Here is a 57,073-nt window from a genome sequence, read left to right on the forward strand (position 1 = left end):
CCTCTACATGGACCGCTACCCCCTGGTCTCCTCGCTCTCCCGGCCCGTCATCGTCAAGCACCTGGCCGCCGCCGCCCGCAAGCACGGCGCCGACACCGTCGCCCACGGCTGCACCGGCAAGGGGAACGACCAGGTGAGGTTCGAGGCGGGCATCGCCTCCCTCGCCCCCGACCTGACGTGCATCGCCCCCGTCAGGGACTACGCGATGACCCGGGACAAGGCCATCGCCTTCGCCGAGGCCAAGGGCCTGCCGATCGCCACGAGCAAGAAGTCGCCGTACTCCATCGACGCCAACGTCTTCGGCCGCGCCATCGAGACGGGCTTCCTCGAGGACATCTGGAACGCCCCGATCGAGGACATCTACGAGTACACGCGGAATCCCGCCACCGCGCGGGACGCCGACGAGGTCGTCATCACCTTCGAGCGCGGCGTCCCCGTGGCCGTCGACGGCCGGTCCGTCACCATGCTCCAGGCGATCCAGGAGCTGAACGAGCGGGCGGGCGCCCAGGGCGTCGGCCGGATCGACATGGTCGAGGACCGGCTGGTCGGCATCAAGTCACGCGAGGTGTACGAGGCCCCCGGCGCCATCGCGCTCATCGCCGCGCACCAGGAGCTGGAGAGCGTCACGGTCGAGCGCGAGCTGGCCCGTTACAAGCGGCAGGTCGAGCAGCGCTGGTCCGAGCTGGTCTACGACGGCCTGTGGTTCTCCCCGCTCAAGCGGGCCCTCGACGGCTTCGTCGACGAGGCGAACGAGCACGTCAGCGGCGACATCAGGATGACGCTGCACGGCGGCCGCGCCGTGGTCACCGGTCGGCGCTCGGGCCAGTCGCTCTACGACTTCAGCCTCGCCACGTACGACACGGGCGACACGTTCGACCAGTCGCTCGCCAAGGGCTTCATCGACATCTTCGGCCTCTCGAGCAAGATCGCGGCGCGGCGGGACCTCGCCCAGTGACGGCGGCGAAGGGCGGCGGCGACGTCCGGCTGTGGGGCGGCCGGTTCGCCAGCGGGCCCGCCGAGGCCCTGGAGAGGCTCAGCGCCTCCGTCCACTTCGACTGGCGGCTCGCGCCCTACGACATCGCCGGGTCCCGCGCCCACGCCCGCGTCCTGCACCGGGCCGGGCTGCTCACCGACGACGAGCTCGAGCGCATGCTGGCCGGGCTCGACCGCCTGGCCGCCGATGTCGCGGACGGCTCGTTCACCGGCACGATCGCCGACGAGGACGTGCACACCGCGCTCGAGCGCGGCCTGCTTGAGCGGCTCGGTCCCGAGCTCGGCGGCAAGCTGCGCGCGGGCCGCTCGCGCAACGACCAGGTGGCCACCCTCTTCCGCATGTACCTGCGCGACCACGCGCGGATCATCGGCGGGCTGCTCGCCGACCTCCAGGCGGCGCTGATCGGCCTGGCCGAGGCCCACCCCGACGTCGCCATGCCCGGCAGGACCCACTTCCAGCACGCCCAGCCCATCCTGTTCGCGCACCACGTCCTGGCCCATGTCCAGGCGCTGTCGAGGGACGGCGAGCGGCTGCGGCAGTGGGACGCGCGCACGGCCGTGTCCCCGTACGGGGCGGGCGCGTTGGCCGGCTCGTCGCTCGGCCTCGACCCCGAGGCGGTCGCCGCCGAGCTGGGCTTCGAGGGCGGCTCTTCGGCGAACTCGATCGACGGCACCGCCGCGCGGGACTTCGTCGCGGAGTTCGCGTTCATCACGGCCATGGCGGGCGTGGACATCTCGCGGATCGCCGAGGAGATCATCATCTGGAACACGAGGGAGTTCTCCTTCGTGACCCTGGACGACGCGTTCTCCACCGGCAGCTCGATCATGCCGCAGAAGAAGAACCCCGACATCGCCGAGCTGGCCCGCGGCAAGTCGGGGCGCCTCATCGGGAACCTGACGGGGCTGCTTGCCACCCTCAAGGCGCTCCCGCTCGCCTACAACCGCGACCTCCAGGAGGACAAGGAGCCGGTCTTCGACTCCTGCGACCAACTCGAGGTGCTGCTCCCGGCGTTCACCGGCATGGTCGCCACCCTCACGGTCAACGCCGCGCGCATGGCCGAGCTGGCGCCCGCGGGCTTCTCGCTCGCGACCGACATCGCCGAGTGGCTGGTCAAGCGGGGCGTGCCGTTCCGCGTGGCCCACGAGGTCGCCGGTGAGTGCGTCAAGGTGTGCGAGGCGGAGGGCATCGAGCTCGATCAGCTCACCGACGAGCAGTTCGCCAAGATCTCCCCGCACCTCACCCCCGAGGTCCGCACCGTCCTGACGGTCGAGGGCGCCCTCGCGGCGCGCGACGCGCGCGGCGGCACCGCGCCCTCGGCGGTCGCCGTCCAGCTCGATGAGGCCGGAGCGGCCCTGGCCGAGCAGCGGGCCTGGGCGGCGGCCACCCGCTGACGGGGCCACCCGTCGGCACGCGCGGCGGGTGGCGGGCGGCGGCCCGTCACCCGCCCGCGTAACGCAGCCCGATCCGCGCCCGCACCGCGTCGAGCGTGCGCATCACCGCCAGGCTCCCGTCCAGCGGCACGAGCGGCGACTCCGTCTCCCCGGCGCGCAGGCACCGCATCACCTCGGCCGCCTGGTACGCCATCGTCCCCGCGGGCCCGGGCCCGGCGAACTCCTCGGGCTCGCTCCCCTCCCGGTGCAGCACGAAGCGCTCCGGGCTGAAGAACCCCCGCGGGAACGCGATCCGCCCCCGCTCCCCCGTCACCACCGCGGTCCGCGCCGTGTCACCGCGCAGCGAGCAGGTCAACGCCGCCACCGCGCCGGACGCGTAGCCGAGCAGCATCCCGGTGTTGAGGTCCACACCCCCCTCGATCCGCGCCACGGCCGACACCTCGGCGGGCTCCCCGAGCAGCAGGTGCGCGAACGAGACGGGGTACACGCCCAGGTCGAGCAGCGCGCCGCCACCCAGCGCGGGGTCGAGCAGCCGGTGCCCCGGGTCGAACGGCCCGCCGATGCCGAAGTCCGCGTGCACCGCGACAACCTCGCCGATCGCCCCGTCGTGGACCAGCTCCACCGCCCGCCGGATCGAGGGGTTGCAGTACATCCACATGGCCTCCATGAGGAAGACGCCCCGCTCCCGCGCCAGGGCCACCAGCTCACGGGCCTCCGCCTCGTTCATCGTGAACGGCTTCTCGCACAGCACCGGCTTCCCCGCCTCGAGGCACAGCCGCACCGCCGGGTGGTGGGCGCTGTGCGGGGTGGCGACATGGATCACGTCCACCTCGGGGTCGGCGGCCAGCGCCGCCCAGTCGCCGTACGCCCTCGGGATCCCGAAGCGGCGCGCGAACTCCTCGGCGGCGCGCGGCGAACGCGACCCCACCGCGGCCACCTCGGCGCCGGGCAGCGTCGCCAGGTCCCCGGCCAGCTTGGCCGCTATGCCCCCCGTCGCGAGGATGCCCCACCGCACGGGGCGGCCCCTCGACTCGTCGGCGCCCTCGCCCATGTGACTCTCCTTCCGCCCCGGGAAGTCCCTTGTCAGTGGGGCCCACTACGGTTTCGATCACTGTAGAAGGCGACCTTCGGGGAGATGGTCATGGGGTGGATGAGCGCGGGTGACTACACCGTCGCCCTCGGCGACACGGGAAAGGTCCTCTGCCGGAACAAGGCGGGGAAGCCGCTGAAGTCCGTGCCGGCGAAGATCGCGGAGGAGCCGGCCGTCGTCCAGCTCCGGCAGCTGACCGACTGGCTGGCCCGGCACGAGCGCGAGTGCCTGGCCACGGCCGAGCGCTGGATGATCCGCTCGCTGCCCGTTCCCGCCCCCGTCCTGGTGCGCGTGTGGCCCGACCCGGCCTGGCGCGCCGCCCTGCGCGACCTTGTCGTCACCGACGCGGACGGCGCCGTCGCGGGCTTCCTGCGCGACGCCGACCCCGAGCGCGGCGTCGGCCTGGTCGACCTCGACGGCGACAGCGTCCGCACCGACGCGCGCGTGCTGCGGATCCCGCACCCCGTCCTGCTCGACGACCTCGACGAGCTGCGGGACTTCGCCACCGAGCTCGGGCTGCGCCAGGGCACGGGCCAGCTGCACCGCGAGGTCTGGCACCGCGGCGCGGACGGCGCCGAGCCGGTCGACCGGGCCGCCACCTTCGTCCACACCTACGCGGGCGGCGTCTACAGCCAGCTCCGCTTCCTCCTCGGCCGCGCCACCTCGCTCGGGTACCGCGTGCGGGGCGGGCAGGCCGTCTGCCCGGTCGTCGAGGACGGCACGACGGTCGAGGCCCGCGTCTGGCTGGGCGAGTACGAGGGGTCAGGGCGCACCGAGACAGGCCCGCTCAGCTGGAACACCCCGGAGGGGCGCGCCCTGCGCCTGGGCGACATCGGGCCCGTCGCCTGGTCCGAGGGCATGCGCATGGCCGCCGCGCTCCACGCGGGCCGCGACACCCAGGAGGACGCCCGATGAGCACCGAGACCCCCTGGGCCGACCGGCCCGACCAGGTCACCGCAGGGCTCCTGCTCGACGCGGGCGCCGTCCTGCCGCTCGACGACGCGCGCGCGAGCGCGGGCGATGACGTCGACACCCTGACCGCCCGCGCCTACACCCACCCCGCCCTCGACGAGCGGCCCGTGGTGCGCCTGGTGGCCGAGACCCTCGGCGAGGCCGAGGACCTGGCGCTCGGCTATCTCGGCCTCGCCCGAGACGAGGCCGAGGAGGCGCCGCGCGTCGGCCGCGTCCGCCGCGAGAGCCTCGGCTTCCCCGCCTGGGCCCTGGTCAACGACCCGGCGAACGGCCATCACGCGCTCGCCCTCGTCCAGGACATCGAGCGCCTCGCCCGCACGGCGGCCAGCCGCGCCGGGGCGGCCAAGGACGGCTTCGACCAGCTGGGCGAGCGCCTCGGGCGGTCAGTGCCGCACTTCCTGCCCACGTTCTACGAGCAGGCCGCGCGCGTCTTCCTCTCGCACGAGAACACCTCGTACGCCGCCACGTTCTTCGGCAAGGCCCGCGCCGCCGAGCGCGTCCACGACCTCGAGGTGGACGAGGCGCGGCAGCGCGCGGTCTTCCTGGAGTTCGCCTTCGCCGGGGCCCTCACCGTCAAGGCGCTGCGCGACCACGTCAAGGACCTGACCCGCAGACTGTCCCCCGAGGAGGCGTGGCGCCAGTTCAGGCAGCTCACCGTCGAGCGCTGCGCGGCCGGGATGCCGCCCTACGCCTCGCTCGCCGCCGACTCCCGCAAGCTCCTCCGCGCCGCGGGGCTCGACGTGGCGGCCGAGGAGCGGGCCCTGGTCGGGGAGTTGCTCGACCACTCGTCCGTCGTGGACGCGCCCTCTTCGTTCTGGACCGGGTACCGGAGCGCGCTCGTCGACCTCGCCGCCGAGCGGCCCGGGGTCCGCGACCGGCTGCTGTCCCTCATGCCCTCCCAGCTGACCGTCGAGGGCGGCGGCGACGAGACCTGGCTCGACCTGCTCGCCGCCACGGGGGCCGAGCGGGTGCTCGCCGACGAGCGGGTGTCCGCCGCCGAGTCGGGCGAGGCGGCCCAGGGCGAGGGCGGCGCGGGGGAGCGGTCGTCGGCCGCCGAGTGGCTCTCCCGCTGGAGCGCCCACCTGCAACGCGGCTGGTCCTCCCACCGGTCGCCCGCCACCTACGCGCTGGCCCGGCGCCTCGCCCCCAGGCTGCGCGCCGACGGCGTGCCGGTGGCGTCGTTCGGCCGCCGCCGCGGGCGGCACGGCGGCGCCGACGCGGAGCTGCTCGAGGCCTGCCTGGCCGAGGGCGTCCCCGTGGCCGACCCGACCGATGGCCTGGTCCTCGACCTGGACGACTGGTTCGGCGCGCCCGAGGACGAGCGGTGCGACTTCGCAGCCCTCGCCGCCGACCCGCGCTACCGCCCCCCGCTCACCGCCTCCGTCGGCGCCACCGCCCAGCACCGCGACCCCGGGCGGCTCACCACCGCCGCGGCCCACCCGGTGCTGCGCGAGCTGCTGCGCGAGTGGCTCGCCGCCCGCGCCGACGAGGTCACGGGCGCCACCGCGCTGCCCGCCGCCCGCGCCGCGCTCGACCGGCTGCTGGCCGCCGAGCGGATCGCCGCCGACGTCCACCCCGACGCCCTCGCCCGCGTCACCGCCCACGACCTGGCGCCGCTGGTCGCCCGCACCCTGCGCGCCGGGATCTTCGACGAGCTCGGCTGGCCCGCCCTCGATGAGGGCATGCGGCTGATGGCGCCGCACGTATCCGGGAACGGCGCGCGGTCGCTCGGCGTGGAGGAGGCATGGCCGGGGGTCATCCTCGGAAACTCCGCCAAGGCCGTCGTCGTCGGCCCCGACCGCGTCCTCATCGACCACGACGTCCGGATCCCCGACACCGACCTGTGGCGGCGGCCCGCGTTCCGCTACGTGGACGGCGAGCTGCTGGTCACCTGGTGGGCCGACGGGGGGCACCGCGCGTACTGGTCCTCGCGCCCCGACGACATCTTCCCGATCGGCGGCGCCCACCTGTCGCGCTCCGGGGTGCTCCCCTGCCGGGTCGCCCCGCCGCTGCCGGGCGGCGGCCTGACCACCGGCGGGCGCCCCCTGCACGCGGGGGACACCAGCTATCCCCAGGAGGCGGCCGTCCTCACCGACGGCACCGCCCACTGGCGTCTCGAGCACCGCCAACGGGAGAGCGTCTGGCGGGAGTTCGACCCGGCCACCGGCGAGGGCGGCCGCGACTCGCTTCCGGCGTTCCTCGCGGGCGGGGCCGCCGACGGCGCCCGCCTGATCCCCCACTACTGCTCCCTGCTGGCCATGGCGCCGGGGCTCGAGACCACCCCCCTCGGCACCGACGGCTCCCTGCTCGGCTGGTGGGTGCGGTACGAGGAGGCCGACGGCGGCACGTTCAGGGCCCGCGGCACCGATGGCCGCACGGTCAGCCTCACCCATGGGACGCCCGGCCACATCAGCCCGGCCCAGCCCGTGCCGATCGGCGCGCTGCGGCTGCCGGGCGGCGCCGAGCCGGTGCTCGCGATCAGCCGGAACAACGCGTTCCTCTTCCCCGACGGCGCCGACCGCACCACAGGGGCGCTCGGCTCGACCCCGACCTCCGCGCGCGGCGGCGACTTCGCGGCGGGCACCCCGCTCATGCCCCCCGCCCCGCTCTGGCACGCCCTGCGCGTCAGGGACGAGACGGGCTCACTCGCGCTGCGCGAGGTCACCGACGACACGGCCGGGCGGCTGATCGCGGCCGTCGCCGAGCTGGACGCCGCGTTCACCCGCGCCGACCGCGAGGACCGCGAGGCCGGGCGCACCCCCGACCCGGCCGCGCGCGCCGAGGAGCGGGAGCGCGCCCTGGCCGACGCCGTCGCCGCCGAGCTCCCCGAGGTGAAGGACCGCTCCCTGCTGCTCGGCGTCGCGGGCATCGTCCGCTTCGCCACCCGCGCGTCCCGCTCCATCGCGCGGCTCACCGGCCCCCGGCAGGACGAGGCGAAGGCCGACGGGCCGATGTTCGCCGACTACCAGCCCCGGCACGGCACGGACCGCCTGATCGCCGAGGCCGCGGGCCCCCTCGCCGAGCGGCCCCTCCAGCGGCTGTGGAGCAACGGCCTGTGGAGCTGCCTCCAGCAGATCCGGGCGGTGAACCACGTGCTGAACGGCAAGCCCGCCACCGGCGCCCCGCTCACCGCCGCCGACCGCGCCGAGGCGCTGCCCGACGGCTGGCGCGCCGAGCCCCGCACCGCTCCCTGGGGGAGCGGCGACTGGACCGGGCTGCTCGGCAGGCTCCACGCCCTCGCCTACCACGCCACGGGACCCGCCGTCGACGACCCCGCGCGCGAGGCGCTCCTGCTGCTCCTCACCGCGGTCGCCGAGGGCCCGCTCGCGGGCGGCGCGGGCGCGCTGCGCACCACCGTGCTCAACGAGTCCGGCACCGTCCCCCAGTGCGGCGGCCACGTCCTGCGCCGCGGCTCCCGCACGGTCGTCATCCTGGGCCGCCCCAGCCACCCGGGGCAGAACGACCGGCACACCTGGCTGGCCGTCGACCACGACCCCGAGGGCGCGTTCGGCCCGGTCGCGCACTTCACCACCGCCAAGGCGTACCCCGTGGCCCCCGGCCCCGGCACCGCGTTCCTCACCGAGCTGGTCCGCCTCGTGCGCGAGCGCGGCCCGCTGCCCTGGCGCCCCGAGGCGCCCGCCGCGTTCGCCGAGGCCACGGGCGCGGGCACCGTCCAGGCCACCCTGCTGCTCGCCGGGCTCACCCAGGCCCCCCGCACCCCCGCCGACCTCGGCCTCAAGGTGGGCCAGGCCCGCAAGGCCGCCGCGCTCCTGCCGCCCGAGAGCCACGAGCTGCTCGCCGCGCTGCTGCGGGACGACCCGGCCGCGCTGTGGGAGTCGGGCCCCGACACCGAGGCGGCGGCGCGGCGCTGGACCGCGCTGTTCGGCACCCGGCTGCGCATACCCGAGGAGCTGGCCGACGAGCTGGACGTCGGCGGCATGGGCGAGGCCGTGCTCAACCCCCAGGACACGCCCTGGCTCGCGCGGACCACCACGCAGCGCCTCGGCGAGCGTGGCCGGGTCGAGGCCGACGACAGCACGCTGCTGCCCAGTCGGTTCCTGCTGACCGGGGCCATCTGCGCCCTGGTGGCCCTCGGCCACGGCCTGCCCTACGGTCACCCCCTGCGCGCCGCCCTGCCCGAAGGGCTCGCCGCCCTGCGCCGTCGGCTCGCCGACCCCGGGCTGCTTCTCGACCTGCACCTCCACTGGTCGGCCGACGGGCAGCCCACCGCCAAGAGGATCCGCGCCGCGCACGGCATGCCGGATGAGGGCGGGGCGGGCCCCGACGGGATGACCCGCGTGGGCGACGCGTTCGTCCTCGCCCCCTGGTACTCCGGCTCGGAGTACCTGTGGCTGCGCCCCGCCGGGCTCACCGGGCCGGACGACCCCGCGCTCGGCCTGGTCGAGGGGCTGCTGCCGCCCTCGTCCGACGGCCATCTCACCCATCTCCGCACGCTGCTCGGCACCGACATCGACCGGCTGCTCGCGGCCGGGCACGGCGACGCCGACGGCTTCACCGGCTATGCCCAGGACCCGACCCTGAGCGTTCCAGGGCTTGTCGCCGAGGTCGCCGCCCACCACGGCCTGGGCGAGGACGCCGCGGCGCTCTACCTCCAGCTGCTCGCCCTGCCCTCCCCGACGGACCGCGCCCGCGCCCGCTGGACCGGCTGGAAGCCCGCCCGCGCCAAGCGCGCCGCCGCCGAGCTGTCCGCCACCGACCTGGTGGTCACGGCCCAGCGGTCGCGGGCCGGGCGCAAGCTGTTCCTGCCCTGCGGCTGGCTCGAGCGGAGCTCGCCGCTCCTCCCGGTCGAGACGTGGAAGGCCGGTCTCTACCCCCTCGAGGGGCGGATCGTCCCGCTGACGCCCGTCCCCGAGCTGTTCACCCGGGCGTGGGCCCGGGTCACCGCGGGCGATGGCCCCGCGTACGAGGAGCTCGTCACCCGCGCCACCAGGAAGGGCCGTCGATGACCACGACCACCACCGCTCGGGCCGAGGCCCGCCAGGTCACCCCGCCCGAGGACCGGTACGCCGCCGAGCTGGCGTTCCTCGCCGCCCACGACCCAGGCCCCCGCCCGCCGGGCTGGCGGCTCACGCCGCGCGCGGTCGTCACGTTCGTCATGGGCAGCGAGGGCCGTGCCCTCGCCCTGCCCGACGGCGCGGACCCCGCCGGTGAGCTGCCCCGCAAGCTGGAGATCGGCGGCAAGTTCGTGGGCGACCGCGCCCTGGTCGAGCGGTGCGTCATCACGCTCGCGGGGGAGCGTGGCCTGCTGCTCGTCGGCGAGCCGGGCACCGCGAAGTCGATGCTCTCCGAGCTGCTGTCCGCGGCCGTCTGCGGCACCAGCGCCCTGACCGTCCAGGGCACCGCGGGCACGACCGAGGACCAGCTCAGATACGGCTGGAACTACGCCCTGCTCCTCGCCAAGGGCCCGAGCCCCGAGGCCCTGGTTCCCTCCCCGGTCCTCACCGCCATGGCCACGGGCGCCGTCGCCCGGGTCGAGGAGATCACCCGCTGCCTGCCCGAGGTGCAGGACGCCCTGGTCTCCCTGCTCTCCGAACGCCGCCTGGCCATACCGGAGTTGGCCGGGACCGAGGCGGCACAGGCGCATGCCGCCCCCGGCTTCACGCTCATCGCCACGGCGAACCTCCGCGACAAGGGCGTCTCCGAGATGTCCGCCGCCCTCAAGCGCCGGTTCAGCTTCGAGACGGTCGGCCCCATCGCCGACCTCGACGCCGAGACGGAGCTGGTCCGCCGCCAGTCCCGCGCCGCCGTCGAACGCTCGGGCGCCGCGTTCCGGGTCGACGACGCCGTGCTCGAGGCGCTGGTCACGGCGTTCCGCGACCTGCGCGACGGCCGTTCGGCCGAGGGCTGGGAGGTCGAGCGGCCCTCCACCGTGATGAGCACGGCCGAGGCCGTCGCGGTCGCGGGCTCGCTCGCGCTGTCCGCCGCGTACTTCCCTTCGGACCGCGACGTCCTCTCCCTGGTCCCGGGCCACCTGCTCGGCGTGGTCCGCAAGGACGAGCCCAAGGACGCCGCGTGCCTCCAGGGGTACTGGGACGGCGCCGTGCGCCGCCGCGCCGAGCAGGGCTCGCCGACCTGGCGCACCCTGTGGGACCTGCGGCACGTCCTGGAGGACTGACGCGCGATGGCCACCGACCCCGGCGCGGCGGAGACCCGCGCCGCCCTGAGCGAGCTCACCGACCCGGCGGGCGCGTTCCTCATCGGCGTGCGGCACCACGCGCCCTCCCTCGCCGCCGCGGTGCCGCACCTGCTCGATGCGGCCGAGCCCGATGTGCTGCTGGTGGAGCTGCCCGCCGAGCTCCAGGACTGGCTGCCCTGGCTGGCCCACGAGGAGACCAGGGCGCCGGTGGCGCTCGCGGCCGTGCCCGGCGGCGACCCGAGGGCCGAACAGGACGCGGGCGGCCCGGCGTTCTACCCGTTCGCCGACTTCTCGCCCGAGCTGGCCGCCCTGCGCTGGGCGGCCGGGCGCGGGGTGCCCGCGATCGCCGCCGACCTGCCGCTCGCCGACCGGGCGCACCGCGCGGCCCGCCGCCCCGCGGGCCAAGGGGCGGCGGGACAACAGCGGGCCGGGGTCGGCGACGCCCTGCGCGCCCGGCTCACCGGACGCCCCGGCGACGACCTGTGGGACCGGCTGGTCGAGGCCACGGCCCCCGGCTCCCCGCCCGAGGCGCTGCGCCGCGCCGCCCTGCTCACCGGCTGGGCCCTGCGCCGCGACGCGGCGGCCAAGGACGGCGGGGTCGACCCGCTCGACCTGGCCAGGGAGCGCTGGATGCGCGCCCGGCTGACCGAGGCCACCGCGGGCGGGCGGCGCGCCGCGGCGGTGGTCGGCGCGTTCCACACCCCGGCGCTCACCCCGGCCGCCCTGCGCGACGACGCGGGGGACCCGGCGGACGTCGGGGACGTCGGGGACGCGGGGGACACCGGGGAACGCCCGCCCGCCGCCCTCGCGGACGGCGCCTGGACCGTCTCCCTGATCCCCTACACCTATGCCCTCCTGGACGAACGCTCCGGATACCCCGCGGGGATCCGCGACCCCGAGTGGCAGCACCTCGTCCTGGGCGCCGCCGGCGACCCCGCGGCCCTGCACGACGCCCTGACCAGGACCGCCGTCAGGATCTGCGCCGCGCTCCGCGCCCAGGACCACCCCTCGGGCCCCGCCGACTCCCGGGAGATCAGCCGCCTGGCCGGCGACCTCGCCCGACTGCGCGGGCTTCCGGCGCCCGGGCGTGGGGAGTTGATCGAGGCGGTGCAGACCGTGCTCGCCCAGGGCGAGCCCCTGGGCCGTGGCCGGGCCGTCTCACGGGCGCTCGAGGACGTGCTGGTCGGCGCCCGCACCGGCCGCCCCGCCCCCGGCACGCCACGCGGCGGCCTCGGCCCGGCCGTCGAGGCGGCGGTGGCGGACCTCGGGCTGCCGGGCCCCGGCGACGCGGCGGGGCGCGAGCTACGTCTCGACACCCGCCGCTCCGCCCTCGACCGGCGCCGCGAGCTGCTGCTGCGGCGGCTGACCGTGTGCGGCGTGCCCTACGCCGAGGAGCAGCGGGTCGCCGGCACCGGCGGCGCCGAGGCGCTGACCACGCGGTGGCAGGCGCGGTGGACGCCCGCGACCGCCGCGATGCTGGTGGCCGCCGGGGTCCGCGGCGTCACCCCGGCCCAGGCCGCCGAGGGCACGCTCCGCGCGCGGCACCGCGCCGAGCGCGCGGCAGGGGGTCCCACCGCGGCCCAGGTCATCACCGGGCTCGACCAGGCCGCCGCCTGCGCCCTCGACGCCCTCACCGCGGAGCGCCTGGCCGAGGCGGCCACGCTCCTGCCGGTCGGCGCCACCCTGCCCGAGCTGCTTGCCGCCCTCACCCTCCTCGACCGGCTGCGCGCCACGGGCCACGCGGTCGACGCCCTCGCCGAGGCGCTCACCACCGCCGCGATCCGCCAGGTCGAGGGGCTCACCGGCTCCGACGAGCTGGCCGACGCCCGCGCCCTGGTCGAGCTCGCGCACCGCGCCGACGCGTTCGGCGGCATGCGGCTGGCCGGGGCCCTCGGGGCGCTGGCCGCCGAGGGCAGCCCGATGATGCGGGGCGCCGCCGCCGCGGTGCGCACGCTGCTCGGCCTCACCACCCCCGAGCGGCTCGGCGGCCTGGTCGCCTCGTGGGTGGACGCCGCGGGCGACCCCGACGCGCGCGCCGCGCTCACCGCACGCCTCGGCGGCCTGCTGACCGCCGCGGGCCCGCTCCTCGAAGCCTCGCCTGCCACCCTGGGCCCGTTGCTCGACCGGATCTCCGAGCTGCCCGACCGCCGTTTCCTCGACCGGCTGCCCGCGCTGCGCGGGGGGTTCGACACCCTCAGCCCCGCCGCCCGCGACCGCCTGCTCGACGTCGTGGAGGAGCGCATCGGCGGCCGGGTCGCCGAGCTGCCCGACACCGACCCCGTCACCCTGGAGCGCTGGACGCGGGCCGACCTCGCGGCGGCCGAGGCCCTCGCCGCCCAGGGCCTCCTGCCCCCGCCGCCCGCCGACGGCGCCCACGCCGACCGCGCCGACACCGCCGATCGGGCCCCGGCCCCCGCGCCGCCCGCAGAGGCGCGCGCCCTCGGCCCCGCCGATCGCTGGCGGCTGCTGCTCGGCCGCCGCGCCGACCGGCTGCCCCGCTCCGCCGCCCCGCTGGCCACGGCGTTGGACGAGCTGTACGGGCGCGGCAGGGGCGAGGGCTCACGCGGCGACGTCGGACGTTCCGCGGGCGGCGGGCGCCAGGCGCCCTACCCCGGAGTGCGCGAGTGGTCCGAGGAGTTGGCGGTCCTGTTCGGCCCCAGCGTCCGCCAGGAGGTGCTGGCCGCCGCCGTCGCCGCGGGGCGCCACGACGCCGTGCTCGCGCTCGACCCGGACGCCGTGCGCCCCTCGGTCGACCTGCTGCGGACCGTTCTCCGGCACGCGGGCGGCCTGCCCGAGGCGCGCGTGGCCCGGCTGCGGCCCCTGGTCGGCCGCCTGGTCGAGGCGTTGACGCGGGAGCTCGCCACCCGGCTGCGGCCCGCGCTCAACGGCGCCGCCCACCCCCGTCCGACGCGGCGCCCCACCGGGCGCCTCGACCTGCCCCGCACCCTGCGCGCCAACCTCCGCACCGCGCGCCGCTCCCCCGAGGGCGACGTGGTGATCGTGCCCGAGCGGCCGGTGTTCCGGGGCCGCGCCGCCCGCTCGGCCGACTGGCGGCTGATCCTGGTCACCGACGTCTCGGGGTCGATGGAGTCATCGACGATCTGGTCGGCCCTCACCGCCGCCGTGTTCGCCGGGGTGCCCGCGCTGTCCACCCACTTCCTGGCGTTCTCCACGGAGGTCATCGACCTCAGCGGCCATGTGCACGACCCCCTCGGCCTGCTCCTGGAGGTCAGCGTGGGCGGCGGCACCCACATCGCCGCCGGGCTGCGCCACGCCCGTTCGCTCGTCACCGCGCCCTCCCGCACCCTCACCGTGGTCATCAGCGACTTCGAGGAGGGCTATCCGCTGGGCGGACTGCTCGCCGAGGTGCGCGCCCTGGTCGACTCCGGGTGCCACGTGCTCGGCTGCGCGAGCCTCGACGACGCGGGTCGCCCGCGTTACTCCACGGCCGTCGCAGGACAGCTGGTCGCCGCCGGGATGCCCGTCGCCGCCCTCAGCCCCCTCGAACTCGCCCGCTGGGTAGGGGAGAAGATCCGATGACCGCACCCCCGGCGCTGCCGCCCGTCGCCCCCGCCGTGACCGCCGCGCTCGTCGCCGCGCTCAGTCCCCGGCTGCGCAAGCGCCTCGACGCCGCCGCGGCCAAGCTCGCCGCCCGCCCCGTGACGCGCGAGGGCGACACCGCGCGCGTCGCCGTGGACGACGAGGCCGCGGTCGAGCTGCGCGCCCCCGGCGGCGCGGTGACCGAAGCCGACGCCATCCGCTGCGGCTGCCTGCTCGCCCCCGCCTGTGTGCACCGCGCGGCCATCGCGTCCGCGGCGCCGGTCGCGGAGGAGGGCCCCGCGCCGGACGACGCGGGCGACGGCACCCCTGACAACGCCACCCCGGACAACGCCCCTGGCAACGCCCCCGAGGCCGCGGTCATCCCGGCCACCGAGAGCGCCGAGGCCGCCTCGCCCGCCCAGCTCGCCGCCGCCACCGCCCTGTGGACCGCGGGCGCGGCCGTTCTCGAGACCGGCGTCGACGGCGCGGGCGCCCTCGCCCAGGCCGAGCTGCTCGGCGCCGCCCACGCCGCCCGCCTCGCCGGGCTGCACCGCCCCGCCGCTGCGGCGGTCGCCGCCGTCGCCGGGCTGCGCGCGGCCCGCTCCGCGGATCCTGGGCACCGGCTCGGCGATCTGACCGCCGCGCTCCACGAGTTGCTGACCACCGCGCACGGCGTCGGCCACGCCACGGGGCCCGAGCTCGCCGTGCTGCGCGGCACCGCCCGCCGCCCCTACACCCCGGGCGGGGCGCTGCGGCTCTACGGGCTGTTCACCGAGCCGGTCCTGGCCCGGACGGGCCACGCGGGCGTCGTCACCTGGACCGCCGACGCCGATGGCCGCCTCCACAGCGTGCTCGACGTCATGCCGGGCGGCGCCGAACGGGCCGCGTCCGCCGCCGCCCGCACCGTCCGCCTCGGCGACACCGCCCTCACCCACCGCGAGCTGGCCCGCGCGGGGTTGACCGTCTCGGGCGCCACCGTGTCCCCCGATGGCCGCCTCGGCGCGGGCGCGGGCGTGCGCGCCGTGCGCGCCTCGGGCGCGGACTGGGACGAGGAGCCGCTGGCCCGGCTGTGGGCGCCCCCGGCGCACGAGCAGGCCGCCCGCGCCCTTGCCGCCCTCGCGCTCCCCGAGGCGCGCCGCCCCCCGGGCGGCGACCTGCTGTTCCTCGACCTCACCGTCACCGGGCACGTCCGCGAGTCGGGCGGCCACGTCCTGGCCGCCGACTGCGCGGGGCTTCCCGTGCGCGTCACCGCCGCCGACGACCACCCCGACCTCGCCCACCGCGACAACCTCAGGCTGCTCGCCGCCGACCCCGGGCTCCGGCTCCGCGTGATCGGCCGCCTGGTGCCCGCCACCCACCCCAGGCTCGCGCTGCTCGCCGCGGGCCGCCCGCCGGGCGCCCGCCGCACCCTGCGCCCCGCCGACCCGCGCGGCCGGATCGACGTCGGCTTCGACCGCCTCCAACGCGCCGACCTGCCCCCTGCGTCCGACCCGCCGGTGCCGCCCGCCGCCGCCGACGAGCCCGCGCCTCCGCCCCTGCACGCCCTGCGCCGCCGCGTCGACCAGGCCGTCGCCGCGGGCCGCCGCACCCTGGCGCTCCCGGGGGCGGACGGCGCCGACCGGCAGCGGCTGCGCCGGGCCGGACTGGCCACCGGCGTCGCCGTGCTCGACGAGCTGCACCGCGCGGCCGCCGACCGGGCCCTCGACACCTTCGGTCGGCTGCTGCCCGCCGACGCCGACCGCTTCGCCCGCGCCTGGCTGGCCGCCGCCAGGTACGCCGACGCGATGGCCGCCGCCCTGTGCGCGGCGGCCTGGACCCCGGAGCCCGAGGCCGCCCCCGCGCGGGGCCAGGACGAGAGCCGGGACCATGGCCGGGTAGCGTGACGATCTCGGCACCCCCGGCCGGTCGGCCGGGACCCGTCCGCCGAAGGGGGAGGATCCATGGGCACGTTCGCCCTCACCCGCACCACCGTGCGCGGGCTGCGCCTCGCGTACGCCGACGGCGGCGGCCCGGGCCGCCCCCTGCTCGCGCTGCACGGGCACTTCGGCCGCGCCCGCGTGTTCGCCCCGCTCGCCGCCGCCCTCGGCCCCGCCCACCGCGTCATCGCCCTCGAGCAGCGCGGCCACGGCCGCGGCGAGCGCGATCCCGAGGTGGACCCCGACGCCTATGTCGAGGACGCCGCCGCGTTCCTGCGCGCCCTCGGCCTCGGCCCCGTCACCGTGCTCGGCCACTCCGCGGGGGGCGTCACCGCGTTCCGGCTCGCCGCCCGCCACCCCGAGCTCGTCGGCGCGCTGATCGTCGAGGAGGGCGGCGCGGACAACCGCCCGCCCCACGCGCCGAACCCCGTGCTCGACGTGCGCGACTGGCCCCGCCGCGCCCCCACCCTCGCCGCGCTGCGCGCCGCGGTCGAGGCCCGCGGCATCCCGGACGCCGGCTACTTCCTCGAGAGCGCCGCCGAGTTCGACGACGGATGGGGCTTCCTGTTCGACCACGACCTGATGGTCGCCTCGCAGCGCGCCCTCGTCGGCGACTGGTGGGCCGACTGGCTCGCCACCACCTGCCCCGCCCTGCTGATCCACGGCCTCGACAGCTCCGTGCTGACCACCGCGATGGCCAGGAGCATGGCCGAACGCCGCCCCCGCACCGAGCTGCGCGCGTTCCCCGGCTGCGGACACTGGGTGCACGACGACGATCCCGAGGGGTTCGCCCGGGCCGTCGGCGGGTTCCTGGCTACCGTGTGACGGTCCGACGCCCCGCGCCGGGCGCCCGCCCGACGTCACCGCACGAAGCCGAAACCCGACGAAGCAGAAGGTGCCCGCATGCCGTTCTCCCGCTTCGACCCCGAGGCCACCCCCACCGCCCGCATCGGCCTCGGCCTCGCCGCCGTCGGCCGCCCCGGCTACCTCACCCTCGGCCGGGACCGGGACCTGCCCGCCGACCGCACGCCCGAGGCGTTGCGCGAACGCAGTCACCGGCTCATGGACGCGGCGCGCGCCGCCGGCGTGCGCTACTTCGACGCCGCGCGCTCCTACGGGCGGGCCGAGGAGTTCCTTGCCGGGTGGCTCGCCGCACGGCCCGACGCGGCCGACCAGGTCATCGGCAGCAAGTGGGGCTACACCTACACCGCGGGCTGGCGCGCGGACGCGGAGGTCCACGAGGTGAAGGACCACGGCGCCCTGACGTTCGACCGCCAGTACGCGGAGACCCGCGCCCTGCTCGGCGACCGCCTCGACCTCTACCAGATCCACTCCGTCACCCCCGAGAGCCCGGCGCTCAACGACCCCGCCGTGCTCGACCGGTTGGCGGGGCTCGCCGCCGAGGGCGTCACCGTGGGCCTGTCCACCAGCGGCCCAGGGCAGGCCGACGCGATCCGCGCCGCCCTCGAGGTCACCGTGGAGGGCCGCCCGTTGTTCGGGGCGGTGCAGTCCACGTTCAACGTTCTCGAGCCGTCCGTCGGACCTGCGCTCGCCGAGGCCCACGCCGCGGGACTGACCGTGATCGCCAAGGAGGTCATGGCCAACGGCCGCCTCGCCCCGCCCGTCGCGCCCCCCGCGCTGCGCCGCGTCGCCGCGGAGCACGGCGTCGGCACGGACGCCGTCGCGCTCGCCGCGGTGCTGCGTCGGCCGTGGACCGGGCTCGCGCTCTCCGGCGCCGCCACCGTCGACCAGCTGACCTCGAACCTCGCCGCCGCCGACGTGCGGCTGACGGAGGAGCAGCTCGACCGGCTCACCCGGCTGGCCGAACCCCCCGCCGCCTACTGGGCCCGGCGCTCGGCGCTGCCCTGGCGGTGAACGTCCCCCGGGGGGTCCGGCGGGGAGGCCCGGCGTGGAACGTTTTTTTAAGCCGCCTTCACCTTGGTGGCGTACATGTCCACGTACTCCTGCCCCGACAGCCGCATCACCTCGGTCATCACCTCGTCGGTGACGGCCCGCAGCACATAGCGGTCGCGCTCCATCCCGTCGTAGCGCGAGAAGTCGAGCGGCTCGCCGAAGCGGACGGTGATCCGCCGCCCCCGGCCCACCTTCGGCAGCCCCCGGCCGCCGGGCTGCACCCGGTCCGTGCCGATCACCGCGAACGGCACCACGGGCGCGCCCGTCATCAGGGTCAGCCGCGCGATGCCGGTGCGGCCCCTGTACAGGCGTCCGTCGGGTGACCTGGTGCCCTCGGGGTAGATCCCGAAGATCTTGCCCTCCTCCAGCACCCTGCGCCCCGTCATCAGCGCGGCCACGCCGCCGTGCCCGCCGTCCCTGTCCACCGGGATCATCCCGACGGATGTGAAGAACCAGGCCATCAGCCGCCCCTTGAGCGTGCGGCCCTTCACGTACTCGTCCTTGCCGATGAAGAACACCTGCCGTTGGAGCACGAGCGGCGGCAGGATCGAGTCGATGAACGTGAGGTGGTTCCCGGCGAGGATCACCGGGCCACTGCCGGGGATCCGCTCGGCCCCCTCCACCCGCGGTCGCAGGAAGAGCCTCAGCAACGGGCCGAGCAGCACCTTCAGCAGCAGGAAACGGGACAACTTCCCCTCCGGTCGGTCATGGGCGTGCGTGGCTCCGCAGCCTTGAGGACGATACTCGCGCTTCGGCCCACGTCGCGCACGGGGTGGACACCGCCGATACTCGGCTTTGATGTGCCTTCGTCGACTGTTTCCCTCCTGGTACCTGTGCGGACGGGCCCGCGTCCCTACGATCATCCGCGATCACGGGGCCGCCGGCCCGCACTCCACGGGGGCGGGAGGGAAGGCCCCGACGGGACCGAGCCCAACGGAGAGACCATGGCAGCTCACCACCCCTCACCCCTCGGCCGGCGGGCCATGCTCGGCGCGGCGGTCGCCGGCGCGGGCGCCGCCGCCCTCCTCGGCACCGCGACCCCCGCGGCCGCCACAGGGCGTGCGGCGGGCCGCGCCGCGACGGACGACCTGCGCACGCCGACGGTCGTCGCCCACCGCGGCGCCTCCGGGTACCGCCCCGAGCACACCATGGGCTCCTACCAGCTCGGCCTCGACCTGGGCGCCGACATCATCGAGCAGGACCTGGTCCCCACCAAGGACGGGCACCTGGTCTGCCGCCACGAGAACGACATCACCGGCACGACCGACGTGGCCGACCACGCCGAGTTCGCCGACCGCCGCGCCACCAAGACGGTGGACGGGGTGGAGTTGAACGGCTGGTTCACCGAGGACTTCACGCTCGAGGAGCTCAGAACGCTCAGGGCCACCGAGCGCATCCCCGAGCAGCGCCCGAACAACACGCTGTACGACGGCCGTTGGCGCATACCCACCTTCGACGAGGTGCTGCGCTGGGCCGCCGACGAGGGCCGCCGCCGCGGCCGTCCGGTCTGGCTGTACACCGAGACCAAGCACCCCACCTACTTCCGCTCCATCGGCCTCGGCCTCGAGCGCCCGCTGGCGGACCTGCTGCGCAGGCACCGGCTGCACCGGGCCGGCGCGCCCGTGATCCTCCAGTCGTTCGAGCCCACCAGCATGGAGCGCCTGGCCGAGCTGGTGGAGACCCCGCGCGTGGTGCTGTTCTCCTCGGCCGGCTCCCGGCCCTGGGACCTCCAGGAGGCGGGCGACCCGCGCACCGTCGCCGACCTGATCACCCGTAGCGGCCTGCGGGAGATCTCCGAGTACGCCCAGGGCATCGGCCCGACGCTCGACCTCGTCATCCCCAAGAAGTCCGACGGCTCGCTCGACACCCCCACGCGCCTGGTCCGCGACGCCCACGACGCCGACCTCCTGGTGCACCCGTACACGGTCCGCAACGAGAACCGTTACCTGCCCGCTGAGTTCCGCCGCGGCGACGACCCGCACGCCTACGGCGACGTCTTCGGCGCCCTCAACGCCTACTTCGGCACGGGCATCGACGGCGTCTTCGCCGACCACCCCGACACCGCGCTGCTCGCCGCCGCCGACTTCCGCCGCTGACCCGGCCGTTCGTCGCCGTGAGCCGTTGGTGAGTCGTCGCGGTGAAACGCCCCGGGGACACCGCGGAAACACCCGGCGAACGGCCGGACGCGCTCCGGAGTCGGGAATCTCACAAGCCAGTTGGCTCCCGCACATTCCCCCGGGCCCGCGCCGACCAGCACAATGCAGACGGCGCGGGTCCGACCGACCCGTGTCGTCAGGGCGAACGTCGGCCGAGGGCGCGGCCTCCCCACCCCTCGAGGCCGGCTCCACACCTCATCAGGAGGCATGCGCACATGGGCATGAGTGTGACGATCGACAAGGCGACCGCGCAGGACGCCGAGCACATCCTGAAGCTCCAGTACCTCTGCTACCAGTCGGAGGCCGAGCTCTACGGCGACTACAGCATCGACCCGCTGACCGAGACCCTCGCCGAGCTGCGCGCCGAGATGGCCGACACGTGCGTGCTCGTGGCCCGGCTCGGCTCCGAGGTCGTCGGCTCCGTCAGGGGCCGGGTGGACGCGGACGGCACGGCGTGCATCGGCCGCCTCATCGTCCACCCCCGCATGCAGCGCCACGGCCTCGGCGGGCGGCTGCTCGCCGAGATCGAGCGGCGCCTCGCGGCCGAGCGCGACGCGGCGCGCTACCGGCTGTTCACCGGCCACCGCAGCGAGGGCAACCTGCGGCTTTACCGCAGGCTCGGCTACGCCCCGGTCGCCACGGAGGAGATCTCCCGGCACATGAGCCTGGTCACCCTGGAGAAGGAGGCGATCCCCGCCGTCGCCGGGGCGTAGGCCCTGTCAGGGCGTGGCATCCGCTCGGGCCCGCCCCGCGTCACGCGGGGCCGGGCCCGGCCCTCCTCAGCCACAGCAGCCCCGTGACCGGCAGGATCAGCGGGAAGAAGACATAGCCGAGGCCGTAGTCCGACCACACGGTCGCGTCGGGGAACGCCGAGGGATCGATGAGCGACCACGTCCCCACGGTCAGCACGCCCACCAGCTCGGCCGCGCACGCCACGAGCGCCACGCGCCGCGCGCCCTCCCCGCCCCGCACCAGCGAGACGGTGATGAACGCGTAGACCAGCGCGGCCACCGCCGAGAGCACATACGCCAGCGGCGCCTCGTCGAAGCGCGTGGTCAGCTGGTACACCGAACGGGACGCCGCGCCCACGGTGAAGACCCCGTAGAGCGTGACCAGCAGCCGCCCGGGCCCGTGCCTCAGATCGGGACCCGCGGGCTTCGCGGTCCGTTCCGCCGTTCCCTCAGCCACCGCCGGTGCCTCCCGCCCACACATCCGCGAGCCTCAGCTGGAGCACGGCGAGCACCAGGGCGCCCGCGGCGACCGTGGCCGAGCCCCAGCGGCTCCGTTCGCCCAACGCCACCACCCCGACCACCGGCAGGCACAGCGGGATCGAGACGAGGTACGAGACGAAGACCGCGGTGCCGTCGCCCGCGGGGCGTTCGCCGTTCGACAGCCGCGCCAGCGCGATGACCAGCTGCGCCAGCGTGAGGAGCAGCACCAGCGCCATCCCGAGGTAGTGCCAGTCCTTGACGGGCTGGCCCCGCAGCGCCGCGTATCCGCACCAGAGGGCCAGCAGCAGCGCGGTCACCCCGACGGTCACGGTCAGTGGCGTGAGCATGCGCCGACTCTAACGGGCCCACGCCGCGCGCCCGTGGGCCGGGGGCGCCTCGTCGGGCGGCGGGCGTTGGCGACGTGGCGTTGGCCACACCACCACTGTCCGCTACGGGGGCGGAGGGGAACGCGTGTTTTACTGGTGCGTATGACCACGACGAGCAGCCGTTTCCGGTCGGCCCTGGCAGCCCCGATGCCCGGCGCTCGTTGTTGTTGTCGTATGTGCGACCGCTGAGGGCCCATGACACCCGGCACCACGCGCCCCTGAGCGACCCCGCCCGTCCCTGATCCCCCTGCCACGCCTCGTCGTGCCCCCGCGTGCGCGCCCGCGCGCCCGTGATCCCGCACGCCCTGGCGCGAGAGAGCCATGGATTCCCTCTGTGATCACCATCAGTGACCTGACGAAGGTCTATCGCGCGCGCGGCCGCGACGTCACCGCGCTCGACGGCGTCAGCCTCCATGTCGAGCCCGGCGAGGTGCACGGCGTCATAGGCCGCAGCGGAGCGGGGAAGTCCACCCTGATCCGCTGTGTCAACCAGCTGGAGCGCCCCACCTCGGGCACCGTGACCGTCGAAGGGCGCGACCTGACCGCCCTCGCGGGCAAGGGCAACAGGGCGGGCCGTCCGCTGCGCCGGGCCCGTGGCGGCATCGGCATGATCTTCCAGCACTTCAACCTCCTCTCCTCGCGCACCGCCCAGGGCAACGTCGAACTCCCGCTGGAGATCCAGGGACTCGGCCGCCGCGAACGCGCCCGCAAGGCCCTCGAGCTGCTCGACCTCGTCGGCCTCGCCGACCGGGCCCGCGCCCACCCCGCCCAGCTCTCCGGCGGACAGAAGCAGCGCGTCGGCATCGCCAGGGCCCTGGCGGGGGACCCCAAGGTGCTGCTGTCCGACGAGGCCACATCGGCCCTCGACCCCGAGACCACGGGCTCCGTGCTGCGCCTGCTGCGCGACCTCAACCGGCAGCTCGGCCTGACCGTCCTGCTCATCACCCACGAGATGGACGTGGTCAAGACGGTCTGCGACTCGGCCTCGCTCATGGAGGACGGCCGCCTCACCGAGTCGGGCCGCGTCGACGACCTCCTGGCCACCCCGGGCTCCCGGCTCGCCCACGCGCTGTTCCCGCTCGGCGCCGCCGACCGCGGCCCCGACCGCACGGTGGTCGACCTGACCTTCCACGGCGAGGCGGCGGGCGCCCCTGTCATCTCCCGGCTCGCCCGCGTCCACGGCCTCGACGTCTCGATCGTGGGCGCCACCGTGGAGACCGTCGGCACCCGCCAGATCGGCCGCATGCGCATCGAGCTGCCGGGCCCCGCCGAGAAGAACGCCGCCCCCCTCGCCTTCCTGCGCGACCAGGGCCTCACCGTCGAGCTGCCGGGGGAGGAGCCCCGATGACGTGGGACGAGATGCGGCCCCTGCTCGAACAGGGCACGATCGACACCCTCTACATGGTCGGCTGGGCCACCCTCTACGCCCTCATCGGCGGGCTCCCGCTCGGCGTCCTGCTGGTCCTCACCGACCGCGGCCGCCCGCTGGCCAACGTCGTGGTCAACCGGGTCATCGGCGTGATCGTGAACATCGGCCGCTCGCTGCCGTTCATCATCCTCATGGTCGCGCTGATCCCGTTCACGCGCTTCGTCGTCGGCACCGCCGTCGGCCCCACCGCGGCCGTCGTGCCGCTCGCCATCGGCGCCATCCCGTTCTTCGCCCGCCTGGTCGAGACGGCCGTCCGCGAGGTCGACCTCGGCCTGGTCGAGGCCGTGCAGGCCATGGGCGGCTCCACCTGGACCGTGGTCCTCAAGGTGCTGCTGCCCCAGGCCCTGCCCTCCCTGGTCGCCGGGCTGACCACCACCGTCATCGCCCTCATCGGCTACTCCGCCATGGCCGGCGCCGCGGGCGGCGGCGGCCTCGGCACCCTCGCCCTCACCTATGGATACCAGCGCTTCGAGAACGGCTTCATGCTCGCCACCGTCGTCGTGCTGATCGTCATCGTCACGGCGGTGCAACTGCTCGGGGACGGCATCGTCCGCCTCCTGCACCGCCGTGAACGCTCCACCGGCTGAACCACGCCACCACCCGAAAGGCAAGAACCCGCCATGCGCAGCACCCGCACCCTCCGCACCACCGGCACGGCCATCGCCGCCACCGCGGCGCTCGCCCTCGCCCTGACCGCCTGCGGCACCGACTCCGACCCGGACACCGGCGGCGGCGACGGCGGCGGCGAGAGCTCGGAGGACGCGCCCCTGAACGTCGCCGCCGGCCCCGTCCCGCACGCCGAGATCCTGAACTTCGTCCGCGAGAACCTGGCCGAGGAGGCCGGACTCGACCTGGAGGTCACCGAGTTCACCGACTACGTCCTGCCCAACACCGCCCTCGACTCCGGCGAGGTGGACGCCAACTTCTTCCAGCACAAGCCCTACCTCGACGACTTCAACGAGAACCAGGGCACCGACATCGTCCCCGTGATCAACGTCCACCTCGAGCCGCTCGGCCTCTACTCCAACACCCTCGAAAGCGCCGACGCCCTGGCCGAGGGCGACACCATCGCCGTTCCCAACGACGCCACCAACGAGGGCCGCGCGCTCAAGCTCCTCGCGGACAACGGCGTCATCGAGCTCGCCGACGGCGTCGGCGCCGAGGCCACCCTGGCCGACATCACCGACGACCGCGGCCTGTCGTTCGAGGAGCTCGAGGCGGCCACCCTGCCCCGCGCCCTCGACGACTTCGACGCGGCGATCATCAACGGCAACTACGCCCTCGAGGCGGGCATCACGCCCGCCGACGACGCCCTGGTCATCGAGGACTCCGAGGGCAACCCCTACGCCAACTTCCTCGCCGTCAGGGCGGGGGACGAGGACGACCCCCGCGTCACCACCCTCGCCGAGCTGCTGAACACCGACGAGGTCAGGCAGTTCATCGAGGACACCTACCAGGGCTCCGTGGTCCCCGCCTTCGGCGCGCCCGCGGCCTGACCCGCCGTCATCACCCGACCGGGCCCCGTGAGGGGCCCGGTCACCGGTCCCGCGCACGCCCCGCCCATACTGCATGCTGTCCCCCCGTAACCCCGGCAGGGAGAGGCGCATGACATCCACCTTCCCCGACATCTCCATCAGCACCGACCGCTTGGTGCTGCGCCCGTTCGAGGAAGCGGACATCCCCGAGCTCACCGCGATGATGAACGACGAGCTCACCGCGGCCTGGACGTCCGTGCCCATCCCGTACACCCACGCGGACGCGCGGCGTTGGATCGCGGGCCACGCCCCGGCCGAGCGCGTCCAGGGCCGCGGCATCGTCTTCGCCGTCGACGAGCTGCTCACCCACCGGCTCGTCGGCAGCGTCCACCTCATGAACACCAACTGGCACGCGCTGTCCACCGAGGTGGGCTACGTCGTCGCCCCCTGGGCCAGGGGCGAGGGCTACGCCGCCGAGTCCGTCCTGGCCACGGCCCACTGGCTGTTCCACGACCAGAAGTTCGAACGCCTCGAGCTGCGCACCGCCGCGGGCAACACCGCGTCCCAGCAGGTCGCCCAGAAGATCGGCTGCGTGAGCGAGGGGGTGCTGCGCAACGCGCTCATAGTCCGCTCGAGAACGGAGGACGGCGGCTGGACGGACATCCGCACCGACCTCATCGTCTGGGGCCTGCTCCCCGAGGACCTCGAGGACGCCCCGCCCGTCGAGTACAGCGCGGGATGAGTCCGGCGTCGCCGAGTCCGAGTCCGGGGGCGATCAACCCTTTTCATCCGGGCGGCGGTTCGCGTCCACCTTCGGGCCCGATCGTGGCCACCGTGTGACGGCGACGCGTACGGCAACACGTTCCCCGGCGCCGCCGTGCCGTTCGGCATGGTCCAGTCGAACCCGACGACCTACCGGCCGGGCCGAACATCCGCGACTACTACCCGGGCTCCTGATGGAGGACCTCGACGCGGGCGCGTACACCCAGACGGGCAACCACCTCTCCAACCAGCCGGCGTTCAGCACCCCGTGGGTCTACAACTGGCCGCGCGTCCCCGAGAGGACGACCGACGTCCTGTACCGCGCGGTCGACGAGATGTACGACACGACCCCTTCGGGCCTTCCCGGCAACGACGACCAGGGCGCGCTCAGCGCGTGGTACGTCTTCGCCACCATCGGGGTCATGCCGACGATCTACGGCACGGGCGACCTCGTCGTCAGCGGCCGCGTCATCACCATCGACGCGCCGGGCGCGGGTCCCGAGGCGCGCTGCACCACGGGCCTGCGCGTCAACCACGGGCCGCGGAGCGAGTCCTGGGTCGACGCGGCGTTCGTCCGCTCCGGCGGCACCCTGACGTTCGAGATGTCGGACACCCCGGGCGACTGGGGCACCGACGAGGACGACGTGCCGCCCTCGTCCACCGAGGGGATGAACGCCCGCAACAGCGTGGGCACCTCGCCCGACGGCGACCGGCGCGTGGAGTCGGTGATCCTCCCCGAGGGCACCGACCGGGGCATCACGCACATCGTCGACGTCGCGCTGATCGAGGACCACGACACCCGGCCCCGCCCGCGCCCGTGAGCACCCGGTGCACCGCGATCGCCGGAAACGGATTAGGCTCGACGCCGTCCCCGACGTGCGAGCGAGTCCTACAGGAGCAGCCCGACCATGGCCGACCGCGTCACGGTGATCGGATGGGACGGCTCCCCGCTCGACCCCGCCGCCCGCGCAGCGCTCCATGCGGCGACCCTGGTGGCAGGCGCCCCCCGCCACCTCGACCTGCCCGAAGTCCCCCCGCACGCCGAGCGCGTGCGCCTGGGCAGCGTTCCCCTCGCCGCGCGCCGCATCGCCGCCCACCGGGGCACCGCCGTGGTGCTGGCCGACGGCGACCCCGGCTTCTTCGGCGTCGTACGCGACCTGCGCGACCCGGCCCACGGCCTCGAGGTCGAGGTCGTCCCCGCCGTCTCGGCCGTCGCCGCGGCCTTCGCCCGCGCCGGGATGCCCTGGGACGACGCCCGCGTCGTCGTCGCCAACCGCCGCACCCTGCGCCGCGCGGTCAACGTCTGCCGCGCCCACCCCAAGGTCGCCGTCCTCACCTCGCCGGGCGCGGGGCCAGCCGAGATCGCCCTGCTGCTCGGCCAGGTGCACCGCACGTTCGTCATCTGCGAGGCCCTGGGCACCGAGGCGGAACGGGTCTCCGTCCTCACGTCCGACACCGTCTCCCAGCACCGCTGGACCGACCCCAACCTGGTCATCGTCATAGGCGGCAGCGGCACCACCCAGTCCGCCGACACCAGTTGGCTGGCCGGGCTCGACCCCGCCGCCTCGGGACAGCCCCGCGGGATCGGCCTCGAACGCTCCACCTATCTGCCGTCCGCGCCGGGGGGCGCGCCGGAGGGCGCGGGGCGCGACCGCCGCCTGCGCGCCCTCCAACTGGCCGCGCTCGGCCCCGGCATGGGCGACCTCCTGTGGGACGTGGGCACCGGCGACGGCATCTGCGCCGTCGAGGCCGCCCGCCTCGGCTCGGCCGTCATCGCCGTCGACCGCGACGCCCAGGCGTGTGCGCGCGCGGAGACCGCCGCGCGCCGGTTCGGGCTCCAGGTGCACGCCGTCCACGGCGTCGCGCCCCAGGTCCTCGAAGACCTGCCCGAGCCCGATGTGATCCGGGTCGGCGGGGGAGGGCGGCGCACGTTGGCCGCCTGCGCCGACCGCCGCCCGCAGCGCCTGGTGACCCACGCGATGACGCGCGATCAGGCCGAGGCGGCCGGGCGGGTGCTGGCAGAGGCCGGCTACACGGTCGAGTGCACCCTGCTCCAATCCGTCGAACTGGAGACCGTGGACTGGTCGGAACGCGGCAGGAGCGTTGTCTTTCTGCTCGTCGCCAGTCGTCTGCCGACACCCCGGTGACAAACCGGGATCATCCGGGGCCACTCGTCCACCCGTGATCAGCGCGGGGTGTCGGCCCAGGTAGGCTCATGGATCGTTGTGCCGTCAGCCGGACTTGATGTTTCGTCCATCAATGTCCGGGGTTGGAAGGAGCACGTGCGATGGGCGAGGTGGACGCATGACGGACCCCGGCCAGATGCCGGAAGGGGCGCCGCAGCCGGAGCCGGCGGGCGGACCGACGGAGCGACCGGTGCCGCAGCCCGGGGTTCCTGGCCCCGCCGTCTATCCCTTCCCCGGCCAGCCCGACGAGGCGGGCGACGCCGAGGAGGAGGACCTGCTGATGCCCGGCGCGAACGGCGCGTGGGGCGACGCCACGATCGCGCCCCGCCCGCGCGCCGTGGCGGCCGAGCCCGGCACCCAGCGGCTCGCCGCCGTTCCCCCGCCGGGACCCACCCCCACCGAGCCGGAGTATCTGGACATCGCCTCCCAGCAGCCGCAGCCCCCGCAGCCCCAGCCGCAACAGTCGCAGCCCGTTCAGGCCGCCACGCCGCCGCCCGCCCCCGAGCCGGTCCCCGCCCCGCCCGTCGTGGCGGCCGCCACGCCCCCCGGCGGGGTGCCGACCCCCGCGCCCGCGCCCGCCCCCCAGGAGCAGGCGCCCCCCGCGCAGCCCGAACCCGCGCCCGCGGAGCCCGAGTCCGCCCCCGCCGCGCCCCCGCCCGCCCCCGTGCCCCCGGCTCCCGAGCCCGCCCCGGCGCCCGCGCCCGCGCAGGAGGCGCCGAGCGCCCCCCCGCCCAGCCCGCTGCCCGGCTCCCTGCCCACCCCGCCCGGCGCGTGGCAGCCCATCGCCCCCGCCGCGCCCGAGCCCGAGGCCGCGCCCGTGGCCCCCGAGCCGCAGGCCCCCGCCCCCGCCGCCGAGACGCCGCCCCGGCCCCAGGCCGCCGAGCCCGTTCCGGCGCAGGTGGAGCCCGTTCCGCCGACGGCGCCCGCCCCCGAGCCCGTTGCCCCCGAGCCCGTTGCCGCCGTGCCCGCGCCCCGGAGCGCGCCCTCGGCGCCCCCGCCCCCCGCCGCGGAAGCCGCGCCCGCGGCACCCGAGCCCGCGCCCCAGCAGGCCCCCGCGCCCGCCCCCGCGGAACACGCCCCCGAACAAGCCCCCGCGCCCGCGCAGGAGCCCGCGCCCGCCGCCGAGCAGGCGCCGGCGCCCACCCCGGCGCCCGAGTCCGCGCCCGCGCCCCCGGAGCAGGCACCCCCCGCGCCCGCCTATCCCGAGCCCGAGCGCGAGGCCGTTCACCGCCTGATGCGCGAACGCCGCGACATCCACCGGGGCTTCCGCCCCGACCCCATCCCGCACGACGTCCTGCTGCGCGTCCTCCAGGCCGCCCACACCGCCCCCAGCGTCGGCCTCTCCCAGCCCTGGGACTTCCTGATCATCCGCTCGCCCGAGACCCGCGCCACCGTGCACGAGCTCGTCGAGCGCCAGCGCGAGGCGTACGCCAGCTCCCTCCCCAAGGCCCGCGCCAAGCAGTTCAGGGAGCTGGGCGCCGAGGCCGTCGTGCAGGCCCCCGTCAACATCGTCGTCACCGCGGACCCCACCCGCGGCGGCCGCCCCACGCTCGGCCGCCCCGCCCAGCCGCAGACGGCCCCCTACTCCTCGGCCCTCGCGGTGGAGAACCTCTGGCTCGCCGCCCGCGCCGAGGGCCTGGGCGTCGGCTGGATCAGCTTCTTCGACGAGCGCGAGCTGGTCCGCGCCCTCGACCTCCCCGAGCACCTGGAGATCGTCGCCTACCTGTGCGTCGGGCACGTGGACGCGTTCCCCGCCGATGGCGAGGCGGTCGACCGCGGCCCCGCGCAGCGCCGCCCGCTCTCGTGGGTCGTCCACGAGGAGGCGTACGGCCGCCGCGCGCTTCCGGGTTCCGAGCCCCACGACCTGCTCAGCGAGACCCTCGCCGAGATCCGCCCGCTCGACGCCCAGGCGCTCGGCGAGGCGTGGGAGCGCCAGAAGCGGATGACCAAGCCCGCCGGCGCGCTGGGCGCCCTCGAGGTCATCTCCGCCCAGCTCTGCGGCCTCTCCCGCTCGTGCCCCCCGCCCCTCCCCGAGCCCGCGGCCGTCGCCGTCTTCGCCGGGGACCACGGCGTCCACGCCCAGGGCGTCACCCCGTGGCCCCAGGAGGTCACCGCCCAGATGGTGGGCAACTTCCTCGGCGGGGGAGCGGTGTGCAACGCCTTCGCCGCCCAGGTCGGCGCCGAGGTCTGCGTGATCGACGTCGGCGTCCGCGCCGAGCTGCCGGGCGCCACGGGGCTGGTGCCCCGCAAGGTCAGGCCCGGCACGGGCGACATCACCGAGGGCCCCGCCATGACCCGCGACGAGGCGCTGCGCGCCCTCGAAGTGGGCATCGAGACCGCCCGTGACCTGGTCGCCGGCGGCAACCGAGCGCTGCTCACCGGCGAGATGGGCATCGCCAACACCACCGTCTCCGCCGCCCTGGTCGCCGTCTTCACCGACGCCGAGCCCGCCGAGGTGACGGGCCGCGGCACCGGCATCGACGACGAGACCCACGCCAGGAAGGTCGACGTCGTCCGCCGCGCCCTGGCCCGCCACGAGCCCGACGCCACCGACCCGCTCGGCGTGCTCTCGGCCGTCGGCGGCCTCGAACACGCCGCCCTCACCGGGCTGATCCTCGGCGGTGCCTCCCTGCGCGTCCCCGTCATCCTCGACGGCGTCAGCGCGGGCGCCGCCGCCCTCGTCGCCCGCGCCATCGCCCCCGAGGCGGTCTCCGTGTGCATCGCGGGCCACCGCAGCGCCGAGCCGGGCCACCAGGCGGCGCTCACCGCGCTCGGCCTGCGCCCCATGGTCGACCTCGACCTGCGCCTCGGCGAGGGCACGGGCGCGCTGCTCGCCCTCCCCGTGGTGCAGAGCGCGGCCCGGGCGATGCGCGAGGTCGCGACGTTCGACGGAGCCGGGGTGACGGAGAAGAGCTGAGCCCCGGCCCGGCGATCCTCTTCGGCCCGCGCTCCTCCGGACTCCCTCCGGGAGGTGCCCCCACGGCACGAGCCGCGATCCGGCGCCCGCCGGGGCACCGCGTCCGGCGTCCAGGACCGGTCGTCGAAGTCCGTCCTGACAGGGCCTAGTGTGAGGGCCCTGGCGGGTCGCACCCGCGTTCGACAGGTCTGTTCCCCCGCGAGGAGTCACCCCAAGCGATGCCCACCCACCCCGCTTACCCCGTCGGCCTGCGGCTCTCGGGCCGCCGCGTCCTGGTGCTCGGCGGCGGCACCGTCGCCCAGCGCAGGCTGCCCGCGCTGCTCGCCGCGGGCGCCGACGTCCGGCTGATCGCCCCGGAGGTCACCCCGTCCGTGCAGGCCATGGCGGACGCGGGGGAGTTCGTCTGGGAGCGCCGCGGGTACCGCGCGGGCGACCTCGAAGGCGCCTGGTACGCCCTGATCGCCACCGACGACCCCGAGGTCAACGCCGCCGCTTCCGCCGAGGCCGAGGAGCGCCGCGTGTGGTGCGTGCGCAGCGACGACGCCGAGGCGGCGACCGCGTGGACGCCCGCCACGGGCCGCAGCGACGGCGTGACCGTGGCGGTGCTCACGGGCCGCGACCCCCGCCGTTCCGCCGCCGTCAGGGACGCCGTGGTCGAGGGCCTGCGGGACGGCACGCTCGGCGCGCCGCGGCACCGCGACCGCGTTCCCGGCGTTGCCCTGGTGGGCGGTGGCCCAGGCGATCCCGACCTGATCACCGTGCGGGGGCGCAGGCTGCTCGCCGAGGCCGACGTGGTGATCGCCGACCGGCTCGGCCCCCGCGACCTGCTCGACGAGCTGCCCCCGCACGTCGAGGTCATCGACGCCGCCAAGATCCCCTACGGCCGCGGCATGGCCCAGGAGGCGATCAACGCCGCGCTCGTCGGGCACGCCAGGGCGGGGCGTTCCGTGGTCAGGCTCAAGGGCGGCGACCCCTATGTCTTCGGCCGCGGCAAGGAGGAGGCGCTCGCGCTCGCCGAGGCGGGCGTCGCGGTGACCGTGGTCCCCGGCGTCACCAGCGCCATCAGCGTCCCGGCCGCCGTCGGGATCCCGGTCACCCACCGGGGCGTCGCCCATGAGTTCACCGTGGTCAGCGGCCATCTCGCGCCCGGCGACCCCCGCTCCCTGATCGACTGGCCCGCCCTCGCCGCCCTGCGCGGAACGCTCGTGCTGCTGATGGCCGTCGAGCACGCCGCCGCCATCGCCGCCACGCTCGTCGCCCACGGCCGCCCGCCCCACACCCCCGCCGCCGTCGTCCAGGAGGGCACCACGGCGGCCCAGCGCCGCGTCGACGCCACCCTGGGCACGCTCGCCCGCCGCATCGATGAGGAGAACGTGCGCCCGCCCGCCGTGATCGTCATCGGCGACGTGGTGAACGCCGGATGACCGCGCCGGCCCCCGTCCCCGTCGACGACCCCGACGACCCCAGGCTCGCCGACTACACCTCGCTCACCGACGTCGCCCTGCGGCGGCGCGTCGAGCCCGCCCTCGGCCTCTTCATGGCCGAGGGCGAGAAGGTCATCCGCCGCGCCCTGCACGCCGGTTACCCCATGCGCTCCATGCTGCTGACCCCGCGCTGGGCCGAGGCGATGGGCGACCTGGTCGAACGCGCCGACGCCCCCGTCTATGTCGTGAGCCCGGCGCTCGCCGAACGCGTCACCGGCTTCCACGTCCACCGCGGCGCCCTCGCCTCGATGCACCGCACCCCGCTCCCCGAGCCCGGCGACCTGCTCGCCACCGCCCGCCGCCTCGTCGTCCTCGAGGCCGTCAACGACCACACCAACGTCGGCGCCGTCTTCCGCAGCGCCGCGGCGCTCGGCATGGACGCGGTGCTGCTCTCGCCCGACTGCGCCGACCCGCTCTACCGGCGCTCGGTCAAGGTCTCGATGGGCGCGGTGTTCTCGCTGCCCTACGCCCGGCTCGACCGGTGGCCCGGCGGCCTCGCGGCGGTGCGCGACGCGGGGTTCACGCTGCTGGCCCTCACCCCGGCCGAGGGCGCGCGGGACATCGCGGAGGCCGTCGCGGCCGACCGGGACGCCCGCGTGGCGCTGCTGCTCGGCGCCGAGGGCGACGGGCTCACCCCGCGCGCCCTGGCCGCGGCCGACGCCCGCGTGCGCATCCCCATGGCGCACGGCATCGACTCACTCAACGTGGCGGCGGCGGCAGCGGTCGCCTGCTACGCCCTCGCCCACCCCCGCTGAACACCCCGTTGAACGCCCGGCTGAACGCCCCGCGCGGCGCCGCTCAGAGCGGTCCCTGGCAGCCCTGCGCCGCGGCGACGCCGAGCGCCACGAGGAGCGTCACCGTGATGAACACGACGAGCCGCTGCCGCAGCAGCTTCCTGTCCACCGGGCGCCGCGCGCGCTGAGCGGGCCGCGTCCGGCTCCCCGCGGGGGCCGTCCGCGTGCCCGGCTGCCGGGGCGCCGGCGCGCGCACCGGCGCGTTCGCCCGTGGGTGGCTCGCGGTGGACTGCGTCGCGCCCCGCGCCTCACGGGCGGCGATCTCCTTGAGCCGCAGCGACAGCTGGAGCGTGCTGGGCCGCTCCGTCGGCGACTTGGCCAGGCACGAGCGCAGCAGCGGCGCCAACGCGGCGGGCACACCCCGCAGTTGGGGCTCCTCGTGCACCACGCGGTAGAGCATCACCTCCGAACTCCCCTGGCCGAACGGGGAGTCGCCGAGCGCCGAGTACGCCAGCGTGGCACCGAGCGAGAAGACGTCGCTCGCGGGCGTCACCGGCTGCCCGCGCACCTGCTCGGGCGCGAGGAAGCCGGGGGAGCCCACCGCCGTTCCGACATGGGTCAGGGTGCTGGCCCCCGTGGCCCACGCGATGCCGAAGTCGATGATCCGCGGGCCCTTGGGGGACAGCAGGATGTTGGACGGCTTGAGGTCCCGGTGCACCACCCCGGCCTCGTGCACGGCGACCAGGCCCTCGGCGAGCGCCGCGCCGATCGCGGCGGTCTCCGCGGCGGAGAGCGCCCCCTCCTCCATCACCTTGTCGTGCAGCGAGGGCCCCGGCACGTACTGGGTGGCGAACCACGGCCGTGTGGCGTCGAGATCGGCCGCCACGAGCCGCGCCGTGCAGCCCCCGCGGATCCGCCGGGCCGCGGACACCTCACGCGCGAACCGCGAACGGAACTCCTGGTCCTCGGCCAGATCCGGCCTGATCACCTTGAGCGCGACCCGCTGCCCGCGCCGGTCGGAGCCGAGGTACACGACCCCCATGCCGCCGGCCCCCAGCCGCCGGTGGAGCCGGAACGCTCCGACGACTCGCGGGTCCTCGCGCCGGAGCCGCATCATCGCCATGTCCACCTCGCTGCCCCGTGCTTGTGATGAGCCACAGCTTACGGACTGCGCGGCCCGAGCAGCGATAAGGCCGCGCGCACGCCCCCCACGCGCACCAGCGGGTTGACGCGCCGCACCCCTGGGGGAAAACCCCGGCTCCCGCACCCGGACCTCCACCCTGGGGAGTAGCCCGGTGGCGCGCTTCTCATCCTGGGGGATGCCCCGAGGTCAGTACGCCGGGCTGACGTCCCGGAAGGTGCCGCCCGCCTAATGTATGGATCAAGCGGCGGGCGCAGCACTCGTCCCCCGAGGTCACCCGCCCGCCGCCCCAATCCCACGACAGGAGTGGACAGATGGCGCGCATCGCGGCACGGACCGGCACTGCTCGGCCCGAGCGCCGCCACCCGCTGGTGGCGACGGCCATGGTGCTGCCTCTCGCCCTCGTCCTGGCCGTGGCGATCGGCGGCGTCGAGGCCGTCATGACACAGGCGTCGTCCGTGGCCGGCATGCTGGGGCGCTGAGCGGCGCCCCAGGCCCGGGAGAGCGGCCCGGGTCGGGGACACCGGCTGACAGCCCCGTGGGGACGGGGGTGAGGCGGACGGCCAAGGGCCCGGACAGCTGGGGAGCTGTCCGGGCACCAGTCTGTTCACGGCACGACGACGGCGCGCGACGCGGCACGACGGAGCACGTCCGGGCACATGGGAAGAGGCCGGGGAGCGTGAGCTCCCCGGCCTCTGGGCTGTGCGCGATACTGGGATTGAACCAGTGACCTCTTCCGTGTCAGGGAAGCGCTCTCCCGCTGAGCTAATCGCGCGGGCCCGGAGCCGGGGCTCCGGGGCGGGTCCTCTCGGACCCCGTGGACGATACTGGGATTGAACCAGTGACCTCTTCCGTGTCAGGGAAGCGCTCTCCCGCTGAGCTAATCGTCCGAGGTGGAGACGGGATTTGAACCCGTGTAGACGGCTTTGCAGGCCGTTGCCTCGCCTCTCGGCCACTCCACCGGATGGGGGCGGGCCCCCTTCGAGCGGACGACGAGATTCGAACTCGCGACCCCCACCTTGGCAAGGTGGTGCTCTACCAACTGAGCTACGTCCGCAGTGCTTGTCCCCGCCGCCACTTCCGTGACCCGGCGACGTCATGAACTTTAGCGGATCCGCCCCTCAGCTCAAACTCGGTATCCCCGCAACCCCGCGGAGGCCCGCCTAGAATCGCACGTGTGCACGACCTGCCCCCGCTCGCCCGCCTCGGCGGGCTCCTCGCCACCGACCTGCGCGACGTGACCGACGACCCGGCCGCGCTCGACTCCACCGGCTGGTGGGCGGTGGTCCACACCTACGAAGGGCGGCTGATCTGCGCCAGGTTCGCCGACGTCCGCCCCGCGCCCCCACCCCCCGCCGTCCCAGGGCGCTGGCGCTGGCGCGGCCCGGCCCCTGGCGACTGGACCAGCTCGCTCGACCGCGGCGCCTACATCGCGGGCGTCGAGCGCGTCCGCGCGCACATCGCGGCGGGCGACGTCTACCAGGCCAACCTCTGCCGCGTCCTGGCCGCGCCCCTGCCTGCCCCGGCCGACATCGACGCGCTCACCGCGCTGCTCGCCGCCCGCAACCCCGCGCCGTTCGCCGGCACCGTGCGCCTGCCCGCGCACGGCGTCGCCGTCGCGACGGCCTCGCCCGAGCTGTTCCTGCGCCGCCGCGGCCGCACCGTGGAGTCCGGCCCCATCAAGGGCACCGCACCCACGCCCGAGCTGATGCTGCCCAAGGACCGCGCCGAGAACGTCATGATCGTCGACCTGGTCCGCAACGACCTCGGCCGCGTCTGCGCCCCCGGCACCGTGACCGTTCCCCGCCTGTGCCACGTCGAGCACCACCCCGGGCTCGTCCACCTGGTCTCCACCGTCCGCGGCGAGCTCGCGCCGGGCGCGGGCTGGGCCGAGCTGCTCGCGGGCACGTTCCCGCCGGGATCGGTCACCGGCGCCCCCAAGTCGAGCGCCCTGCGCGTCATCGACGACCTGGAGCCCGTGGAACGCGGCCCCTACTGCGGGGCGGTCGGCTGGATCGACGCCGACCGCGGCGCGGGCGAGCTGGCCGTCGGCATCCGCACCTTCTGGATCGACACGGGAGGCGCGGGCGAACGGGCCCGCCCCGTCCTGCGGTTCGGCACGGGCGCCGGGATCACCTGGGACTCCGACCCGGCGGGGGAGTGGGCCGAGACCGAGCTCAAGGCCGCGCGCCTGGTCGGGGTAGCGTCTACGGGAGGGCAGCCCCGCGAGTTCGAAGGGATCCGACATGGCGCTGATCTGGCTGGACGGTGAGCTGCGCGACGCCGACAGCGCGCGCGTCTCCGTCTTCGACCACGGACTGACCGTCGGCGACGGCGTGTTCGAGACCATCAAGACCGAGGAAGGGCGCCCGTTCGCCCTCACCCGCCACCTCGACCGGCTCGCCGTCTCGGCCGCGGGGCTCGGCCTGCCCGCGCCCGACCTCGACGACGTGCGCCGGGCGTGCGCCGCGGTGGTGAAGGCACTTCCGCTGCCCCTCGGCCGCCTCCGCGTCACCTACACAGGGGGCGTCGGCCCGCTCGGCTCCGACCGCGGCCAGGCGCCGCCCACCCTCGTGGTGGCCCATGTCGAGGGCGCCCGCCTCCCCGAGTCCACCGCGGCCATCACCGTCCCGTGGCCGCGCAACGAGCGGGGTGCGCTCAGCGGGCTCAAGACGACCTCCTACGCGGAGAACGTCATCGCCCTGGCCCGCGCCCGTCAGGCGGCCGCGTCCGAGGCGCTGTTCGGCAACACCGCGGGCCACCTGTGCGAGGGCACGGGGAGCAACGTGTTCGTGGTCATCGACGGGGAGTTGCACACGCCGCCGCTCTCCTCGGGCTGCCTCGCCGGGGTCACCCGCGCGCTGGTCGTCGAGTGGTCGGGCGCCAAGGAGACCGAGCTGCCGCTCGGCGTCCTGCGCGAGGCCGACGAGATCTTCCTGACCTCCACGGCCCGCGACGTCCAGGCCGTCCGCCGCGTCGACGACCGCGAACTGCCCGGCGCACCCGGCCCGGTGACGGCCGAGGCGCTGCGCGTCTTCCGCGAGCGCTCGGCCGCCGACATCGACCCCTGACCGCTCCGCGCGGAAAATGGGGTGGCTCACGTCACGTTTCACGGGGTATTGATCAGCGGATGACGACCACATTGCGCCCCGCGGGTCCCGAGGAGAGCGGCGCGGACGGCCTCCGCAGCCGCCCGTTCGACATCAGGGTCAACGGCCGCCGCGCCGGCGCGCTCCGCCTCACCGTGTACGCCACCGAAGGCGATGTGTTCGGGCGGATCGCCCAGCTCGAGATCGCCCCCGACGACCGCCGCCGCGGCCGGGCCACCGTTGCCGCGCTCGCCGCCGAGGAGGTCCTGCGCGGCGAGGGCTGTCGTCAGGTCGTGGCCTCCGTACCCGCCGCGGCGGGCGGCGCGTTGGAGCTCGCCAGGTCGCTCGGCTATGTCGAACGCAACCTCAACATGGCCAAGGAGCTGCCCGAGCGCCCCCCTTCGCTGCCCCCCGGCCTCGTGGCCCGCGCCATGACGGGGCCGGAGTTCGAGGACTGGCGCGTCGAGGCGCGCGAGCGCTATGTGCGCGAGTGGGTCGAGCGCGGCGTTCCCGAGACGACCGCCGAGGAACGCGGCCGCTCCGCCCATGCCACGTTGCTCCCCGAAGGGCTCGCCACCGAGCGCGCGGCCCTGCGCGTGCTGACCCACGAGGACCTCCCGGTCGGCACGCTGTGGCTCTCCACCGACCCCGAGCGGCTGCCGCACGGCGCCGACGCCTACGTCTTCTCGGTGGCCGTGGACGAGAAGCACAGGGGCCGCGGCCACGGCAGGGCGCTGATGCTCGAGGCCGAACGCCTCACGCGCGCCGCGGGCGGCCGCGTCCTGGGGCTCAACGTCTTCGCGGGCAACACCCCGGCCCTGCGGCTCTACGCCTCACTCGGCTACCGGCCGGTCGAGCACCACCTCTACAAGCCGCTCGGCTGACCCAGCAGCGACTCGGCGATCCCGGCGATCCGCTCGCGCAGGCCCTCCTGGCTCCTGCCGCCGTCCAGGCGCGTGCCGCCGATGACATAGGTCGGCGTGCCGGTGACCCCGAGCGCCTCGCCCTCGGCCTGGTCCGCGTCGACCATGAGCATGTGCCGCCCGTCGATCAGCGCGGTGTCCACCTCGTCGGCGTCGAGACCGAGATCGCGCGCGACCTCGAGCAGCACCTCGACGCCCCGCGCGCCGAGGTCCGCGGTGCGGGCGAGCAGCGCCGTCCAGTACGCGTCGCCCCGGCCCTGGGCATAGGCCTCCTCGGCCGCTTGGGCGGCGGCGAGCGCGTGCGGGTGGCTGCCGAGCGGGAAGTGGCGGCGCCTGATCTCCAGGGCCTCCCCGAACCGCTCACGCAGGGCGAGCAGGTCGGATTCCGCGCGGTGACAGTCGGGACACTGGAGGTCGCACCACACGTCCAGCACGGCGCGGCGGCCGGTCGTCTCGTTCATGGGCCCCAGTCTCGCACCCCGAGATTCCCCTGATCCGCGCCCGAGGCCATGGCCTTACGGAGGGCGGCGGGGCAGGATGGAAAGATGTTGATCGGCACTGTCTGTACCCTTCTATCCGCCGCGGGCCTGGGGGTCGCCTTCCTGGTGGCGCGCCGGAGGCGCTACGCGCTGGCGCTGCGGACCGCCGCCGTGGCCCTGCTGCCCGTGGGCCTGGCGATGACGGGCGTGGTGCGCTTCGTGGTCAATATGACCTTCAACCCCGTGGCCTGGGCGGGCTTCGGCGTGCTGGCCTGCGCGGTGCTGCTGTTCCTCTCCGGCCGCCTGGCCGATGGCCGAGGGCGTGGCGCCGCCGCGGGCTCCGCCCCCGAGGTCAGGGCCGTGCCCGGCGGCGCCACGCCCTCGTTGCCCGGCTCGAGGGGCGCGGGCGGAAAGGCCAAGGGCGCCGCAGCCGACCCCGACGACTTCTCCGACATCGAGGCCATCCTCAAGAAACACGGCATCTGATCGGACCGTGACACGGGCGGGTCGACATTCCGTATAACGTTGCACAAATGCGACGTGTTGATCGCGGAGGACCCCCCGCCTGCGCCATGATCACGACGACATGGCGCACATCACCAGGGAGCCGACTCCCGACTCAAGCGGCGGGCCGCCCCCCGCCGCCCCGCAGGACACCGCACCCGGCGCCCCCGAGGGCAACGGCTGCCTCTTCGCTCTCTCCCAGCCCCCGCTGATGCTCTTCCTCACCGTCATCGGCGCGCTGCTGCTCATCGCGGGGGTGCATGACCAGTTCCTGCTCTGACCCCCGCACGTACGACGGCGCCGCCGCGGCCCTGGGGCCACGACGGCGCCGTGCGCCACGCGTATCGCCGGTCCCGCGCCGTCGCCCCGAGTCAGACGGCGTTGAGGGACCGGCGGGTCTCTAACTCTCCGCCAGGATGTGCGAGAGCTCCGTATCGAGGTCGAAGTGCCGATGCTCGGTGCCGGGTGGCACCGCGGCGTCGGTCCGCTTCAGGAACGACTCGAGGGCGCGGGCCGGAGCCTCGAGAAGCGCCTCGCCCTCCGGTGAGCTGAGGGCGATGCAGACGACTCCCTGGCCATGGCTCCGGGAGGGCCACACCCGGACGTCGCCGGTGCCCGTGGGGCGGTGCAACCCTTCGGCCAAGAGGTCTCGGGCGAAAACCCATTCGACGGTTTCTTCGGCTCCGGTGTGAAACGTGGCGTGTACGGCGTAGGGGTCCGCCGTGTCATACCGCAGCCCCGCGGGTACAGGAAGTGAGGACTCGCTCGATACAACGAGGCGCAGGTGCAGCTCGCAGCTGACCGTGGTGTTCATAAGCGCCAGGGCCTTTCGCTCAGTGTGCGCTCGGGGATTCGCACGTCGGCCAAATCGAGATGCCACGTACGCGTCGGTTGTAAACCCCTCTGCCCTAATTATGGCCTTTAACATCATTCCAATGGGGGAGCTGCGATATGGGTTATAGCAGGAGATAGCGTGATCGCCGACAGCCGGACAAACCGATTCCGATTCCGCGGTGACTGGTGGGTAGCCGCGCCGCCCGACGCCGTCTATGGCGTCCTCGTCACACCCGAGGACTACCCCCGCTGGTGGCCCCAGGTCCGCGAGGTCGTGCGGACCGGGCCCGACACCGGCTCCTGCCGCTTCCGCTCGGCCCTCCCGTTCGACCTCCGCGTCGGGATCAGGGAGACGCGCCGTGACCCCGCTGCCGGGGTGCTCCACATCGCGCTGAGCGGGGACCTCGACGGCTGGCTGCGCTTCTCGGCCAGCCACCGGGACCCCGGCACCCGGGTCAGCTGGGAGCAGGACACCGCGCTCACCAAACGGCTTCTCCGGCCGCTGGCACGGCCGTTGCGCTCGGCGTTCACCGCCAACCACGCCCTGATGATGCGGGGCGGACAGCGAGGTCTGCGCGCCTGGTTGGGAGTTCATTTGGATGACAGGTGATCCACACGGTATGGTTCTACCCGTGCCGCGGTGAGCGGCCCCGGGCGATTAGCTCAGCGGGAGAGCGCTTCGTTCACACCGAAGAGGTCACTGGTTCGATCCCAGTATCGCCCACGAGTGCGAGGGTGAAGTGTGTCCACGGAAGGCGTGGACCGCTTCGCCCTCGTCGTTTTTGCTCGGCTTCGCCTCGCGTGGCGGGGGCTTCGCCACCCGCACCCCCCTGGGGGTTGGTGGTGTCCGCGGAAGGTGTGGACGGCTTCGCCCTCGTCGTTTGTGCTCGGCTTCGCCTCGCGTTGCGGGGGCTTCGCCACCCGCGCCCCCTTCGGCAAGTCCTGAGGGCTTCACGGGTGTTGGGTGTGGTCTTCGCCGCTTCGCGCGTTCGCCCGGGTTCCGGGGGGTGGGTCCGGTGCGCGTCGGCCGCTCGGCCTTCGTCGTTTCCTCCCGGTCCCGCCTCGCGCAGCGAACGCTCCTCCCACCCGCACCCCACACGGCGGCCACCGTTCCCGCGCGGCCAGCGCTTTCTGCTTCGCCCTCGGGTGCTTCAGGTCGGTACGATGCCAACCGCGCAGCGCAGGCTGCCTCCATACGCCATGAGTCAGGAGAGACCGGTGTCAGACGTCCGTGTGATCATCAAACGCGATTCCGAGCGGGAAGAACGCGTGGTGGCCACGGGCACGACGGCCGCCGCGATCTTCGAGGGCGACCGGTCCGTCGTCGCCACCCGCGTCTGGGGCGAGCTGCGGGACCTCGCCCGCCCGCTGGCCGACGGGGACGAGATCGAGCCCGTTCTCATCGGGTCGCCCGACGGCCTCGACATCCTGCGCCACTCCACCGCGCACGTGATGGCGCAGGCCGTGCAGGAGCTGTTCCCCGAGGCCAAGCTCGGCATCGGGCCGCCCGTGAAGGACGGCTTCTACTACGACTTCGACGTGGAGCGGCCGTTCCAGCCCGAGGACCTCGGCCGCATCGAGAAGCGGATGCAGCAGATCCAGAAGCAGGGGCAGCGCTTCTCGCGCCGTGTGGTGGGAGACACCGAGGCCAGGGACGAACTGGCCGGTGAGCCCTACAAGTTGGAGCTGATCGGGCTCAAGGGCGCCGCCGCGGACCAGGCCGAGGGCGCGGGCGCCGAGGTCGGCGCGGGCGAGCTGACCATCTACGACAACGTCGACCCCTCGTCGGGCGACGTCTGCTGGAAGGACCTGTGCCGCGGCCCGCACCTGCCGAGCACGCGGCTGATCCCGGCGTTCAAGCTGATGCGCACCGCCGCCGCCTACTGGCGGGGCAGCGAGAAGAACCCCCAGCTCCAGCGGATCTACGGCACCGCGTGGCCGAGCAGGGACGAGCTCAAGGCCCATCTGGCGTTCCTCGCCGAGGCCGAGAAGCGCGACCACCGCAAGCTCGGCGCCGAGCTCGACCTCTTCTCCATTCCCGAGGAGCTCGGCTCAGGCCTCGCCGTCTTCCACCCCAAGGGCGGCGTCATCCGCCGGGTCATGGAGGACTATTCGCGGCGCCGCCACGAGGAAGCCGGGTACGAATTCGTCAACACCCCGCACATCACGAAGGCGAATCTCTTCGAGACCTCGGGCCATCTGCCGCACTACGCCGAGTCGATGTTCCCGCCCATGGAATTCGATGGGCAGGACTATTACCTCAAGGCGATGAACTGCCCCATGCACAACCTGATTTTCCGGGCGCGTGGGCGGTCCTACCGGGAATTGCCGCTGCGGCTTTTCGAGTTCGGCACGGTCTACCGGTACGAGAAATCCGGCGTCGTGCACGGCCTCACCCGCGCCCGCGGCTTCACCGTGGACGACTCGCACATCTACTGCACCAAGGAGCAGATGCCCGACGAGCTGGACGCGCTGCTGACCTTCGTGCTCAACCTGCTGCGCGACTACGGCCTCAGCGAGTTCTACCTCGAGCTGTCCACCCGCGGTGACTCGGACAAGTTCATCGGCGAGCCCGAGGAGTGGGCCGAGGCCACCGAGGTGCTGCGCCAGGCCGCGGGCAAGCAGGGCCTCGAGCTCGTCATGGACCCTGGCGGCGCGGCGTACTACGGGCCGAAGATCTCCGTGCAGGCCAAGGACGCCATCGGCCGCACCTGGCAGATGTCCACGATCCAGGTCGACTTCCAGCAGCCCAAGCGTTTCGAGCTCGAATACACCGCGGCGGACGGCTCACGGCAGCGGCCCGTCATGATCCACCGCGCGCTGTTCGGCTCGATCGAGCGGTTCTTCGCCGTCCTCGTCGAGCACTACGCGGGCGTCTTCCCGCCGTGGCTCGCGCCCGTGCAGGCCGTCGGCATCCCCATCGGCGACGCCCATGTCCCCTACCTCGAGGCGTTCGCCGCCGAGGCCAAGGGGCACGGGCTGCGGATGGACGTCGACAGCTCGTCCGACCGCATGCAGAAGAAGATCCGCAACGCCCAGAAGCAGAAGGTCCCGTTCATGGTCATCGCCGGGGACGACGACATCGCGAACGACGCGGTCAGCTTCCGCTACCGGGACGGCTCGCAGAAGAACGGCATCCCCCGCGACGAGGCCCTGGCCGAGATCGCCGACGCGGTCGCGCGACGCGTCCAGGTCTGACCCGGAGGGCTCCGGGCGCACACCGCCCCGGGGCCCTTCAGGCGCACGGCAACGCCATATGCTGGCCCGCATGAGCAGCGAGCCGGAGCAGCAGATCGGGGTCGGGACGCCGGACGCTTTCCAGCGCCTCTGGACCCCCCATCGGATGGCCTACATCCAGGGCGAGGGCAAGCCCACCGGCGACGGGGCCGGGGACGGCTGCCCGTTCTGCTCGATTCCCGGCAAGAGCGACGAGGACGGCCTGGTCATCGCCCGCGGCGAGGTCACCTACGCCGTCCTCAACCTCTACCCGTACAACAGCGGCCACCTGCTCGTGGTGCCCTACCGCCATGTCGCCGACTACACCGACCTCGACCACGCCGAGACCGTCGAGCTGGCCGAGCAGACCAAGCGCGCCATGACCGCGATCCGCACGGCATCGGGCGCCCACGGCTTCAACATCGGCCTCAACCAGGGCTCGGCCGCGGGCGCGGGCATCGCGCCCCACCTGCACCAGCACGTGGTGCCGCGGTGGGGCGGGGACGCCAACTTCATGCCCGTCGTGGGGCACACCAAGGTCCTGCCCCAACTCCTCGCCGACACCCGGCGGATGCTCGCCGAGGTCTGGCCCGCCTGAGCGCGGCGGGCCGCGCCCGGCTCACATGTTGTACTCGTCCGCCTTCCGCGGCTCGGCGGTCTGCACCTGACCGCTGAGCGCCTGCGACCTGCTCTCGAACGCCGAGACGTCCACGCCGTGTTCGTCGAGCACCCGCATCGCCGCCGCGTGCGCCACCCGCAGCACCGGCGTCACGGCCCGCAGCGCGTCGTCCATCATGAAGCGGTGCTTCCACGGCGCCGTCGCCCACGTGTGGCGCAGGCCGAACGGCTCCGGCAGGCTCAGCGTGCCGCCGTACTTGTCGAGCCGCGCCGGGAACCATGTCAGCGGCGCCCGCGCCGCGAGCCGCACCACTTCCTTGGCGTCCACGTACGGCAGCGGCTGCTCCACCATCTTCCAGGGCTTGCCCGCGCTGCGGATCTTCTTCTTCTTGGTGTCGGGGCCCTTGCGGAAGAAGCCGTGGAGCGGGCCGAGCGCGTGCGCCGTCACCTCGATCCGCAGCGTGTGGTGCAGCACGGTCACCGTGATCATCATCGTGATCACCAACTCGCCGTCCCACAGCACGAACTGCACGCCGAGGTAGTGCCGGTCGCCCTTGTCGAACTGCTGCTCGTTGCAGATCCGCTGGACCTCGATGTTGCTGAAGCTGAACCCCTCGGTGTTGGGGCCCTCGGGGCGCGAGACGGCCCCCGCGCCGTTGCCGACGTGGCGGACCACCCAGTGCGTTATCGAGGGGGTGGGGAAGCCACCGGTGTGCAGCGGCCCGCGCTCCAGCATCCGCAGCTGGTCGTGCATCGCCCGCGCGACGTCCCACGCGCGGAACGGGTCGATGTCCCGCTTGGCGTCCTTGGGCCGCAACTCCTCGGCCAGCTGCCAGCTGGCCCAGCGCACGCCCATGCCCAGTATCCCGTCGGTGCCCGCGTAGTGGATCAGGTTGCTGCTCTGCTCGGCCGCGAGCTTCGCCAGGCCCACCCGCAGCCGCTCGGCCTCCGCGTCGTTGGGGTTCTGCGGAACGGCCTCGGGGATCTGCGCGCCGCCCCCGCCGCCGCCCAGCAGCTCCGACCAGTGCGCCCGAAGGTTCTTCGCGGTGCGCTCGCAGATCTGCTTCGCCAGGTACCAGCCGATGATCGGCGCGGGCAGCGCGGCCCACACATAGATCTGGAGCACGCCGTCGACCGGCAGCCGCAGCACCATCAGCACGATCAGCGCGGCGACCAGGACGAGCCCGGCCATGCCGAACGCGCCCGCCCGCCGGTCCTGCGCCCCCGCGATCGTCCGGCGCAGCTGGAAGAGACCGAGCCATATCAGGACGCCGGGCAGGAACAGCAGCCCGAAGACGATCATGATGGCGGTCAACTGCCTGTCCCGCTGCTTGCGGATGCGCTTGGCGGCCAGGCTGTGCTCCACCACCGTCTGCGGCTCGGCGCCGAAGGACTGCACTATCGGCTTGCGCCCGTCGGCGAGCATCCGCACCTCGATGGCGCGCGTGAACGCCTCGCCGAGGTTGGGCTCGAGGAGCGAGAAGCGCCCGCCGTTCACCTTGGCCTTGGCGTTCGGCTCGCAGATGTCCGCGGGCGCGACGCCCTCCCGGTAGGCCACCGAGGCGATCGCGCTGCTCACCCCGGTCCTGCCGCTGTCCGCGGCGGACAGCGGGATCTGCGCCCCGGGCGCGAAGTCGAACTCCACCCCCGCCGATCGCTTCAGGTCGTCCAGCCCGGCCACCGAACACCCCCACAGTCCTCACACGCCTCGAACGCCAGCCGCCTCCAGGCCAGTTCCCTTCCCGGAGGCCCGGCACACCTGCCCGGACCAGCCTAGCGGCGCGCGGGGGTCCACGGGGCCACGACGACCGGCTTCGCGCCATCCGCCGGGGCCCGCGTCGCCGTCCCGCGCACGTGGCTACGATGGGGCTTTCGGACGGCCGCCCCGACGCGGCCCGCTGCGACCTGACCCCTGGGAAGGCCATGCTCAACAAGTACGCGCGTGCATTCTTCACGCGTGTCCTCACGCCGTTCGCCGCCTTCCTGCTGAGGAGGGGGGTGTCCCCGGACGCCGTGACGGTGGCGGGGACCGCCGGAGTCATGGCGGGAGCACTGGCCTTCTACCCCAGAGGTGAGTTCTTCTGGGGCACCGTCGTCATCACCCTGTTCGTCTTCTCGGACCTGGTCGACGGGAACATGGCGCGGCAGCTCGGCACGTCGAGCCGGTGGGGCGCGTTCCTCGACTCCACCCTCGACCGGGTGGCCGACGCCGCCATCTTCACCGGCATCGCCCTCTGGTACGCCGGGAACGGCGACAACCTGATGCTCTGCGCGGTCACCATCTTCTGCCTGGCCAGCGGCCAGGTCGTGTCGTACACCAAGGCCAGGGGCGAGAGCATCGGCCTGCCGGTCCGCGTCAACGGCCTGGTCGAGCGCGCGGAGCGCCTGGTGATCACGCTCGTCCTGGCCGGATTCGCCGGGTGGGAGCGGACGTTCGACGTGCCGCACATCGGCCTGCTGCTGCCGCTCGCCCTCTGGGTGGTGGCCTTCGGCAGCCTGATCACCCTCGTCCAGCGCGTGGTCACCATCCGCCGCGAGTCCGCCGAGGCCGACGCCGCCGCCCGCCAGGAGCAGGAGCAGGAGCGGGAGCCGGAACGCGAGCAGGAGCGGAAGAGCGAGCGGGAGCGGGGCAGCGAGCAGGCCCAGGGAAGCGGCCCGGCATGAGGGACCGGCTCGCCGACGCGCTGTACGCCGCCGGGTGGAGCACGATCAGACGCATGCCCGAGCCCGCCGCCCAGGCCCTGGGCCGCCGGGTCGCCGACTCCGCGTGGCGCCGCCGCGGCGCCGGCGTGCTGCGCCTCGAGGCCAACCTCGCGCGCGTCGTCCCCGGCGCGGGGCCCGAGGAGCTGCGCGAGCTGACCCGCGCCGGGATGCGGTCCTACCTGCGGTACTGGATGGAGACGTTCCGGCTGCCCGCGTGGAGCACGGAGCGGATCAAGGGCGCGTTCCAGACCCAGGATTTCGAGCACCTCACCGATGCCATAGACGGTGATCGCGGCGTCATCCTCGCCCTCCCGCACATGGCGAACTGGGACCTGGCCGGGGCCTGGCTGGTCACCGCGCTCGGGGCGGAGTTCGGCACGGTCGCCGAGCGCGTGAAGCCCGAACGCCTCTACGACCGCTTCGTCGCCTACCGCGAGGCCCTGGGCATGGAGGTGCTCCCGCACACGGGCGGCGCGTCGTTCGGGCGCCTGGCCAGGCGGCTGCGGGCCGGGGGCCTGGTGTGCCTGGTCGCCGACCGCGACCTGTCGGCGTCCGGCGTGGACGTGACGTTCTTCGGCGAGACCGCCCGCATGCCGGGAGGCCCCGCCCTGCTCGCCCAGCAGACCGGCGCGATGCTCCTGCCGGTCAGCCTGTGGTACGACGAGCCGCCGGTGATGCGCGGCCGGATACTGCCTCCGGTCCCCGTGCCCGAGACCGGCACCCGCGCCGAGCGGACCGCCGTCATGACCCAGGCCCTGGCCGACCACTTCGCCGCGGGCATCGCGGCGCACCCCCAGGACTGGCACATGCTCCAGCCCCTGTGGCCCGCCGACGTCGCCCGGCACGCCGCCGCGGCGGGCGGGGGCGGCCGCGGGGGCTCGGGCCGAGGAGGCGGAACGGCATGAGGATCGGCATCGTCTGCCCCTACTCCTGGGATGTGCCGGGCGGTGTCCAGTTCCATGTCCGCGACCTGGCCGAGCACCTCATCCGGCGCGGCCACCATGTGTCGGTGCTCGCCCCCGCCGACGAGGACACCCCACTGCCGCCCTATGTCGTCGCGGCGGGGCGTGCCGTCTCCGTCCCGTACAACGGCTCGGTGGCGCGCGTGAACCTCGGCGTGCGCTCCGTGGCGCGCGTGCGGCGCTGGGTGCACGAGGGCGACTTCGACGTGCTGCACATCCACGAGCCGTCCGTTCCCTCGCTCGGGCTGCTGACGTGCTGGGCGGCGCGCGGCCCGATCGTGGCGACGTTCCACACGTCGAACCCCCGCTCGCGCGTCATGATCGCCGCCTATCCGATGCTCCAGCCCGCGCTCGAGAAGATCAGCGCGCGCGTCGCCGTCAGCGAGTACGCCCGTCGCACCCTCGTGGAACACCTGGGCGGGGACGCGGTGGTGATCCCCAACGGCGTCGACGTCGGCTTCTTCGCCGACGCCGAGCCCAAGGCGGAGTGGCAGGGCGGGACCATCGGGTTCATCGGCCGCATCGACGAGCCGCGCAAGGGGCTGCCGGTCCTGATGCGCGCGCTGCCGCGGATCCTGCGCGAGCGCCCGGGGGCCAGGCTGCTGGTCGCGGGGCGCGGCGACGAGAAGGAGGCGGTGGCCGGGCTGCCCGACGACCTCAGGGGGCGCGTGGAGTTCCTCGGCATGGTGAGCGACGAGGACAAGGCCAGGCTGCTGCGCAGCGTCGACCTCTACGTCGCGCCCAACACCGGGGGCGAGAGCTTCGGCATCATCCTGGTCGAGGCCATGTCGGCGGGCGCGCCCGTGCTGGCGAGCGACCTGGACGCGTTCGCCCAGGTGCTCGACGGGGGAGCGGCGGGGCAGCTCTTCCCGAACGAGGACGCCGACGCGCTGGCCGCCGCCGCCGTCCACCTGCTCGGGGCTCCGGCACGGCGGGCCGAGCTGCGGGAGCGCGGCAGCGAGCATGTGCGCAGGTTCGACTGGTCGACCGTCGGCGCCGATGTGCTCGCGGTCTACGAGACGGTGACGGCGGGCGCGGAGGCGGTGGCCCCCGACGACCGGGCCGGGTTCCTCGGCCGCCTCGGCCGCACCCGCGACTGAGGCCGCGGGCCCTGCCGGTAGGGTGACGCCCCGTGACCACCGCCATCTGGATCGTCCTGGCCCTGCTGCTGATCGGCGTCTACCTCAGCTGGACCGCGGGGCGTCTCGACCGGCTGCACGCGCGCATCGACGCGGCCCGCGCGGCGCTCGACGCGCAGCTGCTGCGGCGCGTCTCCGTGGCCCAGGAGCTGGCCACCGCCGGGGTGTTCGACCCGGCCGCCTCCATGGTCATCTACCAGGCGGCGCACGCCGCGCGGCTCGCGCCCGAGGATCAGCGCGAGGTCGCGGAGAGCGAGCTGAGCCAGGCGCTGCGGGTGGTGTTCGCCGAGAGCGCGCAGGTCGTCGCGGTCCGTGAGGCCCCTGGCGGGCAGGCGAGCGCCGACGAGCTCGAGGCCGCGGTGCGCCGGGTGCCGATGGCCCGGCGTTTCCACAACGACGCGGTGCGCGCCGCCAGGGCCGTGCGCCGCCATCGCACGGTGCGGTGGTTCAGGCTGGCGGGGCACGCGCCGTTCCCGCTGGCGTTCGAGATGGACGACGAGCCGCCGCCGGCGCTGGTCGAGCACACGGCACGGCCCGATCGTCCAGGCCACTGAGTGCCGATTGGCCCTTTCGCCCGGGGCCACTTCGCGGTTTCATCGAAGGTGGCCTCGGCCGCCGGGCACGACGCCCGCGCCGCCACCGGTCCTACGATGGGGTGTACCACCCCATCTCTCCCCAGAAGCTACCGCTGAGTGAGGTCAGATCCCGTGTCGAGCACGTCATCCCCCGCCCCCACGACGCCGGAGACCGGCACCGCCCGAGTCAAGCGCGGCATGGCCGAGCAGCTCAAGGGCGGAGTGATCATGGACGTGGTCACCCCGGAGCAGGCGAAGATCGCCGAGGACGCCGGGGCCGTGGCCGTCATGGCGCTCGAGCGCGTCCCCGCCGACATCCGCAAGGACGGCGGCGTGGCCAGGATGTCCGACCCGGACATGATCGACGGCATCATCGAGGCCGTGTCCATCCCCGTGATGGCCAAGTCCCGCATCGGGCACGTCGTCGAGGCCCAGGTGCTCCAGGCGCTCGGCGTCGACTACATCGACGAGTCCGAGGTGCTGACCCCGGCCGACGAGGTCAACCACACCGACAAGTGGTCCTTCACCACCCCGTTCGTCTGCGGCGCCACCAACCTCGGCGAGGCCCTGCGGCGCATCGCCGAGGGCGCGGCCATGATCCGCTCCAAGGGCGAGGCCGGCACGGGGAACGTCGTGGAGGCCGTCCGCCACATGCGGCAGATCAGGGGCGAGATCGGCCGGCTGCGCGCGCTCGACAACCACGAGCTGTTCGCCGCGGCCAAGGAGCTGCGCGCCCCCTACGAGCTGGTCAAGGAGGTCGCCGGGCTGGGCAAGCTGCCGGTGGTGCTGTTCTCCGCCGGTGGCGTGGCGACCCCGGCCGACGCCGCGCTCATGCGGCAGCTCGGCGCCGAGGGCGTGTTCGTCGGCTCCGGCATCTTCAAGTCGGGCGACCCGGCCAAGCGGGCCGCGGCCATCGTCAAGGCCACGACGTTCTACGACGACCCCAAGATCGTCGCCGACGTCTCACGCGGCCTCGGCGAGGCCATGGTCGGCATCAACATCGACACCCTGCCCGACGGCGAGCGCTACGCCTCGCGCGGCTGGTGAGCGGAGGGCGGCACGCGTGACCTCCCCCCTCATCGGCGTTCTCGCCCTCCAGGGAGACGTCCGCGAGCACCTGGCCGCCCTCACCGGGGCGGGCGCACGGGTCACCGCCGTGCGCCGCCCCGAGGAGCTGGCCGAGGTCGAAGGACTGGTCATCCCCGGCGGCGAGTCGACCACCATCTCCAAGCTGGCCCACGCCTTCGGGCTGCTCGAGCCCCTGCGGGCACGCGTCAGGTCGGGCATGCCCGCCTACGGCTCGTGCGCGGGCATGATCATGCTCGCGGACAAGATCCTCGACCCGCGCTCGGGCCAGGAGACCGTCGGCGGCATCGACATGATCGTGCGGCGCAACGCCTTCGGGCGGCAGAACGAGTCGTTCGAGGCCGCCGTCGCCATGGCGGGCGTGCCGGGCGGCCCGGTCGACGGCGTGTTCATCCGCGCGCCCTGGGTGGAGTCCACCGGCGCCCTGGCCGAGACGCTCGCCGTTCACCGGGGGCACCCGGTCGCCGTGCGCCAGGACCACCTGCTGGCCACCGCGTTCCACCCGGAACTCACCGGCGACCACAGGGTCCACGCGCTCTTCGCCGACATGGTGCGCACGGCGCGGTAGCACGCTGCCGGTAGGATCAACCAGGTTGATCGACGTGTTGAGGGAATTTCTGGTGACATCGAAGGAGCAGCGCTGTGTCCGGCCACTCCAAGTGGGCAACCACCAAGCACAAGAAGGCCGTGATCGATGCCAAGCGCGGCAAGCTGTTCGCGAAGCTGATCAAGAACATCGAGGTCGCCGCGCGGACCGGTGGCGGTGACCCCGAGGGGAACCCCACGCTCTACGACGCCATCCAGAAGGCCAAGAAGAGCTCTGTCCCCAACACCAACATCGACCGCGCGGTCAAGCGCGGCGCGGGCCTCGAGGCGGGCGGCGCCGAGTACCAGACGATCATGTACGAGGGGTACGGGCCGAACGGAGTGGCCGTCCTCATCGAGTGCCTGACGGACAACCGCAATCGCGCCGCCTCCGACGTCCGCGTCGCCATGACGCGCAACGGCGGCTCGATGGCCGACCCCGGCTCCGTCTCCTACCTGTTCAACCGCAAGGGCGTGGTGATCGTCCCCAAGGCGGGGCAGTCCGAGGACGACGTGCTCGGCGCGGTGCTCGAGGCGGGCGCCGAGGAGGTCAACGACCTGGGCGAGTCGTTCGAGGTCGTCAGCGAGGCCGGCGACCTGGTCGCGGTCCGCACCGCCCTCCAGGAGGCCGGGATCGACTACGACTCGGCCGAGGCGGGCTTCCTGCCGACGATGCAGGTCGAGCTCGACGAGGACGGCGCCCGCAAGATCTTCCGGCTGATCGACGCCCTCGAGGACAGCGACGACGTGCAGAACGTCTTCGCCAACTTCGACGTGGCCGACGACGTGCTGGCCAAGGTCGACGCGTAGCACGACGTTCGACACCCCCAAGACCCCGTCGGCTCACGGCGATTGTCGGTGGGGCCGGGTAGCGTGCCGCGTGTCCCGCCCGAGCCGTTCCGGCGGGAGCCGTCGAACGAGGGAGGGCGCGTTGCGGGTACTGGGAGTCGACCCAGGGCTGACCCGCTGCGGGGTCGGCGTCGTGGACGGGGCCCCGGGGCGCCCGCTGACGATGGCCGCGGTGGGTGTGCTGCGCACCCCCGCCGACGCCGAGACCCCGCTGCGCCTGGTGGCCATCGAGCGTGGCCTCGAGGAGTGGCTGGACGCCCACAGGCCCGAAGCGGTCGCCGTGGAGCGGGTGTTCAGCCAGCACAACGTCCGTACCGTCATGGGCACCGCACAGGCGAGCGCGGTGGCCATGCTCTGCGCGGCCCGGCGCGGCCTGCCCGTCGCCCTCCACACGCCCAGCGAGGTCAAGGCCGCCGTCACCGGCAGCGGGCGCGCCGACAAGGCGCAGGTGGGCGCCATGGTCACGCGTCTGCTCCGCCTCGACGCGCCCCCCAGGCCCGCGGACGCGGCCGACGCCCTCGCGCTCGCCATCTGCCACATCTGGCGCGCCCCGGCCCACGACCGCATCAGGCGGGCCCACGCGGCGGCGCGCCGCGAGCCGCCGACCCCACGACCGAAGGGCACCATCCCCTCATGATCGCCTTCGTCGCAGGACCGGTCGCCGCCCTCGCCCCCGACTCCGCGGTGGTCGAGGTCGGCGGCATCGGCGTCGCCGTCCAGTGCACCCCTGGCACCCTCGCCGGGCTGCGCGTGGGCGAGCGCGCCAGGCTCGCCACGTCGCTCGTCGTCCGCGAGGACTCCCTCACGCTCTACGGCTTCGCCGACGACGACGAGCGCCAGGTCTTCGAGCTGCTCCAGACCGCGAGCGGCGTGGGTCCCCGCCTCGCCCAGGCCATGCTGGCCGTGCACAGCCCCGACGCGCTCCGCCTCGCCGTCTCGAGCGGCGACGAGAAGGCGCTCACCGCCGTGCCCGGCATCGGCAAGAAGGGCGCGCAGAAGCTCCTGCTCGAGCTGCGCGACCGCCTCGGCGCCCCGCTGTCCACCGCGCCCCGGGCGCGACCCGCGCGCGCCGCCGCGCCCCCCGACTGGCGCGAGCAGCTCAGTACCGCGCTCGTCGGCCTCGGCTACGCCCCGCGCGACGCCGAGGGCGCGCTGGCCGCCGTCGCCCCGCAGGCCGAGGCGGCCGAGGCCGATGGCGCGGCGCCCGATGTCCCGCGGCTGCTGCGCGCCGCCCTGCAAACCCTCAACCGCACCAGGTAGGCCCCCGTGAGCAGCGAGGCGGTCCGGGCCGGAAGGCGAACACCATGAGCTGGGACGAGCAGACCGACGGCGTGGAGGAGCGCCTGGTCGGCGCCGCCGCCGACCGCGAGGACCTGGCGGTCGAGGCGGCGTTGCGCCCCAAGGACTTCGGCGAGTTCATCGGCCAGACCCGCGTCCGCGAGCAGCTCGATCTGGTGCTGCGCGCCGCCCGCGCGCGCGGCGCGACCGCCGACCACGTCCTGCTCTCCGGCGCCCCCGGACTCGGCAAGACGACCCTCTCCCTGATCATCGCCGCCGAGATGGGCGCCCCGATCCGGATCACCTCGGGCCCCGCGATCCAGCACGCGGGCGACCTGGCCGCCATCCTGTCCTCGCTCGCCGAGGGCGAGGTGCTCTTCCTCGACGAGATCCACCGGATGTCGCGGCCCGCCGAGGAGATGCTCTACATGGCGATGGAGGACTTCAGGGTCGACGTCATCGTCGGCAAGGGCCCGGGGGCCACGGCGATCCCGCTCGAGCTGCCGCCGTTCACCCTGGTCGGCGCCACCACGAGGGCCGGGCTGCTGCCGCCCCCGCTGCGCGACCGCTTCGGGTTCACCGGGCACATGGAGTTCTACGAGCCCACCGAGCTCGAACGGGTCGTGCACCGCTCGGCCGGGCTGCTCGCCGTCGAGGTGACGGCGGACGGCGCCGCGGAGATCGCGGGGCGCTCGCGCGGCACCCCCCGCATCGCCAACCGCCTGCTGCGCCGGGTCCGCGACTACGCCCAGGTCCGCGCGGACGGCGTGGTGACCCGCGAGGCGGCCCGGCGGGCGCTCGCCGTGTACGAGGTGGACGAGCGCGGCCTCGACCGGCTCGACCGCTCGGTCCTGCACGCCCTGCTCAACCTCTTCGGCGGCGGCCCCGTGGGCCTGTCCACGCTCTCGGTCGCGGTGGGGGAGGAGCGCGAGACCGTGGAGGAGGTCGCCGAGCCGTTCCTCGTCAGGGAGGGGCTGCTCGCCAGGACGCCGCGTGGCCGCGTGGCCACCCCCGCGGCCTGGCGCCACCTCGGCCTGACGCCCCCGGCGCGGGAGGGCGGGACGGGACAAGACGGACTGTTCGGGATGTGAGGCGTTCCTGACAGCCCGGATTTCACGCCCGAGGAACTCCAGTGGCATCCTGAACGTTGTTCCCCGAGTACGGCCTCGCCTAGACTCCGCCGTTGCCGACCCCGTGCGGGAAGGCATGCCCGCCCCCCATACGTCAGGTCGCGCCAGCGGCCGAACAAAGGAAATCCCTCCGCCGTGGACATCGCGTTTCTCTTCCCCTTCATTCTGCTCATCGGCGTCATGTTCCTGATGACGCGCTCCGCCAAGAACCGGCAGCGTCAGGCTCTCGAGATGCGGGACTCGATGGAGCCGGGGTCGGGGGTGCGGACCATCGGCGGCATGTACGCCGAGGTCAAGGAGGTCAGGGAGGACACGGTCCTCCTCGAGGTCGCCCCCGGGGTGCACGCGGTCTACGCGAAGAACGCCATCGGCGCCGTCCTCGACGCGGACGAGTTCCAGCGGATCATCGACGACGAGCCGCACCAGGACGACGAGGACGAGGCCCCGGTCGTTCCCGATGACGCCTCCTCCCTGACCGAGGACGGCGGCGACCGCGTCGAGCTCGGCAAGGCCGACGCCGACGCCGACGCCGACGACGCCGTGACGTCCGACTCTCCTGACAGCTCCACCAAGGAGCCGCGCGACCCCCAGTCCTGAGCGAGGCGGCCTCGGCCGCTCGTCAGTCATTCCGCCGCGCGGCGGTCACCGGCCGCGGACCGCTGGACAGAGAGAGACGAGAAGGTGGCGACACCGAAGAAGAGCCTCAGGTCCTCCGCCAAGAGAAGCGGGAGGACCAGGGGAGCGCAGGGGAGGCCAGGGCGGGCCCTGGCGCTGATTTCGTTGATCGTGGTGGGCCTGGTCGCGGGGATGTTCGCCTCCGGTCACACGACGCCTCGCCTGGGCATCGACCTCGCGGGCGGCACGAGCATCACGCTCGCCGCCGTGGCCGAGGAGGGCAACGAGGACGCGATCAACTCGACGAACCTCAACACCGCCGTCAGCATCATCGAGCGCCGCGTCAACGGCCTCGGCGTCTCCGAGGCGGAGGTGCAGACCCAGGGCGACCGGAACATCATCGTCAACATCCCCAGGGGCACCAACGAGGAGCAGGCGAGGGAGCAGGTCGGCACCACGGCCGAGCTCGGCTTCCGCCCCGTGCTGACGATGGCCTCGGCCGCGCCCCCGGCCGAGTCGGGCGAGGAGCCCACGGACGAGCCGAGCGACGGCGCGGGCGAGGAGCCCACCGACGAGGAGTCGGGCGAGCCCACGGACGAGTCCGGCGACGGCGCGGGCGAGGACGCGACCGAGGAGCCGACCGACGAGGAGTCCACCGACGAGGAGCCGACGGACGAGGAGTCCGGCGACGAGAGCCAGAGCCTCGGCGTCCCCGGCGCCCGCGACGGCGGCCTCGGCACCATGAGCCTGGCGTCCCACCCCGCCCAGGACTCGACGGACGAGCCGAGCGACGGCGCGTCGGACGAGCCCACCGACGAGGAGTCGGACGCCGCGGCCGATGAGGGCGGTGAGGGCGAGGAGGCCCCGGCCGACCCGCAGGCCCAGCTCGACGCGCTCGACTGCACCACCGAGGCCGGGCGCCTCGAGGCCAGCAGGGCCGCCGCCCAGGCGCAGGACGACGAGCCCGTCGTGACGTGCGACGCCGAGGGCACCACCAAGTACGCGCTCGGCCCGGTGGCCGTCCCCGGCCGCGACGTCAGCGGCGCGGACGCCGTCTACGACACCCAGCGCGGCCAGGGCTGGATCGTCCAGATGGACTTCAGCAGCTCCGGCGCCGACAAGTTCGCCGACATCACCGCCGAGCTGGCCATGCAGGTCGAGCCACAGAACCGGTTCGCCATCGTGCTGGACGGCGAGACGGTCTCCGCCCCCTCGGTCTCCGAGCGCCTCGGCGGCGGCAGCGCCGAGATCTCCGGCGGCTTCACGCAGGCGTCCGCGGAGGACCTCGCCAACATCCTCCAGTACGGCGCGCTGCCCCTCACCTTCGAGGAGGCGAGCGTCTCCACGGTCTCGCCGACCCTCGGTGACGAGCAGCTGCGGGCCGGCCTGATCGCGGGCGGCATCGGCCTCGCCCTGGTCATCGCCTACATGCTGGTCTACTACCGCGGCCTGGCGCTGATCGCCATCGCCAGCCTCGTCGTCTCCGCCGCGCTCACCTACTCGCTGATGGCGCTGCTCGGCCCGATGATCGGCTTCGCGCTCAACCTCCCGGCCGTGTGCGGCGCGATCGTCGCCATCGGCATCACGGCGGACTCGTTCATCGTCTACTTCGAACGCATAAGGGACGAGGTCAGGGAGGGCCGCAGCCTGCGCCCCGCCGTCGAGCGGGCCTGGCCGCGCGCCCGGCGGACCATCCTGGTCTCCGACTTCGTCTCCTTCCTCGCCGCCGCGGTCCTCTTCGTGGTCACCGTCGGCAAGGTGCAGGGCTTCGCCTTCACCCTGGGCCTGACGACGGCGCTCGACGTGGTGGTGGTCTTCCTGTTCACGAAGCCGCTGATGACCCTGCTGGCCCGGCGGAAGTTCTTCTCCGGCGGCCACCCGTGGTCAGGCCTCGACCCCAAGCGCCTCGGGGCCCGCCCGCTCCTGCGCGCCAGGCGCCCGGCGCCCGTTCCCAGCGACCCCAAGGAGGCGTGAGATGTCACGGCTCGGTGATCTCGGTGCCCGGCTCTACCGGGGAGAGGTCGGCGTCGACTTCGTCGCCCGCCGGAAGATCTGGTACCTGGTGTCGATCGTGATCACGATCCTGGCCTTCGCCGGGGTGGGGCTCAAGGGCCTGCACATGGGCGTGGAGTTCGAGGGCGGCGCGGTCTTCACCACCCCGGCCACCTCCGTCTCCACCGAGACCGCCGAGGAGGTGGCGGAGGAGGCGTCGGGCAGCCAGGCCCTCGTCCAGACGCTCGGCGACGACGGCGCGATGCGCATCCAGGTCAGCGGCCTGGACACCGAGCACTCCAACGAGACGCGCGCCGCCCTCGCCGACGCCCTCGACATCGAGACCGAGGCGCTCAACGCCGAGCTGATCGGCCCGAGTTGGGGCTCCCAGATCGCGAACAGGGCGTGGCAGGGCCTGGCGATCTTCCTCGTCCTCGTGGTCATCTACCTCGCCATCGCCTTCGAGTGGCGCATGGCCCTCGCGGCGCTGATCGCGCTGGTCCACGACCTCACGATCACCGTCGGCGTCTACGCCCTGGTGGGCTTCGAGGTCACACCTGGCACGGTGATCGGCCTGCTGACCATCCTCGGGTACTCGCTCTACGACACGGTCGTGGTCTTCGACGGCCTGCGCGAGACAA

50 protein-coding genes and 5 tRNA genes (2 of these 55 running past the window's edge) are annotated in these 57,073 nt (G+C 74.5%); 43 read left to right on the plus strand and 12 right to left on the minus strand.

Annotated features, from left to right (window positions below; genetic code table 11):
* Together D7318_RS01040 and argH are read left to right on the plus strand one after the other, a co-directional pair.
* Positions 1–955 carry the 3' portion of an argininosuccinate synthase gene (locus tag D7318_RS01040; RefSeq protein WP_120694889.1) on the plus strand. It extends 242 nt beyond the left edge of the window, so only the last 955 of its 1,197 coding nucleotides appear in the window; the start codon falls outside the window, past its left edge; it ends in the stop codon at positions 953–955.
* On the plus strand, positions 952–2,385 hold the full coding sequence (gene argH, locus D7318_RS01045; RefSeq protein WP_120694890.1) for an argininosuccinate lyase: 1,434 nt from the start codon (positions 952–954) through the stop codon (positions 2,383–2,385). Before D7318_RS01040 ends, argH begins: the two co-directional genes overlap by 4 nt.
* Positions 2,386–2,431: 46 nt before the next feature.
* Here argH and D7318_RS01050 read toward each other — a convergent pair whose 3' ends face one another.
* Entirely contained in the window at positions 2,432–3,436 is a 1,005-nt protein-coding gene (locus D7318_RS01050) for a Gfo/Idh/MocA family protein (RefSeq protein WP_120694891.1), read from the minus strand.
* A gap of 90 nt (positions 3,437–3,526) precedes the next feature.
* On the opposite strand from D7318_RS01050, the gene D7318_RS01055 reads away from it, so the two are divergent.
* The 7 genes from D7318_RS01055 (at position 3,527) to D7318_RS01090 (ending at position 17,935) form a co-directional block, all read left to right on the plus strand.
* Complete coding sequence (locus D7318_RS01055) at positions 3,527–4,390, plus strand: DUF4132 domain-containing protein (RefSeq protein ID WP_120694892.1); 864 nt, start codon at positions 3,527–3,529, stop codon at positions 4,388–4,390.
* Positions 4,387–9,414, plus strand: a complete 5,028-nt coding sequence (locus tag D7318_RS32575; protein ID WP_183091237.1) for a hypothetical protein — start codon at positions 4,387–4,389, stop codon at positions 9,412–9,414. Before D7318_RS01055 ends, D7318_RS32575 begins: the two co-directional genes overlap by 4 nt.
* The gene (locus D7318_RS01070) at positions 9,411–10,583 is read left to right on the plus strand and encodes an ATP-binding protein (RefSeq protein WP_120694893.1); all 1,173 of its coding nucleotides are present in this window, start codon (positions 9,411–9,413) and stop codon (positions 10,581–10,583) included. Before D7318_RS32575 ends, D7318_RS01070 begins: the two co-directional genes overlap by 4 nt.
* A gap of 6 nt (positions 10,584–10,589) precedes the next feature.
* Entirely contained in the window at positions 10,590–14,144 is a 3,555-nt protein-coding gene (locus tag D7318_RS01075) for a DUF5682 family protein (RefSeq protein ID WP_120694894.1), read from the plus strand.
* Positions 14,141–16,027 (plus strand): hypothetical protein, encoded by a 1,887-nt coding sequence (locus D7318_RS01080; RefSeq protein ID WP_120694895.1) that lies wholly within the window; start codon positions 14,141–14,143, stop codon positions 16,025–16,027. Before D7318_RS01075 ends, D7318_RS01080 begins: the two co-directional genes overlap by 4 nt.
* Before the next feature lie 57 nt (positions 16,028–16,084).
* Positions 16,085–16,885, plus strand: coding sequence for an alpha/beta fold hydrolase (locus D7318_RS01085; RefSeq protein ID WP_120694896.1), 801 nt, complete (start codon positions 16,085–16,087; stop codon positions 16,883–16,885).
* Positions 16,886–16,963: 78 nt separating this feature from the next.
* On the plus strand, positions 16,964–17,935 hold the full coding sequence (locus D7318_RS01090; RefSeq protein ID WP_120694897.1) for an aldo/keto reductase: 972 nt from the start codon (positions 16,964–16,966) through the stop codon (positions 17,933–17,935).
* A 47-nt stretch (positions 17,936–17,982) separates the two neighbouring features.
* Here D7318_RS01090 and D7318_RS01095 read toward each other — a convergent pair whose 3' ends face one another.
* Positions 17,983–18,663, minus strand: a complete 681-nt coding sequence (locus D7318_RS01095) for a lysophospholipid acyltransferase family protein (protein ID WP_120694898.1) — start codon at positions 18,661–18,663, stop codon at positions 17,983–17,985.
* 255 nt (positions 18,664–18,918) lie between these two features.
* Between D7318_RS01095 and D7318_RS01100 the strand changes: the two genes are divergently transcribed.
* Positions 18,919–20,070 (plus strand): glycerophosphodiester phosphodiesterase, encoded by a 1,152-nt coding sequence (locus D7318_RS01100; RefSeq protein WP_120694899.1) that lies wholly within the window; start codon positions 18,919–18,921, stop codon positions 20,068–20,070.
* 275 nt (positions 20,071–20,345) lie between these two features.
* Positions 20,346–20,843 (plus strand): GNAT family N-acetyltransferase, encoded by a 498-nt coding sequence (locus tag D7318_RS01105; RefSeq protein WP_120694900.1) that lies wholly within the window; start codon positions 20,346–20,348, stop codon positions 20,841–20,843.
* A 40-nt stretch (positions 20,844–20,883) separates the two neighbouring features.
* Here D7318_RS01105 and D7318_RS01110 read toward each other — a convergent pair whose 3' ends face one another.
* Together D7318_RS01110 and D7318_RS01115 are read right to left on the minus strand one after the other, a co-directional pair.
* Positions 20,884–21,342, minus strand: coding sequence for a hypothetical protein (locus D7318_RS01110; protein WP_408055430.1), 459 nt, complete (start codon positions 21,340–21,342; stop codon positions 20,884–20,886).
* Positions 21,311–21,688 carry a hypothetical protein gene (locus D7318_RS01115; RefSeq protein ID WP_120694901.1) on the minus strand — a complete coding sequence of 126 codons (378 nt, stop codon included), beginning with the start codon at positions 21,686–21,688 and terminating at the stop codon, positions 21,311–21,313. The genes D7318_RS01110 and D7318_RS01115 overlap by 32 nt, the downstream gene beginning before the upstream one ends.
* A 373-nt stretch (positions 21,689–22,061) precedes the next feature.
* Here D7318_RS01115 and D7318_RS01120 point away from each other — a divergent pair, with 373 nt between their 5' ends.
* The 9 genes from D7318_RS01120 to D7318_RS01160 all read left to right on the plus strand — a co-directional run bounded on the left by D7318_RS01120 (position 22,062) and on the right by D7318_RS01160 (position 32,735).
* Positions 22,062–23,075 (plus strand): methionine ABC transporter ATP-binding protein, encoded by a 1,014-nt coding sequence (locus D7318_RS01120; RefSeq protein WP_120694902.1) that lies wholly within the window; start codon positions 22,062–22,064, stop codon positions 23,073–23,075.
* Entirely contained in the window at positions 23,072–23,743 is a 672-nt protein-coding gene (locus D7318_RS01125) for a methionine ABC transporter permease (protein ID WP_120694903.1), read from the plus strand. The genes D7318_RS01120 and D7318_RS01125 overlap by 4 nt, the downstream gene beginning before the upstream one ends.
* 33 nt (positions 23,744–23,776) lie before the next feature.
* Positions 23,777–24,652 carry a MetQ/NlpA family ABC transporter substrate-binding protein gene (locus tag D7318_RS01130; protein WP_120694904.1) on the plus strand — a complete coding sequence of 292 codons (876 nt, stop codon included), beginning with the start codon at positions 23,777–23,779 and terminating at the stop codon, positions 24,650–24,652.
* 109 nt (positions 24,653–24,761) lie between these two features.
* The gene (locus tag D7318_RS01135) at positions 24,762–25,373 is read left to right on the plus strand and encodes a GNAT family N-acetyltransferase (RefSeq protein WP_120694905.1); all 612 of its coding nucleotides are present in this window, start codon (positions 24,762–24,764) and stop codon (positions 25,371–25,373) included.
* 214 nt (positions 25,374–25,587) lie between these two features.
* On the plus strand, positions 25,588–26,214 hold the full coding sequence (locus tag D7318_RS01140) for a glycoside hydrolase domain-containing protein (RefSeq protein WP_120694906.1): 627 nt from the start codon (positions 25,588–25,590) through the stop codon (positions 26,212–26,214).
* A gap of 87 nt (positions 26,215–26,301) precedes the next feature.
* Positions 26,302–27,540, plus strand: a complete 1,239-nt coding sequence (gene cbiE / locus D7318_RS01145) for a precorrin-6y C5,15-methyltransferase (decarboxylating) subunit CbiE (RefSeq protein ID WP_120694907.1) — start codon at positions 26,302–26,304, stop codon at positions 27,538–27,540.
* Between the two features lie 229 nt (positions 27,541–27,769).
* Positions 27,770–30,496 carry a nicotinate-nucleotide--dimethylbenzimidazole phosphoribosyltransferase gene (gene cobT / locus D7318_RS01150; protein ID WP_329604546.1) on the plus strand — a complete coding sequence of 909 codons (2,727 nt, stop codon included), beginning with the start codon at positions 27,770–27,772 and terminating at the stop codon, positions 30,494–30,496.
* 218 nt (positions 30,497–30,714) lie between these two features.
* Complete coding sequence (gene cobA / locus D7318_RS01155) at positions 30,715–31,920, plus strand: uroporphyrinogen-III C-methyltransferase (protein WP_120694909.1); 1,206 nt, start codon at positions 30,715–30,717, stop codon at positions 31,918–31,920.
* A complete protein-coding gene (locus tag D7318_RS01160; RefSeq protein ID WP_120694910.1) occupies positions 31,917–32,735 on the plus strand; it encodes a TrmH family RNA methyltransferase in 819 nt (272 codons plus the stop codon). The genes cobA and D7318_RS01160 overlap by 4 nt, the downstream gene beginning before the upstream one ends.
* A gap of 43 nt (positions 32,736–32,778) precedes the next feature.
* Here the strand turns inward: D7318_RS01160 and D7318_RS01165 are convergent, their stop codons facing one another.
* The gene (locus tag D7318_RS01165; RefSeq protein ID WP_120694911.1) at positions 32,779–33,837 is read right to left on the minus strand and encodes a serine/threonine-protein kinase; all 1,059 of its coding nucleotides are present in this window, start codon (positions 33,835–33,837) and stop codon (positions 32,779–32,781) included.
* Between the two features lie 332 nt (positions 33,838–34,169).
* Between D7318_RS01165 and D7318_RS32580 the strand changes: the two genes are divergently transcribed.
* Entirely contained in the window at positions 34,170–34,337 is a 168-nt protein-coding gene (locus D7318_RS32580) for a hypothetical protein (protein ID WP_183091236.1), read from the plus strand.
* A 221-nt stretch (positions 34,338–34,558) separates the two neighbouring features.
* Here D7318_RS32580 and D7318_RS01170 read toward each other — a convergent pair.
* The 4 genes from D7318_RS01170 to D7318_RS01185 all read right to left on the minus strand — a co-directional run bounded on the left by D7318_RS01170 (position 34,559) and on the right by D7318_RS01185 (position 34,912).
* Positions 34,559–34,630, minus strand: a tRNA-Val gene (locus D7318_RS01170).
* 43 nt (positions 34,631–34,673) lie between these two features.
* Positions 34,674–34,745, minus strand: a tRNA-Val gene (locus D7318_RS01175).
* A gap of 1 nt (position 34,746) precedes the next feature.
* Positions 34,747–34,817: transfer RNA gene (locus D7318_RS01180), tRNA-Cys, on the minus strand.
* Positions 34,818–34,839: 22 nt separating this feature from the next.
* Positions 34,840–34,912: transfer RNA gene (locus tag D7318_RS01185), tRNA-Gly, on the minus strand.
* 120 nt (positions 34,913–35,032) lie between these two features.
* On the opposite strand from D7318_RS01185, the gene D7318_RS01190 reads away from it, so the two are divergent.
* Genes D7318_RS01190 through D7318_RS01200 form a run of 3 tightly spaced genes read left to right on the plus strand, consistent with a single transcriptional unit; the run spans position 35,033 to position 37,828 of the window.
* Positions 35,033–36,127 carry a chorismate-binding protein gene (locus tag D7318_RS01190; protein WP_120694912.1) on the plus strand — a complete coding sequence of 365 codons (1,095 nt, stop codon included), beginning with the start codon at positions 35,033–35,035 and terminating at the stop codon, positions 36,125–36,127.
* Positions 36,102–36,926, plus strand: coding sequence for an aminotransferase class IV (locus D7318_RS01195; protein ID WP_120695210.1), 825 nt, complete (start codon positions 36,102–36,104; stop codon positions 36,924–36,926). Before D7318_RS01190 ends, D7318_RS01195 begins: the two co-directional genes overlap by 26 nt.
* Positions 36,927–36,985: 59 nt before the next feature.
* Positions 36,986–37,828, plus strand: coding sequence for a GNAT family N-acetyltransferase (locus D7318_RS01200; RefSeq protein ID WP_120694913.1), 843 nt, complete (start codon positions 36,986–36,988; stop codon positions 37,826–37,828).
* On the opposite strand, the gene D7318_RS01205 is transcribed toward D7318_RS01200, so the two are convergent.
* Positions 37,810–38,328: a DsbA family protein gene (locus tag D7318_RS01205; protein ID WP_120694914.1), complete on the minus strand. Its 519-nt coding sequence runs from the start codon at positions 38,326–38,328 to the stop codon at positions 37,810–37,812. The genes D7318_RS01200 and D7318_RS01205 overlap by 19 nt on opposite strands.
* Positions 38,329–38,412: 84 nt before the next feature.
* Between D7318_RS01205 and D7318_RS01210 the strand changes: the two genes are divergently transcribed.
* Both D7318_RS01210 and D7318_RS01215 read left to right on the plus strand, forming a co-directional pair.
* A complete protein-coding gene (locus tag D7318_RS01210; protein WP_120694915.1) occupies positions 38,413–38,832 on the plus strand; it encodes a hypothetical protein in 420 nt (139 codons plus the stop codon).
* Between the two features lie 100 nt (positions 38,833–38,932).
* On the plus strand, positions 38,933–39,130 hold the full coding sequence (locus D7318_RS01215) for a hypothetical protein (RefSeq protein WP_230423233.1): 198 nt from the start codon (positions 38,933–38,935) through the stop codon (positions 39,128–39,130).
* A 120-nt stretch (positions 39,131–39,250) separates the two neighbouring features.
* Here the strand turns inward: D7318_RS01215 and D7318_RS01220 are convergent, their stop codons facing one another.
* A complete protein-coding gene (locus tag D7318_RS01220) occupies positions 39,251–39,664 on the minus strand; it encodes an SsgA family sporulation/cell division regulator (protein WP_003959770.1) in 414 nt (137 codons plus the stop codon).
* 159 nt (positions 39,665–39,823) lie between these two features.
* Between D7318_RS01220 and D7318_RS01225 the strand changes: the two genes are divergently transcribed.
* The 4 genes from D7318_RS01225 to D7318_RS01240 all read left to right on the plus strand — a co-directional run bounded on the left by D7318_RS01225 (position 39,824) and on the right by D7318_RS01240 (position 43,498).
* On the plus strand, positions 39,824–40,294 hold the full coding sequence (locus tag D7318_RS01225; RefSeq protein ID WP_230423234.1) for an SRPBCC family protein: 471 nt from the start codon (positions 39,824–39,826) through the stop codon (positions 40,292–40,294).
* A 42-nt stretch (positions 40,295–40,336) separates the two neighbouring features.
* Positions 40,337–40,408: transfer RNA gene (locus D7318_RS01230), tRNA-Val, on the plus strand.
* 494 nt (positions 40,409–40,902) lie between these two features.
* The gene (thrS, locus tag D7318_RS01235; protein ID WP_183091235.1) at positions 40,903–42,882 is read left to right on the plus strand and encodes a threonine--tRNA ligase; all 1,980 of its coding nucleotides are present in this window, start codon (positions 40,903–40,905) and stop codon (positions 42,880–42,882) included.
* 58 nt (positions 42,883–42,940) lie between these two features.
* Positions 42,941–43,498: an HIT family protein gene (locus D7318_RS01240; protein WP_120694917.1), complete on the plus strand. Its 558-nt coding sequence runs from the start codon at positions 42,941–42,943 to the stop codon at positions 43,496–43,498.
* 21 nt (positions 43,499–43,519) lie between these two features.
* Here D7318_RS01240 and D7318_RS01245 read toward each other — a convergent pair whose 3' ends face one another.
* Positions 43,520–45,199, minus strand: a complete 1,680-nt coding sequence (locus D7318_RS01245; protein WP_230423235.1) for a hypothetical protein — start codon at positions 45,197–45,199, stop codon at positions 43,520–43,522.
* A 242-nt stretch (positions 45,200–45,441) separates the two neighbouring features.
* Between D7318_RS01245 and pgsA the strand changes: the two genes are divergently transcribed.
* The 13 genes from pgsA to secF all read left to right on the plus strand — a co-directional run.
* A complete protein-coding gene (gene pgsA, locus D7318_RS01250) occupies positions 45,442–46,182 on the plus strand; it encodes a phosphatidylinositol phosphate synthase (RefSeq protein ID WP_120695214.1) in 741 nt (246 codons plus the stop codon).
* Positions 46,179–47,126 carry a phosphatidylinositol mannoside acyltransferase gene (locus tag D7318_RS01255; protein WP_120694918.1) on the plus strand — a complete coding sequence of 316 codons (948 nt, stop codon included), beginning with the start codon at positions 46,179–46,181 and terminating at the stop codon, positions 47,124–47,126. Before pgsA ends, D7318_RS01255 begins: the two co-directional genes overlap by 4 nt.
* Positions 47,123–48,283, plus strand: a complete 1,161-nt coding sequence (locus tag D7318_RS01260; RefSeq protein ID WP_120694919.1) for a glycosyltransferase family 4 protein — start codon at positions 47,123–47,125, stop codon at positions 48,281–48,283. Before D7318_RS01255 ends, D7318_RS01260 begins: the two co-directional genes overlap by 4 nt.
* Positions 48,284–48,315: 32 nt before the next feature.
* Positions 48,316–48,876, plus strand: a complete 561-nt coding sequence (locus D7318_RS01265; protein ID WP_120694920.1) for a LemA family protein — start codon at positions 48,316–48,318, stop codon at positions 48,874–48,876.
* Positions 48,877–49,029: 153 nt separating this feature from the next.
* A complete protein-coding gene (gene pdxS / locus D7318_RS01270; RefSeq protein WP_120694921.1) occupies positions 49,030–49,944 on the plus strand; it encodes a pyridoxal 5'-phosphate synthase lyase subunit PdxS in 915 nt (304 codons plus the stop codon).
* 16 nt (positions 49,945–49,960) lie between these two features.
* The gene (gene pdxT, locus D7318_RS01275; protein ID WP_120694922.1) at positions 49,961–50,551 is read left to right on the plus strand and encodes a pyridoxal 5'-phosphate synthase glutaminase subunit PdxT; all 591 of its coding nucleotides are present in this window, start codon (positions 49,961–49,963) and stop codon (positions 50,549–50,551) included.
* A 74-nt stretch (positions 50,552–50,625) separates the two neighbouring features.
* Complete coding sequence (locus D7318_RS01280; RefSeq protein ID WP_120694923.1) at positions 50,626–51,378, plus strand: YebC/PmpR family DNA-binding transcriptional regulator; 753 nt, start codon at positions 50,626–50,628, stop codon at positions 51,376–51,378.
* 121 nt (positions 51,379–51,499) lie between these two features.
* Complete coding sequence (gene ruvC / locus D7318_RS01285) at positions 51,500–52,054, plus strand: crossover junction endodeoxyribonuclease RuvC (protein ID WP_120694924.1); 555 nt, start codon at positions 51,500–51,502, stop codon at positions 52,052–52,054.
* Positions 52,051–52,677, plus strand: a complete 627-nt coding sequence (gene ruvA / locus D7318_RS01290; RefSeq protein WP_120694925.1) for a Holliday junction branch migration protein RuvA — start codon at positions 52,051–52,053, stop codon at positions 52,675–52,677. The genes ruvC and ruvA overlap by 4 nt, the downstream gene beginning before the upstream one ends.
* A gap of 44 nt (positions 52,678–52,721) precedes the next feature.
* Positions 52,722–53,786, plus strand: coding sequence for a Holliday junction branch migration DNA helicase RuvB (gene ruvB / locus D7318_RS01295; RefSeq protein WP_120694926.1), 1,065 nt, complete (start codon positions 52,722–52,724; stop codon positions 53,784–53,786).
* A gap of 174 nt (positions 53,787–53,960) precedes the next feature.
* The gene (yajC, locus tag D7318_RS01300) at positions 53,961–54,422 is read left to right on the plus strand and encodes a preprotein translocase subunit YajC (protein WP_120694927.1); all 462 of its coding nucleotides are present in this window, start codon (positions 53,961–53,963) and stop codon (positions 54,420–54,422) included.
* Positions 54,423–54,605: 183 nt separating this feature from the next.
* Complete coding sequence (secD, locus tag D7318_RS01305) at positions 54,606–56,414, plus strand: protein translocase subunit SecD (RefSeq protein ID WP_230423236.1); 1,809 nt, start codon at positions 54,606–54,608, stop codon at positions 56,412–56,414.
* Between the two features lies 1 nt (position 56,415).
* Positions 56,416–57,073, plus strand: partial view of a protein translocase subunit SecF gene (gene secF, locus D7318_RS01310; protein ID WP_120694928.1) — the 5' portion only. 575 nt of this gene lie beyond the right edge of the window; only the first 658 of its 1,233 coding nucleotides appear in the window; the start codon lies at positions 56,416–56,418; its stop codon lies off the right edge, out of view.

The sequence above is a fragment of the Streptomyces radicis genome (assembly GCF_003626575.1).
In the GTDB taxonomy this organism is placed as follows: Bacteria; Actinomycetota; Actinomycetes; order Streptomycetales; family Streptomycetaceae; genus Streptomyces; species Streptomyces radicis.

Coding starts and splice junctions, on each gene's coding strand:
- D7318_RS01115 (WP_120694901.1), bottom strand. CDS start 21,688: ATGCTCACGCCACTGACCGTGACCGTCGGGGTGACCGCGCTGCTGCTG.
- D7318_RS01130 (WP_120694904.1), top strand. CDS start 23,777: ATGCGCAGCACCCGCACCCTCCGCACCACCGGCACGGCCATCGCCGCC.
- D7318_RS01100 (WP_120694899.1), top strand. CDS start 18,919: ATGGCAGCTCACCACCCCTCACCCCTCGGCCGGCGGGCCATGCTCGGC.
- D7318_RS32575 (WP_183091237.1), top strand. CDS start 4,387: ATGAGCACCGAGACCCCCTGGGCCGACCGGCCCGACCAGGTCACCGCA.
- D7318_RS01070 (WP_120694893.1), top strand. CDS start 9,411: ATGACCACGACCACCACCGCTCGGGCCGAGGCCCGCCAGGTCACCCCG.
- D7318_RS01140 (WP_120694906.1), top strand. CDS start 25,588: ATGGAGGACCTCGACGCGGGCGCGTACACCCAGACGGGCAACCACCTC.
- D7318_RS01260 (WP_120694919.1), top strand. CDS start 47,123: ATGAGGATCGGCATCGTCTGCCCCTACTCCTGGGATGTGCCGGGCGGT.
- cbiE (WP_120694907.1), top strand. CDS start 26,302: ATGGCCGACCGCGTCACGGTGATCGGATGGGACGGCTCCCCGCTCGAC.
- D7318_RS01135 (WP_120694905.1), top strand. CDS start 24,762: ATGACATCCACCTTCCCCGACATCTCCATCAGCACCGACCGCTTGGTG.
- D7318_RS01195 (WP_120695210.1), top strand. CDS start 36,102: ATGGCGCTGATCTGGCTGGACGGTGAGCTGCGCGACGCCGACAGCGCG.
- D7318_RS01050 (WP_120694891.1), bottom strand. CDS start 3,436: ATGGGCGAGGGCGCCGACGAGTCGAGGGGCCGCCCCGTGCGGTGGGGC.
- D7318_RS01080 (WP_120694895.1), top strand. CDS start 14,141: ATGACCGCACCCCCGGCGCTGCCGCCCGTCGCCCCCGCCGTGACCGCC.
- D7318_RS01200 (WP_120694913.1), top strand. CDS start 36,986: ATGACGACCACATTGCGCCCCGCGGGTCCCGAGGAGAGCGGCGCGGAC.
- D7318_RS01160 (WP_120694910.1), top strand. CDS start 31,917: ATGACCGCGCCGGCCCCCGTCCCCGTCGACGACCCCGACGACCCCAGG.
- cobA (WP_120694909.1), top strand. CDS start 30,715: ATGCCCACCCACCCCGCTTACCCCGTCGGCCTGCGGCTCTCGGGCCGC.
- D7318_RS01105 (WP_120694900.1), top strand. CDS start 20,346: ATGGGCATGAGTGTGACGATCGACAAGGCGACCGCGCAGGACGCCGAG.
- D7318_RS01075 (WP_120694894.1), top strand. CDS start 10,590: ATGGCCACCGACCCCGGCGCGGCGGAGACCCGCGCCGCCCTGAGCGAG.
- D7318_RS01110 (WP_408055430.1), bottom strand. CDS start 21,342: ATGTGTGGGCGGGAGGCACCGGCGGTGGCTGAGGGAACGGCGGAACGG.
- ruvB (WP_120694926.1), top strand. CDS start 52,722: ATGAGCTGGGACGAGCAGACCGACGGCGTGGAGGAGCGCCTGGTCGGC.
- D7318_RS01125 (WP_120694903.1), top strand. CDS start 23,072: ATGACGTGGGACGAGATGCGGCCCCTGCTCGAACAGGGCACGATCGAC.
- D7318_RS01215 (WP_230423233.1), top strand. CDS start 38,933: ATGGCGCACATCACCAGGGAGCCGACTCCCGACTCAAGCGGCGGGCCG.
- D7318_RS01240 (WP_120694917.1), top strand. CDS start 42,941: ATGCTGGCCCGCATGAGCAGCGAGCCGGAGCAGCAGATCGGGGTCGGG.
- D7318_RS01090 (WP_120694897.1), top strand. CDS start 16,964: ATGCCGTTCTCCCGCTTCGACCCCGAGGCCACCCCCACCGCCCGCATC.
- D7318_RS01255 (WP_120694918.1), top strand. CDS start 46,179: ATGAGGGACCGGCTCGCCGACGCGCTGTACGCCGCCGGGTGGAGCACG.
- D7318_RS01220 (WP_003959770.1), bottom strand. CDS start 39,664: ATGAACACCACGGTCAGCTGCGAGCTGCACCTGCGCCTCGTTGTATCG.
- D7318_RS01210 (WP_120694915.1), top strand. CDS start 38,413: ATGTTGATCGGCACTGTCTGTACCCTTCTATCCGCCGCGGGCCTGGGG.
- D7318_RS01165 (WP_120694911.1), bottom strand. CDS start 33,837: ATGGCGATGATGCGGCTCCGGCGCGAGGACCCGCGAGTCGTCGGAGCG.
- ruvA (WP_120694925.1), top strand. CDS start 52,051: ATGATCGCCTTCGTCGCAGGACCGGTCGCCGCCCTCGCCCCCGACTCC.
- D7318_RS01205 (WP_120694914.1), bottom strand. CDS start 38,328: ATGAACGAGACGACCGGCCGCCGCGCCGTGCTGGACGTGTGGTGCGAC.
- D7318_RS01055 (WP_120694892.1), top strand. CDS start 3,527: ATGGGGTGGATGAGCGCGGGTGACTACACCGTCGCCCTCGGCGACACG.
- D7318_RS01085 (WP_120694896.1), top strand. CDS start 16,085: ATGGGCACGTTCGCCCTCACCCGCACCACCGTGCGCGGGCTGCGCCTC.
- pgsA (WP_120695214.1), top strand. CDS start 45,442: ATGCTCAACAAGTACGCGCGTGCATTCTTCACGCGTGTCCTCACGCCG.
- D7318_RS32580 (WP_183091236.1), top strand. CDS start 34,170: ATGGCGCGCATCGCGGCACGGACCGGCACTGCTCGGCCCGAGCGCCGC.